53 protein-coding genes, 2 tRNA genes and 1 pseudogene (1 of these 56 only partly in view) are annotated in these 55,728 nt (G+C 68.3%); 32 read left to right on the forward strand and 24 right to left on the reverse strand.

Annotation, left to right across the window (positions count from 1 at the left end; all coding sequences use genetic code 11):
- Window positions 1-182 precede the first annotated feature (182 nt).
- The 12 genes from N8I71_RS15170 to N8I71_RS15225 are packed head-to-tail and all read left to right on the forward strand — an operon-like array spanning window position 183 to window position 10,186.
- A complete protein-coding gene (locus N8I71_RS15170; protein WP_262878857.1) occupies window positions 183-503 on the forward strand; it encodes a HypC/HybG/HupF family hydrogenase formation chaperone in 321 nt (106 codons plus the stop codon).
- Window positions 504-519: 16 nt separating this feature from the next.
- Window positions 520-912: a thioredoxin domain-containing protein gene (locus N8I71_RS15175; RefSeq protein ID WP_262878858.1), complete on the forward strand. Its 393-nt coding sequence runs from the start codon at window positions 520-522 to the stop codon at window positions 910-912.
- A 16-nt stretch (window positions 913-928) separates the two neighbouring features.
- Entirely contained in the window at window positions 929-1,780 is an 852-nt protein-coding gene (locus N8I71_RS15180) for a hydrogenase expression/formation protein (RefSeq protein ID WP_262878859.1), read from the forward strand.
- A complete protein-coding gene (gene hybE, locus N8I71_RS15185; RefSeq protein WP_262878860.1) occupies window positions 1,777-2,556 on the forward strand; it encodes a [NiFe]-hydrogenase assembly chaperone HybE in 780 nt (259 codons plus the stop codon). Before N8I71_RS15180 ends, hybE begins: the two co-directional genes overlap by 4 nt.
- Window positions 2,556-3,434: a hydrogenase expression/formation protein HupK gene (locus N8I71_RS15190; RefSeq protein ID WP_262878861.1), complete on the forward strand. Its 879-nt coding sequence runs from the start codon at window positions 2,556-2,558 to the stop codon at window positions 3,432-3,434. The genes hybE and N8I71_RS15190 overlap by 1 nt, the downstream gene beginning before the upstream one ends.
- On the forward strand, window positions 3,427-3,768 hold the full coding sequence (hypA, locus tag N8I71_RS15195; RefSeq protein WP_262878862.1) for a hydrogenase maturation nickel metallochaperone HypA: 342 nt from the start codon (window positions 3,427-3,429) through the stop codon (window positions 3,766-3,768). Before N8I71_RS15190 ends, hypA begins: the two co-directional genes overlap by 8 nt.
- Complete coding sequence (hypB, locus tag N8I71_RS15200) at window positions 3,768-4,649, forward strand: hydrogenase nickel incorporation protein HypB (protein WP_262878863.1); 882 nt, start codon at window positions 3,768-3,770, stop codon at window positions 4,647-4,649. The genes hypA and hypB overlap by 1 nt, the downstream gene beginning before the upstream one ends.
- Before the next feature lie 13 nt (window positions 4,650-4,662).
- Complete coding sequence (locus tag N8I71_RS15205) at window positions 4,663-6,111, forward strand: sigma-54-dependent transcriptional regulator (protein WP_262878864.1); 1,449 nt, start codon at window positions 4,663-4,665, stop codon at window positions 6,109-6,111.
- Window positions 6,112-6,115: 4 nt separating this feature from the next.
- Complete coding sequence (locus N8I71_RS15210; RefSeq protein WP_262878865.1) at window positions 6,116-6,337, forward strand: HypC/HybG/HupF family hydrogenase formation chaperone; 222 nt, start codon at window positions 6,116-6,118, stop codon at window positions 6,335-6,337.
- Window positions 6,334-7,476 (forward strand): hydrogenase formation protein HypD, encoded by a 1,143-nt coding sequence (hypD, locus tag N8I71_RS15215; RefSeq protein WP_262878866.1) that lies wholly within the window; start codon window positions 6,334-6,336, stop codon window positions 7,474-7,476. The genes N8I71_RS15210 and hypD overlap by 4 nt, the downstream gene beginning before the upstream one ends.
- Complete coding sequence (gene hypE, locus N8I71_RS15220; RefSeq protein WP_262878867.1) at window positions 7,473-8,498, forward strand: hydrogenase expression/formation protein HypE; 1,026 nt, start codon at window positions 7,473-7,475, stop codon at window positions 8,496-8,498. Before hypD ends, hypE begins: the two co-directional genes overlap by 4 nt.
- Window positions 8,498-10,186: a hydrogenase maturation protein gene (locus tag N8I71_RS15225; protein WP_262878868.1), complete on the forward strand. Its 1,689-nt coding sequence runs from the start codon at window positions 8,498-8,500 to the stop codon at window positions 10,184-10,186. Before hypE ends, N8I71_RS15225 begins: the two co-directional genes overlap by 1 nt.
- A gap of 164 nt (window positions 10,187-10,350) precedes the next feature.
- Here the strand turns inward: N8I71_RS15225 and N8I71_RS15230 are convergent, their stop codons facing one another.
- The 5 genes from N8I71_RS15230 to pdxH form a co-directional block, all read right to left on the reverse strand.
- On the reverse strand, window positions 10,351-14,019 hold the full coding sequence (locus N8I71_RS15230; RefSeq protein WP_262878869.1) for a vitamin B12-dependent ribonucleotide reductase: 3,669 nt from the start codon (window positions 14,017-14,019) through the stop codon (window positions 10,351-10,353).
- A 579-nt stretch (window positions 14,020-14,598) separates the two neighbouring features.
- Window positions 14,599-14,675, reverse strand: a tRNA-Pro gene (locus N8I71_RS15235).
- Between the two features lie 50 nt (window positions 14,676-14,725).
- The gene (locus N8I71_RS15240) at window positions 14,726-15,235 is read right to left on the reverse strand and encodes a DUF192 domain-containing protein (RefSeq protein ID WP_262878870.1); all 510 of its coding nucleotides are present in this window, start codon (window positions 15,233-15,235) and stop codon (window positions 14,726-14,728) included.
- Window positions 15,232-15,744 (reverse strand): cold-shock protein, encoded by a 513-nt coding sequence (locus N8I71_RS15245; RefSeq protein WP_262878871.1) that lies wholly within the window; start codon window positions 15,742-15,744, stop codon window positions 15,232-15,234. Before N8I71_RS15245 ends, N8I71_RS15240 begins: the two co-directional genes overlap by 4 nt.
- A 164-nt stretch (window positions 15,745-15,908) precedes the next feature.
- Complete coding sequence (gene pdxH / locus N8I71_RS15250) at window positions 15,909-16,529, reverse strand: pyridoxamine 5'-phosphate oxidase (RefSeq protein ID WP_262878872.1); 621 nt, start codon at window positions 16,527-16,529, stop codon at window positions 15,909-15,911.
- Between the two features lie 153 nt (window positions 16,530-16,682).
- Between pdxH and fabI the strand changes: the two genes are divergently transcribed.
- The 3 genes from fabI (at window position 16,683) to gpt (ending at window position 18,389) form a co-directional block, all read left to right on the forward strand.
- Entirely contained in the window at window positions 16,683-17,495 is an 813-nt protein-coding gene (gene fabI, locus N8I71_RS15255; RefSeq protein WP_262878873.1) for an enoyl-ACP reductase FabI, read from the forward strand.
- A gap of 67 nt (window positions 17,496-17,562) precedes the next feature.
- A complete protein-coding gene (locus tag N8I71_RS15260; protein ID WP_262878874.1) occupies window positions 17,563-17,886 on the forward strand; it encodes a hypothetical protein in 324 nt (107 codons plus the stop codon).
- A complete protein-coding gene (gpt, locus tag N8I71_RS15265) occupies window positions 17,883-18,389 on the forward strand; it encodes a xanthine phosphoribosyltransferase (RefSeq protein ID WP_262878875.1) in 507 nt (168 codons plus the stop codon). Before N8I71_RS15260 ends, gpt begins: the two co-directional genes overlap by 4 nt.
- Window positions 18,390-18,468: 79 nt before the next feature.
- Here the strand turns inward: gpt and N8I71_RS15270 are convergent, their stop codons facing one another.
- Window positions 18,469-18,867, reverse strand: coding sequence for a c-type cytochrome (locus tag N8I71_RS15270; protein ID WP_262878876.1), 399 nt, complete (start codon window positions 18,865-18,867; stop codon window positions 18,469-18,471).
- A gap of 263 nt (window positions 18,868-19,130) precedes the next feature.
- On the opposite strand from N8I71_RS15270, the gene N8I71_RS15275 reads away from it, so the two are divergent.
- On the forward strand, window positions 19,131-19,820 hold the full coding sequence (locus N8I71_RS15275) for a hypothetical protein (protein WP_262878877.1): 690 nt from the start codon (window positions 19,131-19,133) through the stop codon (window positions 19,818-19,820).
- A gap of 71 nt (window positions 19,821-19,891) precedes the next feature.
- Here N8I71_RS15275 and aroB read toward each other — a convergent pair whose 3' ends face one another.
- Together aroB and N8I71_RS15285 are read right to left on the reverse strand one after the other, a co-directional pair.
- Entirely contained in the window at window positions 19,892-21,016 is a 1,125-nt protein-coding gene (gene aroB / locus N8I71_RS15280) for a 3-dehydroquinate synthase (protein WP_262878961.1), read from the reverse strand.
- Window positions 21,017-21,036: 20 nt separating this feature from the next.
- Complete coding sequence (locus N8I71_RS15285) at window positions 21,037-21,606, reverse strand: shikimate kinase (protein WP_262878878.1); 570 nt, start codon at window positions 21,604-21,606, stop codon at window positions 21,037-21,039.
- A 195-nt stretch (window positions 21,607-21,801) separates the two neighbouring features.
- On the opposite strand from N8I71_RS15285, the gene N8I71_RS15290 reads away from it, so the two are divergent.
- From N8I71_RS15290 to N8I71_RS15305, 4 genes are read left to right on the forward strand one after another with little or no spacing between them, the layout of a single operon-like run.
- Complete coding sequence (locus tag N8I71_RS15290) at window positions 21,802-21,936, forward strand: hypothetical protein (protein ID WP_262878879.1); 135 nt, start codon at window positions 21,802-21,804, stop codon at window positions 21,934-21,936.
- The gene (locus N8I71_RS15295; RefSeq protein ID WP_262878880.1) at window positions 21,929-23,476 is read left to right on the forward strand and encodes a hypothetical protein; all 1,548 of its coding nucleotides are present in this window, start codon (window positions 21,929-21,931) and stop codon (window positions 23,474-23,476) included. Before N8I71_RS15290 ends, N8I71_RS15295 begins: the two co-directional genes overlap by 8 nt.
- Before the next feature lie 4 nt (window positions 23,477-23,480).
- Window positions 23,481-24,434 carry a tyrosine recombinase gene (locus N8I71_RS15300; RefSeq protein ID WP_262878881.1) on the forward strand — a complete coding sequence of 318 codons (954 nt, stop codon included), beginning with the start codon at window positions 23,481-23,483 and terminating at the stop codon, window positions 24,432-24,434.
- 54 nt (window positions 24,435-24,488) lie between these two features.
- On the forward strand, window positions 24,489-25,829 hold the full coding sequence (locus N8I71_RS15305) for an HlyC/CorC family transporter (RefSeq protein ID WP_262878882.1): 1,341 nt from the start codon (window positions 24,489-24,491) through the stop codon (window positions 25,827-25,829).
- Window positions 25,830-25,853: 24 nt separating this feature from the next.
- Here N8I71_RS15305 and N8I71_RS15310 read toward each other — a convergent pair whose 3' ends face one another.
- Window positions 25,854-27,104 carry a DUF2254 domain-containing protein gene (locus tag N8I71_RS15310; protein ID WP_262878883.1) on the reverse strand — a complete coding sequence of 417 codons (1,251 nt, stop codon included), beginning with the start codon at window positions 27,102-27,104 and terminating at the stop codon, window positions 25,854-25,856.
- 101 nt (window positions 27,105-27,205) lie between these two features.
- Between N8I71_RS15310 and N8I71_RS15315 the strand changes: the two genes are divergently transcribed.
- Entirely contained in the window at window positions 27,206-29,620 is a 2,415-nt protein-coding gene (locus N8I71_RS15315) for a GcvT family protein (protein WP_262878884.1), read from the forward strand.
- Window positions 29,617-30,204 carry a nucleotidyltransferase family protein gene (locus tag N8I71_RS15320; protein WP_262878885.1) on the forward strand — a complete coding sequence of 196 codons (588 nt, stop codon included), beginning with the start codon at window positions 29,617-29,619 and terminating at the stop codon, window positions 30,202-30,204. Before N8I71_RS15315 ends, N8I71_RS15320 begins: the two co-directional genes overlap by 4 nt.
- Window positions 30,205-30,224: 20 nt before the next feature.
- Here N8I71_RS15320 and N8I71_RS15325 read toward each other — a convergent pair.
- From N8I71_RS15325 to N8I71_RS15345, 5 genes are all read right to left on the reverse strand, one after another.
- A tRNA-Leu gene (locus tag N8I71_RS15325) sits at window positions 30,225-30,308 on the reverse strand.
- 49 nt (window positions 30,309-30,357) lie between these two features.
- A complete protein-coding gene (locus N8I71_RS15330) occupies window positions 30,358-31,728 on the reverse strand; it encodes a TRAP transporter large permease (protein ID WP_262878886.1) in 1,371 nt (456 codons plus the stop codon).
- Complete coding sequence (locus N8I71_RS15335) at window positions 31,725-32,315, reverse strand: TRAP transporter small permease (protein WP_262878887.1); 591 nt, start codon at window positions 32,313-32,315, stop codon at window positions 31,725-31,727. The genes N8I71_RS15330 and N8I71_RS15335 overlap by 4 nt, the downstream gene beginning before the upstream one ends.
- Before the next feature lie 138 nt (window positions 32,316-32,453).
- Entirely contained in the window at window positions 32,454-33,542 is a 1,089-nt protein-coding gene (locus N8I71_RS15340) for a hypothetical protein (protein ID WP_262878888.1), read from the reverse strand.
- A 57-nt stretch (window positions 33,543-33,599) separates the two neighbouring features.
- Window positions 33,600-34,652, reverse strand: a complete 1,053-nt coding sequence (locus N8I71_RS15345) for a TRAP transporter substrate-binding protein (protein WP_262878889.1) — start codon at window positions 34,650-34,652, stop codon at window positions 33,600-33,602.
- Window positions 34,653-35,013: 361 nt separating this feature from the next.
- Between N8I71_RS15345 and N8I71_RS15350 the strand changes: the two genes are divergently transcribed.
- A complete protein-coding gene (locus N8I71_RS15350) occupies window positions 35,014-35,625 on the forward strand; it encodes an exopolysaccharide biosynthesis protein (RefSeq protein ID WP_262878890.1) in 612 nt (203 codons plus the stop codon).
- A gap of 80 nt (window positions 35,626-35,705) precedes the next feature.
- Window positions 35,706-36,182, forward strand: coding sequence for a disulfide bond formation protein B (locus N8I71_RS15355; RefSeq protein ID WP_262878891.1), 477 nt, complete (start codon window positions 35,706-35,708; stop codon window positions 36,180-36,182).
- A gap of 61 nt (window positions 36,183-36,243) precedes the next feature.
- Here the strand turns inward: N8I71_RS15355 and N8I71_RS15360 are convergent, their stop codons facing one another.
- A complete protein-coding gene (locus N8I71_RS15360) occupies window positions 36,244-36,513 on the reverse strand; it encodes an usg protein (RefSeq protein WP_262878892.1) in 270 nt (89 codons plus the stop codon).
- Between the two features lie 225 nt (window positions 36,514-36,738).
- Here N8I71_RS15360 and gyrA point away from each other — a divergent pair, with 225 nt between their 5' ends.
- The 5 genes from gyrA (at window position 36,739) to gluQRS (ending at window position 43,208) form a co-directional block, all read left to right on the forward strand.
- Complete coding sequence (gene gyrA / locus N8I71_RS15365) at window positions 36,739-39,471, forward strand: DNA gyrase subunit A (RefSeq protein WP_406676108.1); 2,733 nt, start codon at window positions 36,739-36,741, stop codon at window positions 39,469-39,471.
- Between the two features lie 213 nt (window positions 39,472-39,684).
- Entirely contained in the window at window positions 39,685-40,206 is a 522-nt protein-coding gene (locus N8I71_RS15370) for a hypothetical protein (RefSeq protein ID WP_262878894.1), read from the forward strand.
- Window positions 40,207-40,293: 87 nt separating this feature from the next.
- Complete coding sequence (gene trmFO, locus N8I71_RS15375; RefSeq protein ID WP_262878895.1) at window positions 40,294-41,649, forward strand: methylenetetrahydrofolate--tRNA-(uracil(54)-C(5))-methyltransferase (FADH(2)-oxidizing) TrmFO; 1,356 nt, start codon at window positions 40,294-40,296, stop codon at window positions 41,647-41,649.
- A gap of 38 nt (window positions 41,650-41,687) precedes the next feature.
- Window positions 41,688-42,302 (forward strand): class I SAM-dependent DNA methyltransferase, encoded by a 615-nt coding sequence (locus N8I71_RS15380; RefSeq protein WP_262878896.1) that lies wholly within the window; start codon window positions 41,688-41,690, stop codon window positions 42,300-42,302.
- A 6-nt stretch (window positions 42,303-42,308) separates the two neighbouring features.
- Entirely contained in the window at window positions 42,309-43,208 is a 900-nt protein-coding gene (gene gluQRS, locus N8I71_RS15385) for a tRNA glutamyl-Q(34) synthetase GluQRS (protein WP_262878897.1), read from the forward strand.
- A gap of 85 nt (window positions 43,209-43,293) precedes the next feature.
- Here the strand turns inward: gluQRS and hisI are convergent, their stop codons facing one another.
- Window positions 43,294-43,665, reverse strand: a complete 372-nt coding sequence (gene hisI, locus N8I71_RS15390) for a phosphoribosyl-AMP cyclohydrolase (protein ID WP_262878898.1) — start codon at window positions 43,663-43,665, stop codon at window positions 43,294-43,296.
- Window positions 43,666-43,748: 83 nt separating this feature from the next.
- On the opposite strand from hisI, the gene N8I71_RS15395 reads away from it, so the two are divergent.
- Window positions 43,749-44,201, forward strand: a complete 453-nt coding sequence (locus tag N8I71_RS15395; protein WP_262878899.1) for an iron-sulfur cluster assembly scaffold protein — start codon at window positions 43,749-43,751, stop codon at window positions 44,199-44,201.
- A gap of 63 nt (window positions 44,202-44,264) precedes the next feature.
- Window positions 44,265-45,695, forward strand: a complete 1,431-nt coding sequence (locus tag N8I71_RS15400; RefSeq protein WP_262878900.1) for a methyl-accepting chemotaxis protein — start codon at window positions 44,265-44,267, stop codon at window positions 45,693-45,695.
- 193 nt (window positions 45,696-45,888) lie between these two features.
- Here N8I71_RS15400 and N8I71_RS15405 read toward each other — a convergent pair whose 3' ends face one another.
- The 5 genes from N8I71_RS15405 to sciP all read right to left on the reverse strand — a co-directional run bounded on the left by N8I71_RS15405 (window position 45,889) and on the right by sciP (window position 51,619).
- Complete coding sequence (locus N8I71_RS15405; protein ID WP_262878901.1) at window positions 45,889-46,011, reverse strand: hypothetical protein; 123 nt, start codon at window positions 46,009-46,011, stop codon at window positions 45,889-45,891.
- A 101-nt stretch (window positions 46,012-46,112) separates the two neighbouring features.
- Entirely contained in the window at window positions 46,113-48,206 is a 2,094-nt protein-coding gene (gene recG / locus N8I71_RS15410; RefSeq protein WP_262878902.1) for an ATP-dependent DNA helicase RecG, read from the reverse strand.
- The gene (gene ligA, locus N8I71_RS15415; protein ID WP_406676109.1) at window positions 48,199-50,397 is read right to left on the reverse strand and encodes an NAD-dependent DNA ligase LigA; all 2,199 of its coding nucleotides are present in this window, start codon (window positions 50,395-50,397) and stop codon (window positions 48,199-48,201) included. The genes recG and ligA overlap by 8 nt, the downstream gene beginning before the upstream one ends.
- An 85-nt stretch (window positions 50,398-50,482) precedes the next feature.
- Complete coding sequence (ctrA, locus tag N8I71_RS15420) at window positions 50,483-51,190, reverse strand: response regulator transcription factor CtrA (RefSeq protein WP_262878903.1); 708 nt, start codon at window positions 51,188-51,190, stop codon at window positions 50,483-50,485.
- A gap of 141 nt (window positions 51,191-51,331) precedes the next feature.
- Window positions 51,332-51,619 (reverse strand): CtrA inhibitor SciP, encoded by a 288-nt coding sequence (sciP, locus tag N8I71_RS15425; RefSeq protein WP_262878904.1) that lies wholly within the window; start codon window positions 51,617-51,619, stop codon window positions 51,332-51,334.
- Between the two features lie 167 nt (window positions 51,620-51,786).
- Here sciP and mnmA point away from each other — a divergent pair, with 167 nt between their 5' ends.
- Window positions 51,787-52,929: a tRNA 2-thiouridine(34) synthase MnmA gene (gene mnmA / locus N8I71_RS15430; protein ID WP_262878905.1), complete on the forward strand. Its 1,143-nt coding sequence runs from the start codon at window positions 51,787-51,789 to the stop codon at window positions 52,927-52,929.
- 14 nt (window positions 52,930-52,943) lie between these two features.
- On the opposite strand, the gene N8I71_RS15435 is transcribed toward mnmA, so the two are convergent.
- The 3 genes and pseudogenes from N8I71_RS15435 to N8I71_RS15445 all read right to left on the reverse strand — a co-directional run.
- Entirely contained in the window at window positions 52,944-54,050 is a 1,107-nt protein-coding gene (locus tag N8I71_RS15435; RefSeq protein ID WP_262878906.1) for an ABC transporter ATP-binding protein, read from the reverse strand.
- The gene (locus N8I71_RS15440) at window positions 54,047-54,853 is read right to left on the reverse strand and encodes an ABC transporter permease (RefSeq protein ID WP_262878907.1); all 807 of its coding nucleotides are present in this window, start codon (window positions 54,851-54,853) and stop codon (window positions 54,047-54,049) included. The genes N8I71_RS15435 and N8I71_RS15440 overlap by 4 nt, the downstream gene beginning before the upstream one ends.
- A 197-nt stretch (window positions 54,854-55,050) precedes the next feature.
- Window positions 55,051-55,728: pseudogene (locus N8I71_RS15445) on the reverse strand (ABC transporter permease) (its annotated part continues 180 nt past the right edge of the window); the annotation flags it as partial.

Consider the following 55,728-nt stretch of genomic DNA (forward strand, 5'->3'; position numbering starts at 1 on the left):
CGCGCGGTCGAGAAGCTGGCCGAATGGGGCATCGATGCCCGGCCCGGTCGTACGGACGCGACCCCCGACCTCGCCGATCCCGCGATCCGCCGCGACGCCTACGAGACCGGGCGCCCCAGCGCCGAGGTCGCCTACCGGCATGGCGACGAACGTTTCCTGCCGCGCACGGAAGGCTGAGCGCCATGTGCATCGGCATCCCCGTGGAGATCGTCGAGGTGAAGGGCCTGAGCGGATTGGCCCGCGACGGCGAGGACGTGGTGGGCGTCGACCTGTCGCTGACGGGTCCGGTCGCCCCGGGAACCTGGGTCCTCAACTTCCTCGGCACCGCGCGCGAGGTGCTGGACCCCGACGAAGCCCGCAAGATCCGCGCCGCGGTTGGCGCGCTGCAATCGGTCATGGCGGGCGGCGAGATCGGGGACGCCTTCGACGACATAGAGGCGCGCGGCCCTCGGCTGCCGCCGCACCTGCAGGCCGCAAAGGCCGCCGGCAAGACGACAGCATGACGACAGGGAGACGTTCATGGCCAGCCATCCCCTCATCGACCGCCTGACGACCGAGTTCGGCTTTCCGCGCCTCATGACGGAGGAGGCGCGCGACGCCTATATCGGCGCGCCCGGGGTGCATGTCCTTTTCATCCCCGGCGACCCGGTCCGAAACCTCGAGACCACCGACGTCGCCGTGATCCTGCCCGAGCTGATGCAGGCCTTCCAGAACGCCTTCGACTGCGCCGTGGTCGATGACGCGATCGAGGCCGCCACGCGCGAAATGGCGGCCGTCTACAAGACCCCGTCTCTCATCTTCTACCGTGCGGGCATCCAGATCGGCGCCCTGCCCAGGGTCCGCGACTGGGCCGACTACATGGCGCGGATCGCCCAGATCCTCGCCGCCCGCACCGAACCCCTCGACGCCTGACCCGGAGGACCGACCGATGCCAAGCGATTTCCGCCTGCCGCCCACGGGGTTCGGCCCCGGCTCCCAGCTGTCGGGCAGCGAAGGAACCGAACTGAGTTACATGGCCATGCCCAAGGACATGGCCGTCTTCACCCCGCACACGCCCGAGATCGAAGATGCAGCCAGCGTCGGGCCGGCGCTGGCGCTGCTGGACGAGGTCGCCGAGGCCTGCCGCATCGTGGCCGTCGAGGGCGGTTCGCGCCGCTTCGGCCTCGGCGCGCTCGACGCCGAGAACCGCGCGCTCGTGGCCGACACGCTCGGCGAAGGCGAGGTCTCCGCCCGCGTGCGGGGCATTCCCGCGGTGGCGGCGCAGGAGACGCGCTTTGCCGGTGTCTGGGTGCTGACCGGCGCGCGCGGCGGGAGCGGCGAGGACATGGTAGAGGTCGCCGCGATCCCCGACGCGGTCCGGGCCCGCGCCTTCACCGCTCTCAGGCCGGCGCGCGGCGCCGAGGCCCCGCGCACACCCGCCGTCATCAACGCCCCGCCGATCTTCGCGGAGCTGGCCGACAGGTCCGCGACCCATCGCGCGGGCGACCCGCCGCATGTCGTGAACTTCACCCTCCTGCCCCATACCGAGGACGACCTCAGATGGCTGGACGCCGCACTCGGCGAAGGCGCGGCCACGATCCTCAGCCGCGGCTACGGCAACTGCCGCGTGACGGCGACGGCGGTCCCGCATGTCTGGCGGGTGCAGTTCTTCAACTCCATGGACACGCTCATCCTCGACACGCTCGAGGTCACGGAGATGCCCGAGGTCGTGCTGGCGGCGCCCGAGGATCTGTCCGACAGCGGCAAGCGCCTCGTGAAGGTTCTGGAGGCGGTTCGATGAGCGTCTTCGAGGGCGGCTATCACCACTCCGACACGGGCCTCAGCCCGCAGGCGGTGCTGGAATGCAAGATCTGCTGGACGGTCTACGACCCCGCGAAGGGCTGCGACTTCCGGCAGATCGACCCCGGGACACCCTTCACCGCGCTGCCGGAGGACTGGACCTGCCCGACCTGCGGCGCCGAGAGGACGCAGTTCCTGGTGCAGTCCGATCCCGGCGCGCCCGCGTTGCTGGAGGAAGCCGCGATCAGGGCGAAGACCCGCGCGCTCGAGGCCGAGTTCATCGAGATCTGGCATGCCAAGATGCGGGATGTCCCGATGGTCAACCGCGCGCTCGAGGTTCGTGCCGTCGGCTTCCGGCGGCACGGCGAACACCTTCTGGGCGTGCTGGTCAGCCCGTGGTTCATGAACCTCGTGCTGCTGCCCGCCGAGACCGAGGACTGGTCCGGCCTGAAGCCCGGCGCGAAGGAGGTGATCGACTTCCCCTCGGGCGCCTACGAATTCACCCACAACACGAGGGAGATGATCGGCGGCTACAAGGCCTGCTCGCTCTTCTCCATGATGGGCGAGTTCCGCACGCAGGAGGCCGCCGTCGACGTGGCCCGCGCCGTCATGGCCGCCCTCTTCGACGAGGGAAACCGCGCCGAAACCGACCGCCGCGCGGATATCCGCGCGAGCCGCGAGGCGGAAGCCGCCGCGGCGACGCTCCCCGAGCCCGACCCCGAACCCTCGCGCCGCGCGGTGCTGACCGGTGGCCTTGCAGGAGGCGCAGCCGGCTGATGCTCGACAGCGGCGGCATATGGCGCGTCGCGGCGCCCGAGGCGCCACCCGCCGACCGGCTGGTGGCGGGGCGCAGGCCCGAGGAGGCGCGCGACCTCCTGGGCCTCGTCTTCAACCTCTGCCGCGCCGCGCAGATCGCGGCCTTCGACATCGCCACGGGGCGCAAACCCGATACCGAGGCCCTCGCCGCGGAAATCCGGCGCGACCACCTGATGCAGATCTTCCTCGCCTGGCCCCGCGCCCTCGGCCTTCCGCCCATGTTCGACCGCGGCTGGCTCGCCGACGAGGCGGCGGCGCTCCGCGCGCTTTTCGGTCCGGCCGGGCGCCCGCCGCGGACCGATTTCGAGACCGCGGGTTTCCTCGGCTCCGACGACGGCATCGCGCCGCTCCTGCAACTCGTCGCGACGCTCTTTCGCCCCGGGGAGGCGGTGACCCCCGGCCTGCCCCTTGTCGATGCCGAAAGCGCCTTCGCCCCCGGAGCGGTCGAAAATTCCCCCGCCGGACGCCGGGCCGCGCATCCGGCGATGGACTACGTCGAGGCGATACATGGCCGGGGTCCGCTCTGGCGCGCCATGGGACGGGTGATCGACCTTGCCGCGCTACTGTCGGGCGAGCGCCCGCGCCCCCTGCCCGCGCCCACGGGCTCGGCCATCGTGCCGGCGACGCGCGGGGTCTACGCGCTGAGGGTCGAGATGGAGAACGGCCGCGTCGCCCGGCTTCACCGCACCACGCCCACCGATCACATCCTGGCGCGCGGCGGCGTCATGGCGGGCGTGCTGACGAGCCTCCCGGCCGAACGCGGGCATCTGCTTCCCTTTCTCGTGGCGCTGATCGACCCCTGCCGCCCGCTCGACGTGGGGGCCGCACAGGATGCATGAGATGTCCCTCTGCGAAGGTATCCGCGACATCCTCGAGGCGCAGGCGCGCGCGCATTCGGTCTCGCGGATCACGCGCGTTCGGATCGAGATCGGGCGCTTCGCGGGCGTCGAGAAACCGGCGCTGGCCTTCGCCTGGGAGGTCGTGATGCGCGGCAGCGCGGCCGAGGGCTCCGACCTCGTGATGATCGACCTGCCCGGGCGCGCGATGTGCTTCGACTGCGGACGCGAGGTGGAGATCGCCGGGCGCCTCGACCCCTGCCCGGAATGCGGCGGAGGGCGGCTGGTGCCCAACGGCGGAGATGAAATGCGGATCAAGGATTTGGAGGCGGTCTGATGTGTACGGTGTGCGGCTGCGGCGACGGCAAGGTGGAGGGGCACGGACACTCCCACGACCATGGGCATTCCCACGACCACGAACATTCCCACGGGCATTCCCACGGGCATGGACACGACCACGACCATGGGCACCACCATCACCACGATCACAACGACCTGCATTTCGGAACCGGGGCCGCCGGCGTCCATGTCGCGGGGATGAGCCAGGCCCGGCTGATCGAGATCGAGACCGACATCCTGTCGAAGAACGACCGCTACGCCGCTGAGAACAGGGCATTCTTCCGAGGCCGGCAGGTTCTGGCGCTGAACCTCGTCTCCTCGCCCGGATCGGGGAAGACGACGCTTCTGGTCAGGACCATCGAGGCGCTGGGGGACATGGCCGTCGCGGTCATCGAGGGCGACCAGCAGACCGCCAACGATGCCGACCGCATCCGCGCGACCGGCGCGCCCGCGGTTCAGGTCAACACCGGCAAGGGCTGTCACCTCGACGGGCACATGGTGGGCCACGCGGTCGAGCACCTGAGCCTCGCCTCGCAAAGCCTTCTTTTCATTGAGAACGTCGGCAATCTCGTCTGCCCCGCCGCCTTCGACCTCGGTGAGGATGCGAAGGTCGCGATCCTGTCGGTGACGGAGGGCGAGGACAAGCCGCTCAAGTATCCCGACATGTTCACCGCCGCGCGGCTCGCGATCCTGAACAAGGTCGATCTCGCGCCCCATTGCGACGTGGACCTCGACCTCTACGAGGAGAACCTGCGCCGCGTGAACCCGACGATCGACATCCTGCGCGTTTCGGCACGGACCGGCGAGGGGATGGAGGGATGGCTGGACTGGCTTCGGACCCATCTCGCGGCCAAGACCGGAAAGGCGGCGGCCGAATGAAGGACCCACGCGCATGAAAGACGCGGGCCACGACCAGCGCGCGACCGTCCTCCTCGTCGATCCCGACGGGACGCGGCGCGAGCGGCTGCGCGGCCAACTTTCGCGCGAGGCCGAGTGCCTGAGTGTCGGCACGGGGGCCGAGGCGCTGAAGGAGTGCCAGGAGAACTTCATCGAAGTGGCCATGGTCGCCTGCGGCAATGACACGCCCGAGGGCGTGCCGCTCCTCGACCAGATGGCCGCGCACTGGCCCGAGACGGTTCGCATCGCGCTGGCCGAGGAAGATGCGCGCGACCTGCCCGACGATCTCTACCAGATCTGCCGGGGCGATCTGCCGCCCGAGGGCATGCGCCGGATGCTCAGGAACGCGGTGCAGCTGTTCCGCGTGCGCCGCGAGAACGACCGCATGTCCTTCGAGATGCGCTTCATGTCGCGCAAGGCCGGCCCCGCCGCACCGCCCGAGGCGCCGCATCACGACGAGGGGCTGGGCTTCGAGGCGATCCTGAGGGCCGCGACCTCGCCCATGGCCGCGACGGTCGCGCAGGCGAGGCACCTCGCCAGCTTCGACGTGCCGCTCCTGCTGACCGGCGCACCGGGCACCGGCAAGACCGCGCTGGCCCGCGCGATCCATGGCGCCTCGCTCCGGGCGGACCGGCCGTTTCTTGCGCTCGACGTTACCGGCCTGCCGGAGGAGGCCGTCCGCATCGAGCTGTGCGGGCTGCGCAACAACGGCTCCTCCCGCATCGGGCTGATCCCGAGGGCGTCGCGCGGGACGCTCTACCTCGGCGGGATCGAACATCTGTCGCCGTCCCTGCAACTGTGGCTGTCGCGGATGCTCGCCACATCCAGCTGCACGCCCGTCGGCGCCACCGAACCAGGCCGCATGGACATCCGGCTGATCTGCGGGACCGGGCGCGATCTGCGCCGCGCGGTGGCCGAGGGGCGGTTCCGCGCCGAGCTGTACCACCAGGTCGCTGTCGGCACGCTGGACGTGCCCTCCCTCGACGCCCGCCGCGAGGACGTGGCCCTGCTCGCCCAGCACATGCTGTTCGAGGTCGCCGCCCGGCATGGCAAGAGCGTCCGGGGCCTGAACGCCGAGGCGATGGAGTTTCTCGCAGCCTACGACTGGCCGGGAAACCTGCCCGAGTTGAGGAACGAGGTCACGCGCATGCTGATCTACGCCCAGGACCCCGTCCTCGGCCCCGATCTCGTGTCGCGCCACATCCTGCAGGCGCGGCCCGGCGCCGCAGATCCCGGCGAAGACGCGGTTCTGGAGGGGACTGGGCCGCTCAAGGACCGGGTGGAAGCCATCGAGAAACGCATCCTGCGCGAGGTTCTGACCCGGCTGAAGTGGAACAAGAGCCGCGCGGCGCAGGAACTGGGGCTGAGCCGCGTGGGGCTGCGCGCGAAAGTCGACCGCTACGGGCTGTGCCCCGGGGTCATAGAAACCGTGGAAGAGGGTTGAGACGATGTGCCATGCCATCCCCGCCGAAGTGGTCGAGGTCCTGCCCGACGCGATGGCCCGTGTCGACCTGTCGGGCGCCCGCAAGACGGTGTCGACCGCACTCGTCGGCGAGGTCGCCGTGGGCGACTTCCTTCTCGTTCATGTGGGCTACGCGCTCGGCCGTGTCGATCCGGCAGAGGCTGCGGAGACCCTGAGGCTGCTTGAGGAAATCGGAGCAACGTCATGAAATACTTGGACGATTTCCGCGACGCCAGGATCGCCCGAGCGCTGGCCGCCGAGATCGCGGCGGAGGTGCGGCCGGATCGGAACTACCGGCTCATGGAGTTCTGCGGCGGGCATACCCACGCGATCTTCCGCTACGGCGTGACCGACCTGCTGCCGCCGCAGGTGCGCATGATCCACGGGCCGGGCTGCCCCGTCTGCGTCCTGCCCGTCAGCCGCCTCGACATGGCGATCCGGCTGGCGAAAGAGGAAGGCGTCACGCTCTGCACCTATGGCGACATGCTGCGGGTGCCGGGCTCGAAGAAACAGTCGCTTCTGAAGGCGCGCGCGGAAGGCGCCGATATCCGCATGGTCGCCTCGACAATGGACGCACTTCAGCTTGCGCGCACAAATCCCGGGAAAGAAGTGGTTTTCTTCGCCATCGGCTTCGAGACGACAACCCCGCCCACCGCCGTCGCCCTGAAGATCGCCGAGGCCGAGAGGCTGGAGAATTTCTCCGTCTTCTGCAACCACGTACTGACCCCCGCGGCGATCACGAACATCCTCGAGGCACCGGAACTGCGCGCGATGGAAACCGTCGAGATCGACGGCTTCCTCGGGCCCGCCCATGTCTCGGTCGTGATCGGCGCGCAGCCTTACGAGTTCTTCGCCGAGGAATTCGAGAAACCCGTGGTCATCGCGGGTTTCGAGCCGCTCGACGTCATGCAGTCGATCCTGATGCTGGTGCGCCAGATCAACGAGGGCCGCGCCGAGGTCGAGAACCAGTATATCCGCGCCGTCACCCGCCACGGCAACGAGACGGCGAAGGCGATGGTGGCCGAGGTCTTCGAGATCGGGCGCAGCTTCGAATGGCGGGGGCTGGGCGACGTGCCCTACTCCGCCTTCCGCATCCGTGACCGCTTCGCCGCCTGGGATGCCGAGAGGCGCTTCGCCATGCGGCAGGGCCAGGCGCTGGAGAACAAGGCCTGCGACTGTCCGAAGATCCTGCGCGGCGCCGCGGTGCCGACCGACTGCAAGCTCTTCGGCAAGCAGTGCACGCCGCAGACGCCGCTGGGGTCCTGCATGGTCAGCGATGAGGGCGCCTGCGCCGCCTATTACAAGTACGGCCGCCGCCGCGTGGCCCGGATGGAGGCCGCCGAATGAAGCAGCATCGCACATGGACGGGCGTGGTCGAGATGGGCCACGGCGCGGGCGGGCGCGACATGGCGGACCTGATCGAGGGGATGTTCGTGACCGAGTTCGCGAACGACGCGCTGACGGGCGAGGAGGATCAGGCGATCCTCGCGGTCCCCGCCGGCCGGCTTGCGGTGTCCACGGACGGCTTCGTGGTCTCGCCGCTCTTCTTTCCCGGCGGCGATATCGGGGCGCTCGCGGTCAACGGGACCGTGAACGACGTGGCGATGGGCGGGGCCGCGCCCTTCGCGCTCTCGGCCTCCTTCATCCTCGAGGAGGGGCTGGCGCTTGCCGATCTCCACCGCATCACCTGTTCCATGGCCGAGGCGGCGCGGGCGGCGGGTGTACGGATCGTCACCGGCGACACCAAGGTCGTGGAGCGCGGCAAGGGCGACGGCGTCTTCATCTCCACCACGGGCTTCGGAATGGTGCGCGAGGGCGTGTCCCTCTCCGCCCGGAACGTCCGGCCCGGCGACGCGGTGCTGGTCTCGGGCACGATGGGCGACCATGGCGTGGCGATCATGGCGAGCCGGGCCGGTTTCGACTTCGAGACCGACATCCTGTCGGATTGCGCGGCGCTGAACGGGCTGACGGGTGCGATCCTCGACGCCGCCCCGAACACGCGCGCCATGCGCGATCCGACGCGCGGGGGCCTCGCCGCCGTCCTGAACGAGATCGCGCGGGTGAGCCGCGTCGGCATCACGATCCGCGAGGACGACCTGCCCGTAAGGCCCGGGGTCGCCGGGGCCTGCGAGATCCTCGGGCTCGACCCGCTCTATGTCGCCAACGAGGGCAAGCTCGTGGCCTTCGTGCCGCAGGAGGAGGCCGACGCCGCACTCGCCGCGATGCGCGCCCATCCGCTGGGGCTCGAGGCCACGATGCTCGGCACCGTCACCGAAGACCCCGACTGCTTCGTCGAGATGGAGACGGCCTTCGGCGGACGCCGCATGGTCGACTGGATCGCGGGTGAACAGCTTCCGAGGATCTGCTGATGCGTATTCTCCTGCTGTCCCACGCCTTCAACTCGCTGACGCAGCGGCTCTGGCTGGAACTGGAGGCCGACGGCCACGACCTCAGCCTCGAATACGACATCAACGACGCGACGACCCGCAAGGCCGTGGCGATGTTCGCCCCCGACCTGATCCTCGCCCCGTTCCTGAAGCGCGCGGTGCCGGCGGATGTCTGGCAGGCGACGCGCACGCTGATCGTCCATCCGGGCCCCTCGGGCGACAAGGGTCCCTCCGCCCTCGACCACGCGGTGCAGGAGGGGCGCGGCATCTGGGGCGTCACGGTTCTGGAGGCGCGGGACGAGATGGACGCAGGGCCGGTCTGGGCGCAACACCCTTTCGCGATGCGGGCCGCCACGAAGTCGAGCCTCTACCGCCGCGAGGTGACCGAGGCCGCCGTGACCGCGGTGCGCATGGCGCTCGCCCGGATCGAGGAAGGGCTCTGGCCGCTTCAGCCCGCGAACACCGGGCGCGAGGACGCGAAACCCCCGATGACGCAAGCGATGCGCCGCATCGACTGGGCCAGGATGACCGGGGCCGAGATCCTTGCCCGCATCCGCGCCGCCGACGGGCAGCCGGGTGTGCGGGACGAGATCTGCGGGCACGAGGTCTGGCTTCACGATGCGCATGAGGCGGGGGCGACGCCGCTGGCGCGCCTGACCCCCGGCGACATCGCGGGACAGGCGAACGAGGCGATCCTGCGGCGCACCGTGGACGGCGCGATCTGGATCGGTCACCTGACGATCCGCCTCGACGGTCGGCGGCTGAAGCTGCCGGCAACCCGCGCGCTGGAAGTCCTTGGCCTCGACGCGCCACCGGAAATCGCCGGACCCGACGCGCCCAACGGGGTGAGGACCGAGCGCCTCGGCCCGGTCGCGGTGATCCGCTTCCCCTTCCTCAACGGCGCGATGAGCGTGACCCGCTCCCGAAAGCTGGCGGAGGCGATCCGGGAGGCGGGCGACGCGCGGGTGATCCTGTTGACCGGGGGGCCTGAGTTCTGGTGCAATGGGATCGACCTCGCCACGATCGAGGCGGCCCACAGCCCCGGCGAGGAAAGCCTCGCGGCGATCGAGGCGATCGACGACGTCTGCCTCGCGCTGCTGGAGACCAGCGGCTGGACCATGGCCGCGATGGCGGGCAATGCGGGCGCGGGAGGTGTCTTCATGGCGCTGGCCGCCGACGAGGTCGCGGCGCGGCGGGGCGTCGTCCTGAACCCGCACTACAAGAACATGGGCAACCTCTACGGCTCGGAATACTGGACCTACACCCTGCCCCGGCGTCTCGGCCCCGAGGGCGCGGCCGCACTGATGGACACCCGGATGCCCCTTCTCGCGCGGCAGGCGGCGAAGACCGGCCTCGTCGACCGGGTCATCGGCGGCAGTCCGGGCGATTTCGAGGCGGCGATGATCGAGCGCGCGGCGGCGCTCGCGGCGGGCCCGGAGCTGGATGCGATGATCGGCGCCAAGCACGCGCGGCGGGCGGCGGACCAGGCGGCGCGGCCGCTGTCGGACTACCGGGCCGAGGAATTGCGGCGCATGCGGCTCAACTTCTTCGGCTTTGACACGAGCTACCACGTGGCGCGGCTGAACTTCATCACCGCCGTGCCGAAGTCGCGCACGCCCCTGCACCTCGCGCGGCACCGGCAGGTGCGGCGGGTCGCGGCGGCGGAGTGAGTCAAAGAAGAAGGGGGCGCCATTGGCGCCCCCAGTTTCGCTGATCAGGCTCTGATATTGACTGCCCGAAGTGTTCTGCCTGCGGCCTGATCCGCGTCAGGGGCGAGCGCACCCGCCCCGGATGTCAGACGCGCGGGGGGTAAGCACCGCGCGCCCGATTTCGTTCAGCTGCACCCGCTCGTCGCACCGCAGGTGTTGCACTTCATGCAGGTGCCGTTGCGCACCAGCGTGTAGTTCCCGCACTCGCCGCAGGCCTCGCCCTCGTAGCCCTGCATCCGCGCCTTGGTGGCCGCGTCGATCGACACCGATCCGGTGGCCACCGCCGTGGTCGAGGCGACCGCCGCGATGGTGCCCTTCACCTCGGGCACGAGCGTTTCCAGCGTCGCCACCGTGTCCGACGCGCCGCCCTGGAGGACGACGAAGTCCTGCGGCAGACGCTTTCGGAGGTAGCCGGTCGAGCTGATCTGCTTCAGCACTTCCAGCGACTTGGTGGCCGCCGTCTCTGTGACGGGCTGGACGTTCGACACGCCCTCCTCCACGCCGCGCCCGACATCGTCGAAGCTGGCGCCCGCCGGGGCCACGTGGGCCAGGTCCGTGCGGTCGAGGTAGGACACCGCCAGTTCGCGGAAGATGTAGTCGAGGATCGACGTCGCGTTCTTGATCGAGTCGTTGCCCTGCACCATGCCGCTCGGTTCGAACTTGGTGAAGGTGAAGGCGTCGACGAACTCCTCCAGCGGCACGCCGTACTGAAGGCCGACCGAGACCGCGATGGCGAAGTTGTTCATCATCGCCCGGAAGCCGGCGCCTTCCTTGTGCATGTCGATGAAGATCTCGCCGAGCGAACCGTCCTGGTACTCGCCGGTGCGCAGGTAGACCTTGTGGCCGCCCACGATGGCCTTCTGCGTGTAGCCCTTGCGGCGCTCGGGCAACTTCTGGCGATGGGCGCGCACGATCTCCTTGATGATGACCTTCTCGACGATCTTCTCGGCGAGAACGGCGGCCTTCTCCTGCGGCGTGCCGGTTTCCAGCGTTTCGGCGGCCTCCTCGTCGTCCTCGACGAGTGCGGCGGCGAGCGGCTGGCTGAGCTTGGAGCCGTCACGGTAGAGCGCGTTGGCCTTCACCCCCAGCGACCACGACAGCTCGTAAGCCTTCTGGCAATCCTCGATCGTGGCCGAGTTCGGCATGTTGATCGTCTTGGAGATCGCCCCGGAGATGAAGCTCTGGGCCGCGGCCATCATGTAGATGTGGCTGTCCACCGAGAGGAAGCGCTTGCCCTTCTTGCCGCAGGGGTTGGCGCAGTCGAAGACGTGGTAGTGCTCTTCCTTGAGGAAGGGCGCGCCCTCGAGCGTCATCGTCCCGCAGACATGGTCGTTGGCCGCCTCGATCTCGGCCTTGGAGAAGCCGAGGTGACGAAGCATGTCGAAGGTCGGGTCGTTCAGCTTTTCCGCCGGGATGCCCAGCGTCTTGGTGCAGAACTCCTCGCCCAGCGTCCACTGGTTGAAGACGAAGCGGATGTCGAAGGCGGACGGCAGCGCCGCCTCGACCTTCTTGATCTCCGCCGGACCGAAGCCATGGCCGATCAGCGCGGTGTGGTTGATCCCCGGCGCCTGTCCCAGCGTGCCGTGACCCACGGCGTAGGCGATGATCTCCTCGATCTGGCTGGAGGAATAGCCCAGCGTCTCGAGCGCGCCCGGAACCGACTGGTTGATGATCTTGAAGTAGCCGCCGCCGGCCAGCTTCTTGAACTTCACCAGCGCGAAGTCGGGCTCGATCCCGGTGGTGTCGCAGTCCATGACGAGACCGATCGTGCCGGTGGGCGCGATCACGGTGGCCTGCGCGTTGCGATAGCCATGCTCCTCGCCCAGCGTCAGCGCCTCGTCCCAGGCCTGCTTGGCCAGCTCGACCAGCCGCTGATCGGGGCAGTTGGCGTGGTCGAGAGCCACGGGGTTCACGTTCACCGCCTCGTAGCCGTCGGTCTTGCCGTAAGCGGCGGCGCGGTGGTTGCGCATGACGCGCAGCATGTGCTCGCGGTTGCGCTGGAAGCCCGAGAAGGGACCCAGTTCCGAGGCGATCTCGGCCGAGGTGGCGTAGGCCACGCCTGTCATGATCGCGGTCAGGGCACCGCAGAGGGCCCGGCCCTCGGCGCTGTCGTAGCCCAGCCCCATGTTCATGAGGAGACCACCGATGTTGGCATAGCCGAGGCCGAGCGTCCGGAAGTCGTAGGAAAGCTGCGCGATCTCCTTGGAGGGGAACTGCGCCATCATCACCGAGATTTCCAGCGTCAGCGTCCACAGCCGCGTGGCGTGCATGTAGCTTTCCGCGTCGAACTTGCCGGCCGAGTAGAAGGTCAGCAGGTTCATCGAGGCGAGGTTGCAGGCCGTGTCGTCGAGGAACATGTACTCCGAGCACGGGTTCGAGCCGCGGATCGCGCCGTCCTCGGGGCAGGTGTGCCACGCGTTCACGGTGTCGTGGAACTGGATGCCCGGATCGGCGCAGGCCCATGCGGCGTGGCCGACCTTCTCCCAGAGATCACGAGCCTTCACGGTCTTCGCGACCTTGCCGCCGACGCGGTTGATGAGGTCCCAGTCCTCGTCGTTCTCGACCGCCTTCAGGAAGGCGTCGGTCACGCGGATCGAGTTGTTCGAGTTCTGGCCCGAGACGCTGGAATAGGCCTCGCTGTCCCAGTCGGTGTCGTAGGTCGGAAACTCGATGGCGGTGTAGCCCTGCCGCGCGTAGTCCAGAACGCGCTTGATGTAGGTCTCGGGGACGCTTGCGGATTTCGCGGCGCGGATCGCCTTCTTCAGGCCATCGTTCTTCGCCGGGTCCACCGCGTCGTCCAGCGCGCCGTCCCAGGTCTGGATCGCCTCGAAGATACCGTTCAGCGTGCGCTCATGCGCCTTGGAGCCGGCGACGAGGCTGGCCACCTTCTGCTCTTCCACGACCTTCCAGTTGATGAAGTCCTCGATATCCGGGTGGTCGGCATCGACGATCACCATCTTGGCCGCGCGCCGCGTGGTGCCGCCCGACTTGATCGAACCCGCCGCGCGGTCGCCGATCTTGAGGAAGCCCATGAGGCCCGAAGACTTGCCGCCGCCCGAAAGCTTCTCGCCCTCGCCGCGCAGGAAGGAGAAGTTGGTGCCGGTGCCCGACCCGTACTTGAACAGCCGCGCCTCGCGGACCCAGAGGTCCATGATGCCGCCCTCGTTCACCAGGTCGTCGGCGACGGACTGGATGAAGCAGGCATGAGGCTGCGGGTGCTCGTAGGCGCTGGACGATTTCGTCAGCTTGCCGGTCTTGTAGTCGACGTAGTGGTGGCCCTGGCTCGGCCCGTCGATCCCGTAGGCCCAGTGCAGGCCGGTGTTGAACCACTGCGGGCTGTTCGGCGCCGCCATCTGGCGCGCCAGCATCAGCTGCATTTCGTCGAGATAGGCGCTCGCGTCTTCCTCGTCGGTGAAGTAGCCGCCCTTCCAGCCCCAGTAGGCCCAGGCACCCGCAAGGCGCCGGAAGACCTGCCTGGCGCTTGTTTCGCCGCCGTATCGCTGGTCCTCCGGCAACTCCTCCAGCGCCTTTTCGTCGGCCACGTGACGCCAGAGGAATTCCGGCACGCCCTTCTCCTTGACGGGCTTGAGGCGCGCCGGGACACCCGCCTTGCGGAAGTATTTCTGTGCGATGACATCGGAGGCCACCTGGCTCCAGCCCGCCGGCACCTCGACCTCGTCGAGCCGGAAGACGACCGTGCCGTTGGGATTGCGGATCTCGGAACTGGTCGTCGTGAATTCGACCTCCGCGTAAGCGTCCGCCCCGGCCCGTGTGAATCTGCGTTCGATCTTCATTCTGGCACCCTTCTTGTCGTCGCCTGCAGGCCTTGTGGCTGGCCTCTTGCCTCGTCGGGGCGGCTCGGGATACTCGCGCCCGGCGCGGCGCACCGGGTCGGAGACGGACGAGCAAGACTGGCGCACGCCCCAGGCGCACGGGTCAGCAAGTCCATTGTCTTTCGCGAGGTTGATCCTCTGCCCCTGCCAGGCTGCGCTATATGTTGTGGCGCTTGACCCGACGCACACAAACTGACGTAGGCGGACGCAGACCGTCAACGCATTTTTGAGAGCTTCGAGAGAATTTTTTCACTTGCCAAGATCGGCCTCTGGCGTTCCGCCCCGCACGGCCCCCGATTCATCCCCATGGCCGGTCGAGGACGATTTGCAGAGAATGCTCAGCCATAGCGCGGTTTATCGCCTTGCGAGCCAAGTTCTCCCCAGCCCGACGGCTCCACCGGGGACGGATGACGCAAGGGCACCCTCGATGCCATGCGGCTGCCTTCGATGTTGCCGGCAGGTCACGACTCGGACCCCTCGACACACCGGATAGCCCGCGTGTTGGAGGTCGAACCACAAGATATGGTGCTGAGAGGGGGATGGTCGGGGCGAGAGGATTCGAACCTCCGACCCCCTGTACCCAAAACAGGTGCGCTACCAGGCTGCGCCACACCCCGACCGTGGCTCGCTCATAGCGTCCCGCGCATGGCGGACGCAAGCCCGTGAATCACTCCGGGTCGCAGGACCAGGCCGCGGCGTCTTGCGCGATCGCGGGATGGCGGATCTCGGTCCCCGGACCCATGCCGAAGCGCTCGACCAGGCCCCCGTTGATCTCCAGAACGTATTGCGCCGGGCCGTCGCTGGGCAGCGTCGTCTCGTCGAGCGGCACGGCGTTCTCGGCCGCGCTCACCCAGGTGCCGGTTGCGTCGAAATAGATGATGTCGAGGGAGATGAGCGTATTTCGCATCCAGAAGGTGCGGACACGCTCGTCGGGGAAGACAAAGAGCATACCGGCGTTGCGGGCCATGTCCTCGACGAACATGAGCCCGCGCGCGCGGGTCTCGGGCGTATCCGCGATCTCGACCCGGAAACGTGCCGTCCCCCAGTCGCCGCGAAGCTCGACCCGGTCCATCTCGCAAGCGGCCTGCGCCGCGGGCGCGGCGAAGGCGATCGCGGCGCCGGCTAGCGCGGCCGGACCGGACCGGAAGGAGAAAAGCCGGGCAATTGCCCCTGTCACACGTAATCCCAACTGCGCACCTCGGCCGCGAGTTTGCCTCTCGGACCGTCCACGACCTTCATGGCCACCGCCTCGCCAGACTGCAAATCCGCAAGTCCGAACCGGCGCAACACCTCGACATGGACGAACACGTCCTCGGGATGCCCGAAAACGTTGGCGAAGCCAAACCCTTTCGCCTTGTCGAACCATTTGACGCGCGCGGCGACGAAGACCGCGTCCTCGGGCACGTCGGGGATGTTCACCTGGGCTTCCGGCCCGGCCTCACCGGGTTCCGGAGGCGTGATCTCGAGCACTTCGAGCGCCTGCAGACCGCGCGGTGTCTCGTGCGTCAGCACGCTGATCCCGGAATTCTCGGCCACGGATCCCTGGCCGAAATTGCGCAATACGTTGGCGTGAAGCAGGATGTCGGGTCCCCCCGAATCCGCCACGATGAAGCCGAAGCCCTTGCCGCCATCAAACCACTTCACGCGGCCGCGAACGACCCCGCCGAGTGTCTCATTATCGGCCATAATGCCTTGTCCCGAAAATTGGCCAAACGGCCACGTAGTTGTCCCGGCCCAAAATATCGCAGGCGCAGGCCATGCGGGGCAACCCGAAAATTCTCAATGTTTTCAGACGTTGAAAAATTCACGCATCGTGAATCTACCGGCCCGGACGCGGCAGGGCGGACCGATCAGGGGTTCAGACGAACCACCTGCCAGGGCGCTCCGGGCGCCGTCCGCGTCCAGCGGAACCGGTCATGCAGCCGGAACGCGCCGTCGGCCCAGAACTCGATCTCGACCGGCGTGATGCGGAAGCCGCCCCAGAAGGGCGGGCGGTCGGGATTGGTCCCCTTCTGCGCGGTCACGCGCGCGACCTCGGCCATGAGCGTGCCGCGGCTGTCCAGCGGGCGCGACTGCCTCGAGGCCCAGGCGCCGAGACGGCTCTTGAGCGAGCGGCTGCGGAAGTAGGCGTCGGCGGCGGGGCCGTCCTGACGCTCGACCGTGCCGCGGACGCGGATCTGGCGACGCAGGCTCTTCCAGTGCATGACGAAGGCGGCCTTGCCGCTGGCCGACAACTCCTGCCCCTTCACGCTTTCGTAGTTGGTGTAGAAGACGAAGGCCCCCTCGCCCGCGCCCGGCGCCTCGATCTCCTTGAGGAGTACCATGCGAACGTTCGGCAGGCCCGACTCGTCGACCGAGGCCAGCGCGATCGCCTCGGGATCGTTGAGCTCGCTCTCCCGCGCCTCGTCGAGCCAGGATCTCGCGATCATGAAAGGGTCGTCGCCCGCGAATTTGCCCGTCCGGTCAGCCATGTCGGTCCCTGCCCTGTTGTCCGCGAAGAACCTTATCCCGCCCACGCGCCGCGACAAGGTCCGGGGATGCCGCGGACGCGGCAATCTTGCGGCCCCCCCGGTGATGCCCTACAGGAAGCCAACGGTGAAGGCGAATGACGAGGGACTGTGGCCATGGGCTTGATGACAGGCAAACGCGGGCTCATCATGGGGCTGGCCAACGACAAGTCCATCGCCTGGGGCATTGCCCGCGCGGTCGCGGCCGAAGGCGCGGAGCTGGCCTTTTCCTACCAGGGCGAGCAATTGCTGAAGCGGGTGCAGCCCCTGGCTGAAAGCCTCGGCTCCTCGATCGTCCTTCCCTGCGATGTCGGCGATCCCGACAGCCTGGACGCGCTCTTCGCGGCGCTCGAGGCGGAATGGGGCAGCCTCGATTTCGTGGTTCATGCCATCGGCTTCTCCGACAAGAACGAGCTGCGCGGCCGCTACGTCGACACGAGCCCCGCGAACTTCGCGATGACGATGGACATCTCGGTCTATTCCTTCACCGCCGTCTGCCAGCGCGCGGAGAAGATGATGCCGAACGGCGGGTCGCTCCTGACGCTGACCTATTTCGGCGCCGAGAAGGTCATGCCGCACTACAACGTCATGGGCGTGGCCAAGGCCGCGCTCGAGGCGAGCGTCATGTACCTCGCCGAGGACCTCGGGCGCGACGGCATCCGCGTGAACGCGATCAGTGCGGGCACGATCAAGACGCTCGCCGCCTCGGGCATCGGCGATTTCCGCTACATCCTGAAATGGAACGAGAACAACGCGCCTCTGCGCCGGACGGTCACGCAGGAGGAGGTGGGCAAGTCCGCGCTCTACCTGCTGTCGGACCTTTCAAGCGCGGTGACGGGCGAGGTTCACCATGTCGACTCGGGCTACAACATCATCGGGATGAAGAACCCCGAGGCGCCCGACATGACGCTGGAGAAGCGTGAGGGCTGAACTCGGAATGACCCTGCCGCGGTGGCCCCTGATACACTTTGCCCTTGTCTCGGTGGCAGGCGTCGCCATGACACTCCTGCTGGTCTGGGCGGTGGAATTCGCCACCGAGGCTTCCATGCTTTGGGTCGAAGCGGCGGTGATCGGCATTGCAGCCCTGATCGCGCGGATCAGGACATGGCTGGGGGCCCTGGGCGCTCTCCTGATCGCGGTGACGGCCCATATGGCGATCATGGTCATCCCGTTGTTCTTGCTGTTGGACGGCACGTTCAATCGCGTCGCCAACCGACAACTGACCGAACTCGCGATAGAGGTGGGGGGCATCTTCGCGCTGCCCATCCTGGCCGGCACGCTTGTTTCCGCATACCGGCAAAGACTGGGAGAAAACCTATGATCAATCCGCTGCCGCATGAAAAAGGGTTCCACGTCTCGTGGGACCAGATCCACCGCGACGCCCGCGCGCTGGCGTGGCGCCTCGACAAGCGCGGCCCCGGATCGGACGGGTCCTGGCGCGCGGTCGTCGCCATCACCCGCGGCGGCATGGCGCCCGCGATGATCGTGGCGCGCGAGCTCGACATCCGCATGGTCGATACGATCAGCGTGAAGAGCTACGACCACCAGACCCAGGCGGCCCCCGTGGTGCTGAACCGGCCCGACGACGCCATGATGGGCGATGGCGAGGGCGTGCTGGTGGTGGACGACCTCGTCGATACGGGCAAGACCCTGGAAGTGGTCCGCTCGCTCTACCCCAAGGCGCATTTCGCCACCGTCTACGCCAAGCCCAAGGGCGAGCCGATGGTCGATACCTTCATCACCGGGGTGAGCCAGGACACCTGGATCTTCTTCCCCTGGGACATGGCGCTGCAGTACGTGGAACCCTACCGCGGCAAGGAGTGAAGCGGCGTCGCCACTTCGAACTCCGGCGCGGGCCGAGCTTGCAGACGGATGGGCAGGCGTCGGCTGGGTCCGTCAGGAACTACTGCTGGATCGATTCCAGGTAGTAGACGAGCGACAGGATTCGCCCACGTGCCACCATCTCCGCGGTCTCTCCGCGTTCACTGCTCGCCGAGGCCTGGAAACGATCACCCCAGACCGGCATCGCACTCCCATGCGCCCGGACGCCGTCGCGACCATCGACCGTGGCGAGGACAGCTCCCACGGGAAAAGTCCCTCCATTGGCCATCGAGAGACCTCTCAGATTGGGCGTTTCGATGTTCAGAAGCCCGGCGAGAGGCCCATCGCCCAAGCCGCTCTCTCCGTGACACCCGGCGCAGGCGACCATGTACTCCTGCTCGCCGACGCTGTCGGCGAAGGACGGGCTGCTGACCAAGGCAAATGCCGCAAGGAGCTTCGCTGCGGTGTTCCAATTCCTCATGATGTGCCCTCCCAAGCGCACGGACCATAACCAAGGTTAACTATATCGAAAAAAACAATCATCAGGAGTCTTTTTTAGTTTTGTCAGCAGTCACGCTGGGCAATCATCTGTGGAAATAGGTGGAAATGCCACGCGGAAGCTGCGTCGCGGACACACATGGTTTTCCAAGGGCCAACCGCGAGGCTGCGATGTAGGGCATGCTTCTGGCAGCTTGGCCGGAACCGGAGTGTTGCAATTCTCGTCCGTTTTGAGGGGTTTGGCACTTGAAGCAAAGGTCCACCGTCGCGCGCGCCGCTGCAATCTGCCTTGGGCTTTGCCTGCCGCAAGCCTTGGTGGCCGAGGCGGTCATCTGCCCAGGGGGCGGGTTCAGTGTCTATGGTGCCGGCCACCGCGCGGATGCTGTCTGCCAAGCGGCCCTGGAGGCGACTGAGCAACTGGCGAGCTGTAACCTGTACGTTCCGACCCCTGTCGCCATCGAGGTCACGCGGTCCATGCCCGGCAACTGCTACGGGCTCTACCATTGCGACGAAGATCTTATACAGCTTTTGCCGTTGGAGGTTTATGAGACCCACCTGTCCGGTGCGCCCGACAGTCCATTCGGCCACCTGGAACCTGAAGTGTTCTTCAACAGCATTCTCCGCCACGAGCTTGCCCATGCCGCGCTCGGCACCTTGCCTTGCCCCTACGAGGGGTGCCCGGCCACACAGGAATTCGTAGCCTATACGATGCAGATCCGGTTCCTGTCGGACGCGGATCGGGCGCCCCTGGATCAGCGGGCCGCCGAAGTCGAACGCCCCATCACGAGAGATGGCATCAGTGCGGTGGTACTCATGTTGTCGCCGGAGGCCTTCATCGCAAACGCACATGCTTACCTGTCTCAGCAGGAGGATCCTTGTGACCTGATCGGCGCGATCGCACGGGGTGACGTCATTTTCGACCTCCCCTTCCGATAGGAGGCCGGATCAGCGGGGCAGGCATTGACCACGTGGCTGGAGGACAAACGCGTCCTTCGGGCTCAAACCCGTCACCCGCGCCTTCCGGTTCCGCGCATCGCGTCCCGCAGCACGTCGCGGACGGCCTCCACCGGCACATCCGCGGTCACGAAGGCCTCCCCGATCCCGCGCGCGAGGATGAACCGCAACTGTCCGTCCACCACCTTCTTGTCCTGCCCCATCAGCGCCAGAAGCGCCTCGGCATCCGGCAAATCCCCGGGAATGTCAGACAGGTCGCGCTTCATCTTCATGTCGGTGAGGTGCGCGCGCACGCGGCTCGGCTCCTCCTGGCTGCACAGGCCCAGGCGCGCCGACAGTTCGAAGGCCAGCGCGCAGCCGATCGCCACCCCCTCGCCGTGCAGAAGCCGGTCGGAATAGCCTGTCGCGGCCTCGAGCGCGTGGCCGAAGGTGTGCCCGAGATTGAGGAGCGCGCGGTCCCCCTGCTCGGTCTCGTCGCGCACGACGATGTCGGCCTTCATCTGGACCGAGTGGCGGATCGCCTCAGCGCGCAGCGCGGTGTCGCCAGCGGCAAGCGCGGGTCCGTTCGCCTCCAGCCATTCGAAGAAATCCGCATCGCCCAGCAGCCCGTATTTCGCCACCTCGCCGTAACCCGCGAGGAAGTCGCGGGGGGCGAGCGTGCCGAGCACGTCGATATCGGCCAGAACGAGGCTTGGCTGGTGGAAGGCGCCCACGAGGTTCTTGCCGTGGGAGGTGTTGATCCCGGTCTTGCCGCCGACCGAACTGTCGACCTGCGCCAGAAGCGTCGTCGGCACCTGCACGAAGCGCACGCCGCGCCGGAGGATCGCGGCGGCGAAACCGACGAGATCGCCGATCACCCCGCCGCCGAAGGCGATCACGAGGCCCGACCGCTCCACCTTCTGCGACAGGAGCCACTCGACGGTCCGCATCAGCTGCGGCCAGCCCTTGGTCCCCTCGCCCGGCGGCAGGATCAGCGCCTCGCTTTCGATGCCAGCGGCGCGCAGGCCGGCCTGAAGCGCCGGCAGGTGCAGCGCAGCGACCGTTTCCTCGGTCACGACGGAGACGCGCGGACGTTTCAGGAGAGGCGCGATCTCTGCGCCTGCCTGCGCCAGCAGGCCGGGCGCGATGCGCACCGTGTAGGCCCGGTCGCCAAGCGGTACGCGGACGTCGTGGCGCATCGCAGCGGTCGCGGTCCCGGTCATGCCGCAACCTCCTCGGCGGCGCCCGCTTCCACCAGGCGACGGAGCACGCGTTCGGCCGTCTCGGCAATGGACCAGCCGGCCTCGACGTGGATCTTCAGCGGCGCGAGCCGGTAGACCGGCGTGCGGGCTTCGAGCATCTCGGAAAGCGTGCGATGCGGGTTCTGCGTCCGCAGAAGCGGCCGCGTCGACTTGTGACGCACACGGTTCCACAGGAGATCGAGGTCCGCCTCGAGCCAGAGGACCGCCGCCTTCTCGGTCAGAAGCGCGCGGTTGCGTTCCGACATCCAGGCGCCGCCGCCCGTGGACAGGATGCAAGGCTCCCCCTCCAGCAGGCGTTCGATCACCTGTGTCTCCTTCTCGCGGAAGAACGGCTCGCCATAGCGTTCGAAGATCTCGTTGATGGACAGGCGCGCGCGCTCCACGATCTCGGCGTCGGAGTCGCGCATCGGAACGCCGAGCCGCGTGGCGAGCGCCCGGCCCACAGCGGTTTTTCCCGCCCCCATCATGCCGATCAGGACAACGGTCTTGCGCAGTCGGACCTGCAGCTCTGGCACGCTTTCGCCCATGGCCGAAAAAAAACTTTCGCTGACTGGCATTATTCCACCAGCCATGGCTTATATTGAAAAAAGCCGCGCGGCAAACCTCGTGGCGCGGTGGCGGTGTGTCCGCGACCGGACGCGGCAGAACCCTGCCGCGTGGAACGGACCGCGAAGTCGAAGGCCTGGGACAAAGGCCAGGGCAGGAAGGGAAAAACGGATCCCATGGGGCGCGTCATCGGCCTTCTTCTCATCCTCGTCTTGCTGGCCGCGGTCGGCCTTGTCACCTTCTCCTATTCGGGCTTCCTCGAGCCCGACCGGCAAAGCGTAACGCAGCCCGTGGACCTGGGCCGTGACTAGGCAAACCCTGTTCGCCGCGGCGTTGGCGGGGCTCTTGGCGCAGGCCGTCGCCGCGCAGGATCCCGTCGAGGAGATCATGCCCCCGACCCTGCCCGACCTGCCCGACGCCTTCTCGCCGGACTGGCTGTCGGACACGGTCACGCGGCCCCATGCCAATGTCGCCACCTCGGCGTCGCGGCCCGATTTCACGGTCCTGCCGCTCGACGCGGTGGAACTGGACGCGGTGGGCCTTCTTCCGCGCTCGATCACCGGGCTGCCGGACGATCTCTGGGGTCAGTCCGAGCCCGAAACACTGGTCCGGCTGTTCCGGGCGCAGCGGACGGGCGGCCTGCCCGCGGTCCTGTCGTTCACGCAAACGCTGGCTCTGGCGGAACTGTCGTCGCCGGTCGGCGCGGACCCCTCGGACGGCGCCCTCTTTCTCGCAAGGCTCGACATGCTGCTGGCGCGCGGCGCGCTCGAACCGGCGCTTGCCCTGATGGAGCGGGCGGGCCCGTCCGAGCCGCAGATCTTCCGCCGCTTCTTCGACGTCAGCCTCCTGACGGGGCACGGTGACCGGGCCTGCGCCGCGATGGACGCGAATCCCGACATCGCGCCGACCTTTCCCGCGCGCATCTTCTGCCTGGCGCGCATGGGCGACTGGCCCGCGGCGGCGCTGTCGCTGGGCACCGGCGAGGCGCTGGGGCGGATCACGACCGAGGAAGGCGACCTGATCGCGCGGTTCCTCGACCCAGAACTGTTCCAGGAAGAGCCACCTCTGCCGCCGGATCCCAACCTGACGCCGCTCGCGTTCCAGATGCGCATGGCGATCGCCGAGCGGCCCGACCTTACCGGGGCGCCGCTGGCCTTCGTGCATGCCGATCTTTCGCAACTCGCCGGCTGGCGCGCGCAGCTCGACGCCGCCGAGCGGCTGACGCGCTCTGGCGCGATCGAGCCGCAGCAATGGTTCGCCATCTACACGATGCGGGTACCTTCGGCCTCCGGCGGCGTTTGGGACCGGGTCGCGGCCGTGCAGGCGCTCGACGCGGCACTTCTGGCGGGGGACGCGGCCGAGGTGGCGCGGCGCCTGCCCCCCGCCTTCGCGCACATGCAGGAGGCGGGCCTCGCCGTCGCCTTCGCCACGATCTTCTCCGAACGGCTGCAGCGCGTGCCGCTCACCGGCGAGGCGGGACTGCTGGCGCGGCGCACCGGCCTGTTGTCACCCATCTACGAACGGGTCGCCCAGACCGCCGTGGCACAGGACGAGGCGGAGCGTTTCGCCTTCGAGATCGCGCGCGGCCGCGCGGTGGAGGCGCCGCAAGGCGCGGACGCCGTGACGCTCGCCATCGCCGCCGCCTTCTCCGAGCCGCTGCCGCCCCACCGCTACGCCTGGTTCCTGCGGAACGACCGCATGGGCGAGGCCTTCCTGCGCGCCGCGCTGGTTCTGGGCGATCGCGAGGCCGATCCCGGCGACATCGCCGATACGCTGGTCCTGTTCCGCTCCGTCGGGCTCGAGGACCTTGCACGCCGCGCGAGCCTGCAGCTGATGCTGGCCGAAGGCTGAGCCGATGGCCGCGCGCACCGATCTCGACTGGATCGCGGCCTTCCTCGATGCCCATGCCGCCGAACAGGGGGCGGCGCGCAACACGCTTCTGGCCTATGGGCGCGATCTGAAGGACGTTGCGGGATGGCTGACGCGAAAGGGCACCGGTTTCGTCGATGCCAACCGCGCCGAGATCGAGGACTACCTCGCCGGACAGGAGGCCGCGGGCCTTTCGGCGGCGACCCGCGCGCGGCGCCTCTCGGCACTCAGGCAGCTTTACCGCTTCGCCCATGACGAAGGCTGGCGCGAGGACAACCCCTGCCTGCAGATCCGCGGACCCGGCCGGACCCGCGCCCTGCCCTCGGTCCTCAGCGTCGAGGACGTCGACCGCATGCTCACCGCCGCGCGCGAGAGCGGCCGGACCACGGGCGACAGGCTGCGCAACACCTGCCTGCTGGAAGTGCTCTATGCCACGGGCCTTCGGGTCAGCGAGCTTGTCTCCCTGCCCGTCGCGGCGGTCCGGGGCGACCCGCGCATGTTGCTGGTGCGCGGCAAGGGCGGAAAGGAGCGGATGGTCCCGCTGTCGCCCCCCGCGCGCGAGGCGACGCGCGCCTGGCTGTCCCACCGCGACGCCGAGGCCGACCGCTTGCGCCACGAGACCGGGACACCGCCCTCGCCCTTCCTGTTTCCGTCGCGCGGGCGCGAAGGTCACTTGACGCGGGTGCGCTTCTTCACGCTGGTCAAGGAACTGGCGGCCGCCGCCGGGATCGACCCGGCCTCTGTCACGCCGCACACTCTGCGCCACGCCTTCGCGACCCATCTTCTGCAGAACGGCGCGGACCTTCGCGCGATCCAGACGCTTCTGGGCCACGCCGATATCGCCACGACCGAGATCTATACCCACATCCTCGACGAACGACTGCGCGCGCTGGTGCTGGAAAATCACCCGTTGGCGCGCGATGACGCCGGGCGCGGCTAGGTCCCCTGCCCTCGGCCCTTGCCCGGACCGTTCCGCATCCCCATAACGCAAGCCATGGACAACACCCTCTCCGAAGCGGCGACACTCGGCGCCAGCCTTTCCGACCCGTCAACCTGGATCACGGCCGGCGTGATCCTGTTCCTGCTGCTGTGTTCGGGCTTCTTCTCGGGCTCGGAAACGGCGCTGACGGCCGCCTCGCGCGGCAAGCTGCGCGCCATCGCCGACCGGGGCGAGGTCGGGGCCAAGGGCGCGGAGCGGGCGCTTGCGCTCAAGGAGGACAACGAACGCCTGATCGGCGGCGTCCTTCTCGGCAACAACCTGGTGAACATCCTCGCCACGTCGCTCGCGACCTCGCTTCTGACCGTGATCCTCGGCGAAAGCGGCGTGGCCGTGGCGACGCTGGTGATGACCGCGCTCGTGCTGATCTTCGCCGAGGTCCTGCCCAAGACCTACGCCATCAACGACCCCGAGACGACGGCGGCGCGCATCGCCCGCCCCGTCGGCGCCGTGGTCTCGGTTCTCGCCCCCATCGTCACGCTCGTGCGTGTCATCGTGCGGGGGGTGCTCCGGCTTTTCGGGGTGCGGATCGAGGCCGGCGCCAACATGCTGTCGGTGCAGGATGAGATCATGGGCGCGTTGTCCATCGGCCATTCCGAGGGCGTGGTCGAGAAGGAACACCGCGACCGCCTGCTGGGTGCCCTCGACCTGCACGAGCGCACCGTCGAGGAGATCATGCTCCACCGTTCGGGCATCGAGATGATCGACGCCGACCTGCCCGCCGGCGAGATCCTGCGGCTCTGCCTCAACAGCAACCACACCCGCCTGCCGCTCTATCGCAACCACCAGGAAAACATCGTGGGCGTCCTCCATGCCAAGGACCTTCTGCGCGCGATGCACAACCTGCTGGACGACGGCAAGGTGGAACAGGCCGAGTTCGACGGGTTCGACATCCTCAGCGTCGCGATGAAGCCCTACTTCATCCCCGAGACCACGACGCTCGACGACCAGATGCGCAACTTCCTGCGGCGCCACACGCATTTCGCGCTGGTGGTGGACGAATACGGCGCGCTGCGCGGGCTCATCACTCTCGAGGACATCCTCGAGGAGATCGTGGGCGAGATCACCGACGAATTCGACGTGCCCGACGCGCCCGTGCTGACGCCGGATGCGCAGGGCAACTACGTCGTCGACGGCTCCATGACGATCCGCGACTTCAACCGCGCGACCGACTGGACCCTGCCCGACGAGGAGGCGAACACGATCGCGGGCCTCGTGATCCACGAGGCGCAGACGATCCCGGTCGAGGGACAGTGCTTCTCGTTCCACGGTGTCCGCTTCGAAGTGGCCGAGCGCGAGAAGAACCGGCTGACGCGGCTGAAGATCCGCAGGCTCTGACGCGGGGCCGGCGCGACGGCGCCTTCAACCACGCCTGCGCGCCGCCATGAACCGCCCGAGATCGGGCCCGTGGACGAGTTGTGAGGGAACCCGCGCGCGGTGCGCTTCCGCCGCCCGTTCGGCCGCCTCCCGCAGCGGCCCGTCGCCCACCCGCGCAATATCGGCAAGCGCCCGCGACAAGGCGAGATGCACCTCCAGCGCATCGCCGGCCGACCGCGCGATCGGGTCGAAGCTCGCCTCGAAGAGCGCGTCGGCCGACACCGGCTCGATCCACACCCTGTCGTGTTCGGGGGCGTCCAGCCTTGGGGCGACGCGCGCCTCCCCGATGACATGGGACAGGCGGTGCACCACGTCGATCGCGGTGCCCGGATCGTTGACCCCGGGCGACAGCGCCCGCGTGGCGACCTCGGCAAGGACGGTGACGCAGAAGACCGGGTCCATCGCGAAGCTGCGCACGTCGTCGACCGGGATCGCGGTGCGTATGCGGCCGGCCACCTCCTTGCCCGGCGCCGTCTCGCCGGCCACGCGCGCCAGCACGTCGCCGCGCATCACGTAGCGGCCGACGGGAACCAGGACGTAGATCTCCGCGCCCAGCGCGCGGGCCTCGTGCTGCAACGCCTCCTCGAAGATCTGCTGAACATATCCGGCCCGCTTTGCACGGATGTCGGTCCCCTTCTGCGGCAGGCTCACGTCGGCGGTGAAGGGCCGTGCGCCCTGCGCGGGGTAGAGCGCCGCCTCCCGCACCGCCTCGGCCGCGCGCGCCTCCAGCTGACGAGCGGTCAGCGTCAGGCTGCCGAAGCCCTCCAGGTGCAGGATCCAGCGGATGATCGACACGATGATCGCCGCCACCACGAGAAGCGTGGTGAAGAACAGGACGACCAGCTCGCTTTCGCCGAAGACATCCGCCGCGCGCAGGATGATCGCGATCAGCGCATAGAGATACGCCCCGAGGAAGGTCGCCAGCACCGAATGGGTCAGCGTGTCCTCGCGCAGGAGGATGTGACTGCGGGGCGTCCACTGGCCCTCGGCGCGCGAAAACCCCGTCACCATGATCGTCAGCGAGAAGGTCACGACCGCCAGCATCGAGGTTGCGATGATCTGCAGGATCGTGTCGACCGCCCCCGCCCCGATCATGTCGCCCACCCCCTCCGGGATCAGCGGCCCGACCAGCGCCGCGACCGCGAGCGCGGCCATGTTGAGCACGGCGAACAGGATCACCCGCACGTGGATGCGCCGCGACTGCTGCCGCATCCATCTCAGGATCGAGCGGATCATCCATTACCTCCGTTCCGCGACAGGATATGTCGCCTTTGGGCTTGTGAAGGCGGGCCCGTCCCCGCAAGCCTGCGCCTCAACAAGGCTATCGGAGGCATCCCATGAAAACCACCACCCGGGTCTGCATCATCGGCGGCGGCGTCGTCGGATGCTCCGTCGCCTACCATCTGACCAAGCTCGGCTGGTCGGACGTGATGCTGCTGGAGCGCTCGGAACTGACGTCCGGGTCCACCTGGCACGCGGCGGGCGGGTTCCACACGCTGAACGGCGACACCAACATGGCCGCGCTGCAGGGCTACACGATCCGCCTCTACCGGGAACTGGAGGAGATCACGGGCATGTCCTGCGGCCTCCACCACGTGGGCGGCGTGACGCTGGCCGACACGCCCGAGCGGCTCGACATGATGAAGGCCGAGCGCGCGAAGCACCGCTTCATGGGGCTGGAGACCGAGATCATCGGCCCCGAGGAGATCGCGAAGATCGCGCCGGTGACGAATGTCGAAGGCATTCTCGGCGGCCTTTACGACCCGCTCGACGGCCATCTCGACCCGTCCGGCACGACCCACGCCTATGCCAAGGCCGCGCGGATGGGCGGGGCCGAGATCGTGCTCCACACCAAGGTGCTGGAGACCAATCCGCGCCCCGACGGCACCTGGGACGTGGTCACCGACAAGGGCACGATCCATGCCGAGCACGTCGTGAACGCCGGCGGCCTCTGGGCGCGCGAGGTCGGGCACATGGCGGGGATCGAACTGCCACTCCACCCGATGGAGCATCAGTATATCGTCACCGACGACATCCCCGAAATCTACGAGCGCGGGGCCGAGCATCCGCATGTCATGGACCCCGCCGGCGAGAGTTATCTCCGGCAGGAGGGGCGCGGCCTCTGCATCGGCTTCTACGAGCAGACCTGCCGCCCCTGGGCCGTCGATGGCACGCCCTGGGACTTCGGGCATGAGCTCCTGCCCGACGACTTCGACAAGATCGAGGACAGCATCGCCTTCGCCTACCGCCGCTTCCCGGTGCTGGAGCGTGCGGGCGTCAAGTCCGTGATCCACGGCCCCTTCACCTTCGCCCCCGACGGCAACCCGCTGGTCGGGCCGGTGCCGGGGCTGCGCAACTACTGGTCCGCCTGCGGTGTCATGGCGGGTTTCTCACAAGGCGGCGGCGTGGGCCTCAGCCTCGCGCAGTGGATGGTCGAGGGCGAACCCGAGCGCGACGTCTTCGCGATGGACGTGGCCCGCTTCGGCCGCTTCCTGACGCCCGGCTACACGCTGCCCAAGGTGATCGAGAACTACCAGACGCGGTTCTCCGTTTCCTACCCCAACGAGGAGCTTCCCGCCGCCCGCCCCTTCCGCGTGACGCCGATGTACGACACCTTCGATGCGATGGGCGCGGTCTGGGGCCAGCAATACGGGCTGGAGGTCGCGAACTACTTCGCGGCGCCAGGCGAGCCGCGCTACGAGACCCCGTCCTTCCGCCGCTCCAACGCCTGGGAGGCGACGGCGCGGGAGGTGCGGGCCGTGCGCGAGGGCGTCGGCATCAACGAGGTGCAGAACTTCGGGAAATACGTCGTGAAGGGCCCCCGCGCGCGCGACTGGCTCGACCGGATCATGGCGGGCCGCGTGCCGCAGCCGGGGCGCCTGTCGCTGTCGCCGATGCTGGCGCCGTCGGGCCGGATCATGGGGGATTTCACGATCACCTGCCTCGGCGATACCGAATTCCGCCTGACCGCCAGCTACGGTGCACAGGACTTCCACATGCGCTGGTTCGACGGCCACATGGAGGACGGCGTGAGCGTCGAGAACGTCTCGGACCGCATCACCGGCTTCCAGATCGCGGGACCGAAGGCGCGCGATCTTCTGCAAGATGTGACGCGCAGCGACGTGGGGCCCGACGCCTTCCGCTTCCTCGACGCCCGCCGCATGGTCATCGGCCTGTCCGAGGCGCTGGTGCAGCGCGTCAGCTACACCGGCGATCTGGGCTACGAGATCTACGTCGACGCGATGGAGCAGCGGCCGCTCTGGTCGGTGCTGTGGGAGGCGGGACAGGCCCACGGGCTGAAGCCCTTCGGGATGCGCGCGATGATGAGCCTGCGCCTCGACCGCTTCTTCGGATCGTGGATGCGGGAATTCTCGCCCGACTACACCGTGGGCGAGACCGGCCTCGACCGCTTCGTGTCGTGGAAGAAGAACGCCGATTTCGTCGGCCGCGCGGCGGCGGAGGCGGAGCGCGCGAATGGCACCGCCCGGCGGCTCTGCTCCTTCATTGTCGATGCCGGCGACGCCGACGTGGTCGCCTATGAGCCCATCTGGCATGACGGAGAGGTCGTGGGGTTCTGCACCTCGGGCGGCTATTCGCACCACGCGGGCGTATCGGTCGCGCTCGGGTTCCTTCCGGTGCACCTGATCGGGGAAGGCCGCGAGGTCGAGATCGAGATCCTGGGCGAGATGCGCCCCGCGCGGCTCGTGACCACGCCGCTCTTCGATCCCGATGGTGCCCGGATGCGGGGATGAGCGATCCCACGATCCTTCTTCTGGCCGCCGGGCGCGCGACGCGCATGCGTGGCGCGGACAAGATGCAGGAGCCGGTGCCGGCCCCCTTCGGCGACCAGCCCCTTTTGCAGGTCATGGCGCGGCGCTGCCTGCGGGCGGGGCCGACACGGGTGGTCCTCGGGCCCGGACAGGAGGCGCGGCGCGCGCTGCTCGACGGGCTGGACGTGGAGATCGTGGAGGCCCCGGAGAACGCGGGCATGGCCGCCTCCATCGTCGCGGGGGTCGCGGGGCTGAGGACGCCGGTGCTGATCGTGCTGGCCGACATGCCGGACGTCACGGCCTCGGACCTGCACCTCCTTTGCGCGCTCTCCGTGCAGGCCCCCGACGCCATCCTGCGGGCGGCCGCCGGGGACGGAACGCCGGGCCACCCGGTTCTCTTTCCCGCCGACCTTCTGCCGGAGCTCGCCACGCTGACCGGCGACACCGGCGCGCGCGAGGTGCTGTCGCGTCACGCGCCGCGTGTTCACCTCGTGCCGCTGGACGGCAATCGCGCGCTGACCGACCTCGACACGCCCGAGGACTGGGAGGCATGGCGGGCGCGCTGAGCGCGTGATGTCAGGGAAGGTGGTACCCGAGGTCGGACTCGAACCGACAAGCCTTGCGGCGGGGGATTTTGAATCCCCTGCGTCTACCATTCCGCCACTCGGGCAACGCGCCCCTGCCTAGCCCCGGCGCCCGCCTCCGTCAATCACCCGGTGCTATCCGAAAAGCATTCCCACCAGCCAGAGCGTGATGCCCGGGAACAGCACGAGGATCACGACCCGGATCAGGTCCGACGCGACGAAAGGCGCGACGCCCGCATAGGTCCGCACCATCGGGATATCGCGCGCCATGGAGTTGATGATGAAGAGGTTCATGCCCACAGGTGGCGTGATCAATCCCACCTCCACCACGATCAGCGCGAGGATGCCGAACCAGATCGCCGCCTCCTCGGGGCTGAGCGGACGGCCCAGCACCACGAAGTCGAGCGACATGATGATCGGGAAGAAGATCGGGATCGTCAGCAGGATCATCGACAGCGAATCCATGACGCAGCCGAAGATCAGGTAGGCCACCAGCATGATCGCCAGCACCATGAGCGGCGCGTAGCCCGACGCCTCGATCCACGTCACGAGGAGGTCGGGCGCTCGGGTGAGCGCGAGGAAGGAATTGAACAGCTTCGCCCCCCAGACGATGAAGAAGATCATCGCCGTCGCCTGTGCCGTCGCGAGCACGCTGTCGAGGAACCCCTGCCACGTCAGCCCGCGCGTGAAGATGCCGTAGAGCCCCGTGGCCACCGCGCCCACCGCCGCGCCTTCTGTCGGCGTGAAGAGCGCCTGAACCCCGCTTTGCGTCCAGTCCCAGTCGGCGGCGATCCCGCCCATGACGAGGCCGAAGATCACGACGACGGGCCAGATCCGCGCCAACGTGCGGAACCGCTGCGCGTAGGGCACCCGGTCGGCGGTGGTGGCGGCGTTCGGGCGAACCCGGACGTAGATGGCGACGGCGAGGATGTAGCCCAGCGCGGCGAGGATGCCGGGCACGATGGCGGCCACGAACATCTTCACGATGTTCTGCTCGGCGAGGATCGCGTAGATCACGAGGATGATCGAGGGCGGGATCAGGATGCCGAGCGTGCCGCCGGCCGCCAGCACCCCCGTCGACAGCGCGTCGGAATAGCCGCGCTTGCGCATTTCGGGCAAGGCCACCTGCCCCATCGTCGAGGCCGTGGCCAGCGACGACCCGCAGATCGCGCCGAAGCCCGCGCAGGCCCCGACCGAGGCCATCGCCACGCCCCCCTTGCGGTGGCCCAGCCAGTCCGATGCCGCCTGGAACAGCGCGCCCGACATGCCGGACTTCGTGGCGAACTGCCCCATCAGAAGGAACAGCGGCACGATCGACAGGTTGTAGTCCTTGAACGTGTCGTAGGTCAGCGACTTCAGCTGCGCGAGCGCGGGGCTGGGACGGCCGAGCACGATCCAGCTTCCGACGAAGCCCGTCACCGCCATCGCCACGCCGATGGGCACCCGCAGGAAGATCGCCCCAAGCATCAGCCCGAAGGCCGCAAGCGCAAGTTCGAGGCCCGTCACGGGTTCTGCTCCATGCCTTCGATCGTCCAGTTGAGCGACCGCCATACGGTATAGAGCGAGATCAGAAAGAACAGGGCCATGCCGAGAAAGGCGAGGCCGTAGGGAATCCAGACCGGCAGCTCCAGCTCGTAGGTCGTCTCTGGGAAGAACGGGCGCGAGCCCATGCCGAGCGCGGCGCGCAAACCGTCCGAGCCATATGGAAACTTCTCGCCGAACCCGGCCCAGAGCCGCCAGGCCATCACGAAGGAGACCAGCGTGATCAGGACATCGCCCAGCAGCCCGGAAAAGGCCTTGGCCCGGTAGGGCAAGGCCTGCACGACCACATCGACGGCGACGTGCCCGCGCTTGAGCTGGCACCACGGCAGGAAGGCGCAGACCGCGATCACGCAGCCAAGCTCGACCAGCTCGTAGTCGCCGCGCACGGGACGGAAGAAGGCGAAGCCGTCGAACTGCCGCCCGATGATCGAGACGCAGACCATCACCGCGACCAGCACGAGGACCACGCCGCCGGCATAGGCCAGCCAGCGTGCAAGACGCTCGACGGCGCGGCCTGTCGCGGCCTCGGCTCTGGGGGCGATCGGGCTCATGTCAGACGCGGTCCGGTGCTGCCATCGCTCACGGCGCGGCCGTCCGGCCGGGATTTGCGTCCGGGCGGCCTCCCCTCCGCCCGGACCGGAGGTGGGGCGTCGGGTGGTCCCGTGCGCCACTCGCTCCCTCCGAAACCATCAACACGGCACCTCTCCCTCTTCCAGGTAGCTCAGCGCCATCAGGAGATAGGCGGTGCCCCAGATCAACTCGGACCGGTCGGCGAAGCGCCTGGGGCGATTGAAACACCCATCCACCAGCCGCCCCGTCGGTCGCACATGTTCTGCCAGACCCTCGATCATCGGCGCAAGATGCCGTGTGAAGGCCCGGGCCTCGGTATTGGGGTCGCTGACGGCCATGCGCGCAAGTTGTTCTACAACAATTGCGGCGGCCGAGGTATCGCGCGGGCCTTCCGGATCGTCGAAATCCCAGGGCGGCACGGCGTTGCCCACGCGCCCCTCCCAGTAGCCCCAGAGCCTGCGCGCGGCGTCGCGGTAGCGCGTCTCGCCGTATTCCTGCCAGCCGCGGAGGAACCCCGCGATGGCCCAGGCCTGCCCCCTGCTCCAGCAGCTGTCGTCGTGGACGCCCAGAAGCGTGAAGTGGCGCAGGATGCGATCCTCGGTCTCGTGGTATTCGAGGAACTCGACGGTGGAGCCATCGGCGCGGATGAAGTCGCGGATCGTGAGGTCGAGCATCCGCTTCGCGCCCTCCTCGAACACCGGATCGCCCGTCTCGGGGCCCGCCCAGAAGTCGAGGCGCAGGTTCGGGTGCACGTTGTCGACGGCCACGATCCGGCGCGAGGCGAGCGTGGTGGACTTCACCTGCACCTCGTGGCCGATCGGCATGGCGCCGTTCTGCGGGATCGCCATCGAGCGCACCGCATAGGCGGCCGCGAGCGCGAGCGTGCGCAGCCGCGCATCGCCGGTCTCGGCATGAAGCCGCGCGGCGGAGTAGTAGAAGCGGTGGCCGCGGAACTGGTCGTCCTTCTCCAGCTTCGGGCGCAGCCGCTCGGTCCGGTCGCGCGCCTCCTCGATAAGCTCGGGGCGCCCCTCCAGACGTCCGGCGATGCGCAGGCATTCGACCCAGTGGCCGCCGCACCAGTCGCCGTCATCGACCGTTTCCCATTGCCCGGTCTCGGGATCTGCGTGATAGGGCCATGCCTCGCCGATCTGGGCCCGCGTCTCGTCGACGCGCGCCAGAAGCGCGGAGAGAAGTCCGTGGCTGTCCAAATCGCGCCCCCGGTCAGGGCGGCCCCGGTCCCCGTGAGAGGACCGGGGCCCGCCGGATCAGTTGTCGGAGTATTGCGCCACGAGCGCACGAGCATCATCGACGAGCTGTTGCCCGTCGAGACCGAGGCCGTTCATCTCCTCGATCCAGCGCTGCGTGACCTCCTCGCCCACGGCGCGCAGTTCGGCCACCACGTCGTCGCTCAGCGTCACGATGGTGTTGCCCCGTTCCCGGATCGCGGTCTCGGCGAGGTCGTCGCCCTCGTCCATCGCGCGGCCGGCCCATGCCGAGGTCTCGACACCGGAGTTCGCGTCGATCACGGCGCGCAGGTCCTCGGGCAGGCTGTTGTAGGTGTCGGGGTTCATGCCCCAGATGAAGAACGTGTTGTAGAGCGCACGGTCCCCGCCGATCTGGGTGTGGTTCTGGGCCAGTTCCTCGACCCGCAGGGCCGGCACCACCTCCCACGGGATCACGCCACCATCGACCGTGCCGCGGCTCAGCGCCTCGGGGAAGGCCGGGACGGGCATGCCGACCGGCGTCGCGCCCAGTTCCTCCAGCAGCGCATTGGCCATGCGGCTGGGCCCGCGCAACTGCAGGCCGTCGAAGTCGGCGATCGACTCGATCGGCGCGTTGGTGGTGTGGATCACGCCCGGCCCGTGGACGTGCACGGCGATGAGATGGATGTCGTTGAAACGCTCCTGCAGGTGCTCCTGCGTGTAGTCCCAGGCCGCGCGGCTCGACGCTTCGGCCGACATCGAGGTCATGAACGGAAGTTCGAACGCCTCGGCCTCGGGGAAACGTCCGGGCGTGTAGGCGGGAATGGTCCAGCCGCAGTCGATCACGCCGTCGCGGATCTGGTCGTAGAGCGCCGGCGGCGCGCCGCCGAGCTGCATCGCCGGATAGATCTCGACGTCGATGCGGCCACCCGAGTCGGCCTCGATCTTCTCGGCCCAGGGCACGATGAAGAAGCGCGGGACCGAGCCCATCGGCGACAGGAAGTGCTGGCAACGGAGCGTGACCTCGGCCTGGGCGCTTGCGGCCCCGGTTCCGACGGCCAGCGTCGCGGCCGCGACCGCGGCGGCGAGCGCCACCGGCTTGAACGTGTTCGTCATGTCTTTCCTCCCTGTGGGCCTCCAAGCGTCATGTCTGCGCCGGTTGGCCCGCACGATTTGTACTGTTTTTCGAACGGGTGCCGCAGTCCGGCGGCGTGCGTTCCGCGCATCATCCTTAACCAAGGCCCTGCGACTGTCACCCGTTTTTTGTGCGCTGTGGGAACCGTGCCCGGATGTCGGCGCCCGAACCCGGACGCGCGACCAGGCCACGAGAAACAAGGCCGACCGCAACATGCAATTCGGCCATTCGGCGGGATTGCGGCCCCCGGTGTCGAAGGGCCGCTGGCATGGGCGGGTTTCATTTGCTAGGCGGGGCACGGAACCAAGCATGCGCCCTGTGCGCTCAGGAGACACCCGCACGATGGCGCAGTCCAACGAGGCCGTGACGATTTCCCGGCGGCTCAGCAAGCTGGCGGAAGACGCCGAGAGCGAAACAGTCACCCTCGATTGGGTCCTGGAGCAGCTCCACGAACGCGCTTTCGGCCTGTTTCTTCTGGTGCTTGCCCTGCCCTGCTGCATCCCGTTCCTCTACGGCATCCCCCAGATCGTCGCCCTGCCGCTCATGTTCATCTCGGTGCAGATGCTGCTGGGGCGAGACGTGCCGTGGCTGCCCCGGAAACTGGGGGCGCGAACCGTGACGCAGGACGCCCTTCGCAACCTGGCCCGGCGCGCGGAGCCGTGGCTGCGGCGCATCGAGGCCGTCAGCCGCCCGCGGCTTGCGGCGATGACCCGAACGCCGCTCGACCGTGTCGTGGGCCTGGCGCTGGTGGTGTTCAGCGCGTCGATCCTCGTCCCGCTTCCCGGCACCAACACCGTGCCGGGCATCGCCGTCGTGATCGTCTCCATGGGCCTGCTGCAGCGTGATGGCATCCTGGTCATTCTGGGCGCCCTGCTCGGCACGGCATGGATCGCGTCGCTGGTGTTCGCCGGGGCGAGCCTCGTACGCCTGATCGCGGGGTGGATCGGGGTTTGAGCGGGCCTCTCCGTCAGGCCTTGCAACCTACGCGCGTTTCTTGGACACCATCCCTGTGATGACCCCCTGAGGGAAACCCGATGCTGACCCGTCGCAACCTGATGATCCTTGCCGGACTGGGCTCGGCCTCCATGCTGCTCGCGGCCTTCGCGTTCCAGTATATCGGTGGGCTGGCGCCCTGCGCGATGTGTCTGTGGCAGCGCTGGCCGCACGCGGCGGCGGTGGTGATCGGCGCGGTGGGCGCGGTCGTTCCGGCGGCGGCGCTGGCGTGGTTCGGTGGTCTGACGATGCTCGGGAACGCCGGCATCGCGCTCTATCACACCGGGGTGGAACGCGACTGGTGGGAGGGACCGACGAGTTGCACGGGCGGCGGCGGGGATCTGGGGTCGATGGACATGTCCGACCTCCTCAACCCCGACGTGGGCGGCGGGATCGTCATGTGCGACCAGGTCGCCTGGGAAATGTTCGGCCTGTCCATGGCGTCGTGGAACGGGATCGCCTGCCTCGTGCTGGCGGGCATCTGGATCATCGCGGCGACCCGGCCCCGCACTGCGTGAGCGCGCGCGGGACAGGCCGGAATTTCCGGCCCGGTTTCGCCGGTGATACCGCCCTGCCGCGTCAGTGGTAGCTGAAGGTCCCCGTCACGTTCCGCCATTCTCCCGGGCTGATCATCTTGCGATGCACGAAGCGCACCGAGTGCAGCGGCCCCTCGATCTTCTCCTGCCAGAACTCGATGAATCCGAAGAGCTTCGGGTAATCCGGCGCCAGGTCGTAGTCCTGCCAGACGAAGGTATTGAGAACGTTGCGGTAGTCCGGCATCCGGTAGACCATCTCGGCGGTGGTCAGCCCGTAGCCCTTCAGCATCAGCTCGGTCTCGCTCTTGCCCATGCGGCACCTCTTGCGTTGCCCCTTCCTGCTACAAGAGTGCCACCGATTCTCTAAAAATCAACGAAAACAGTATATTGGCACTCTGTCCGCGCGGCTGCCAAGTCATGTGGCCCGCAGCCATTGCACACCATATCCCGCGTCCGTATACTGTGGCCCAACAAGATATAGACACTCTGACGACCCGGGGCCGAGCCATTGACCGACACGCCAGAACCTCCTGAAAACATGGACGAAACGCCGCCCGGCCCGCCGTCCTACTCGGGGCCGACGATCGATATCGCGGCGGAGATGAAGGCTTCCTTCATCGACTACGCGATGAGCGTGATCATCTCCCGCGCGATTCCGGACCTGCGCGACGGACTGAAACCCGTGCACCGACGCATCCTGTTCGCCATGCACGAGACCGGGAACACGCACGAGAAGGCCTACCGCAAGTCGGCACGCCCCGTGGGCGACGTCATGGGCCAGTACCACCCGCACGGGGACAGCGCGATCTACGACGCGCTGGTTCGGATGGCGCAGAGCTTCTCGATGTCGCTGCCCCTGCTCGACGGCCAGGGCAACTTCGGATCCATGGACGGGGACAACCCCGCGGCCATGCGCTACACCGAGGTGCGGATGGCGCCGCCCGCCGCCTACATGCTGGCCGACATCGACAAGGACACGGTCGATTTCCAGGACAACTACGACGGCAAGCAGCAGGAGCCGACGGTCCTCCCCGCGCGCTTTCCCAACATGCTGGTCAACGGCGCGGGCGGCATCGCCGTCGGCATGGCCACGAACATCCCGCCGCACAACCTCGGCGAGGTCATCGACGCCTGCCAGGCGCTGATCAAGGACCCGGACCTGTCGTCCGAACAGCTGATCGAGTATGTCCCCGCCCCCGATTTCCCCACCGGCGCGCTGATCCTCGGCCGGTCCGGCGCCCGCAAGGCCTATCTCGAGGGGCGCGGCAGCGTGGTCATCCGCGCCAGGACCCACGTGGAGGAGGTGCGCAAGGACCGCTACGCCATCGTCGTCGACGAGATCCCCTACCAGGTGAACAAGGCCTCGATGATCGAGCGGATCGCCGACCTCGTGCGCGAGAAGAAGCTCGAGGGCATTTCGGGCGTGGCGGACGAAAGCGACCGCGTCGGCGTCCGCGTGGTGATCGAGCTCAAGCGAGACGCGACGCCGGAGGTGGTGCTGAACCAGCTGTTCCGCTTCACCCAGATGCAGACGAGTTTCGGCTGCAACATGCTGGCCCTGAACGGCGGCAAGCCCGAGCAACTCACGTTGCGCGGCTTTCTCACCGCGTTCCTCGACTTCCGCGAGGAGGTGGTGGCACGCCGCACCGCCTTCGAGCTGAACAAGGCCCGTGACCGGGCGCACGTGCTCTGCGGCTTGGCCGTCGCGGTCTCGAACGTGGACGAGGTGGTGCGGACCATCCGGGCCTCGGCCGACGCTGGGGAAGCGCGCGAAAAGCTGATGACGCGGCGCTGGCCCGCCGAGGAGATCCTGCCGTTCATCAAGCTGATCGACGATCCGTCCCACAAGGCCAACGACGACGGGACCTACAATCTCTCCGAGACGCAGGCCCGCGCGATCCTCGATCTGCGGCTGCAGCGCCTGACGCAGCTGGGCGTGAAGGAAGTCACGGACGAGCTGGAAGAGCTGGCCGAGAAGATCAAGGACTACCTCGCCATCCTCGCCAGCCGCGAGCGTATCTTGCAGATCATCTCCGACGAACTGGCCGAGGTGCGCGAGAAATTCGCCGTTCCGCGCCGCACCGAGATCACCGAGTGGTCCGGCGACATGGAAGACGAGGACCTGATCGAGCGCGAGGACATGGTCGTCACGATCACTCAGGGCGGTTACATCAAGCGCACGCCGCTTGCCGATTTCCGGGCGCAGCGCCGGGGCGGAAAGGGGCTTTCGGGCGGCGCGCTGAAGGAGGACGACGTGGTCACGTCGCTCTTCGTGGCCAACACGCATACGCCGCTTCTGGTCTTCACGACGTCGGGCATGGTCTACAAGCTGAAGACTTGGCGCCTGCCGCTGGGCTCGCGGGCGTCGCGCGGCAAGGCCATCGTCAACATCCTGCCCATCGACACCGGCACCGGCATCGCCGCCGTCATGCCCGTCGATCGGGACGAGGATCACTGGGACGAACTGCAGATCGTCTTCGCCACCTCCGAGGGCGAGGTGCGGCGCAACGCGCTTTCCGATTTCACCAACGTCATGCGCAACGGCAAGATCGCCATGCGCCTGCCCGAGGACGGATCGGTCAGCCTGGTGAACGCGCGCATCTGCTCGGAGGCCGATGACGTGATGCTGGTGACCGCGGGCGGCCGCGCCATCCGCTTCCCCACGACCGACGTGCGCGTCTTCAAGGGCCGCGATTCGACCGGTGTGCGGGGCATCCGCCTTGCCGGCAATGACCGCGTCGTCTCGATGGCCGTGATCCGCCATTTCGAGGCCGATCCCCAGGAACGCGCCGCCTACCTCAAGCAGCGTCGCCTCATGGCGGGCGCCCCCGAGGAGGAAATCGACACCGACGAGGAGGAAGCCGTGGCCGAGGGTCAGCTCTCGCCCGAGCGGTATGCCGAGATGTCGGCGGCCGAGGACCTCATCCTCACCATCACCGCGAACGGGTCGGGCAAGCTTTCGTCCAGCCACGACTACCCGGTGCGCGGTCGCGGCGGCCAGGGCGTCGTGGCGATGGACAAGGCCATGCGTGGCGGCCCGCTGGTGGCCTGTTTCCCGGTCGAGAGCGGCGACCAGATCATGCTGGCGACCTCCACGGGCCAGTCGATCCGCGTGCCGGTCGACGGGATCTCGTTCCGGTCACGCTCGGCCGGCGGGGTCAAGGTGTTCGACACCGGCCGCGGCGAAGAGGTCGTCTCGGTCGCCTGGATCGCCGACCAGGGCGAAACCGACGAGGCAGAACCTTCCCCGGAGGCGCCCGGCGAGGGCTGAGACCTATCGAAGCCGCCCGCGGCCCTTGTGACGGCCGCGGCGGTTTCGTTAACGATTACGGCGGATTAAGGCGTCGGTGACACCGATAAATCCGCATTTTGGCGCAAACCGTCCCAATTGGAGTCGGTTTGCGCGGGCAGGTTCCGGACCATGCCCGCCGCGACCCGTTCGCTGCAGGCGAGCCCTGCAACGAACGAATCGGATCCACGCCCCATGCAGACTGCCAACTCGCAGAAGGTGACGTTGAGCTTTGCCGCGCAGACCACGATGCGCATGCTGATCGCTTCCCATTTCATCGCCGCCGCCGCGGGTTCGATTCCCGGTGCCGATATCTCCGCGCTGTTTTCCTCCTTCCTGCCCGGGCGGTTGGCGGAAATCGTCGGCGGAAGCCTGGTGTTCCTGCTGGGCGTTATGGTCATGCTCGGAACCCATACCCGGATCGCCGCGCTGCTTCTGGGCCTCATCACCTTCTACGCGAGTTACGTCGAACTCATCAGCGTCGGCGGCACCGAGGTGCTGGGCGCCTTCTGGCGGGACATGGCACTCGTTGCGGCGCTCATGCTGACCTACAGCTGCGATGGTTGCAGCGCGCGCCGGATCGCGCCCGGCCCGCTGGACCTGCGCCGCATTCCGCGCACCAGGCCGCGGGACGGGCAGACCGGCGGCGCGCTGGCGCCGATCACGGCACGCAGCCACGCGCCGCGGCCGGGCACGCCGGATATCGACCCCGTCTGACACCGCCCGGCCCCGGCCCCTCGAGCGCCCGCCCTCTTCGGCACCCGACCCTTGAGCACCCGGCCCGCGCGCCGTATCACGGCGACCATGACGCGCGAACTTCACATCGTGGGCGGCGGCATGGCCGGCTCGGAGGCCGCCTGGCAGGCGGCGAACCTCGGCGTGCAGGTCGTCCTGCACGAGATGCGGCCCACGGTCGGCACCTTCGCCCACCGGACCGGCAGCCTTGCGGAAATGGTCTGCTCCAACTCGTTCCGGTCGGACGACGACGAGCAGAATGCCGTGGGCCTCCTGCACTGGGAAATGCGCCAGGCCGGCGGGATCATCATGGAGATGGCCGACCGCCACCGCCTGCCCGCCGGCGGTGCGCTGGCCGTCGACCGTGATCCCTTCGCCGAGGCCGTCACCGCCCGGCTGCGCGCCCATCCCAACGTGCGCGTCGAGCCCGGCGAGATCACCGAACTTCCCGTGGACGGCGACTGGATCATCGCCACCGGGCCGCTCACCTCCGGTCGGCTGGCCGAGGCGATCGCCGCCGAGACGGGACAGGACAGCCTCGCCTTCTTCGACGCCATAGCCCCCATCGTCTATGCCGAGACGATCGACATGTCGGTCGCCTGGGAACAGTCGCGCTACGACAAGGGCGAGACCGAGGCGGAACAGAAGGCCTACATCAACTGCCCCATGACGAAGGCCGAATACGAAGCCTTCATCGACGCGCTCCTGGCCGCCGAGAAGACCGAGTTCAAGGACGGCGAGACGGCGGGCTATTTCGACGGCTGCCTTCCCATCGAGGTCATGGCCGAACGCGGCCGCGAAACGCTGCGCCACGGTCCGATGAAGCCCGTTGGCCTGACGAACCCGCACCAGCCGGACGTGAAGCCATGGGCCGTCGTCCAGCTTCGCCGCGACAACGCGCTCGGCACGCTCTACAACATCGTGGGCTTCCAGACCAAGATGAAGTACGGCGCGCAAACCGATGTTTTCAGGATGATTCCGGGCCTCCACGATGCATCCTTCGCGCGTCTCGGCGGCATCCACCGCAACACCTTCATCAATTCGCCGACCCTGCTCGACGACCAGATGCGCCTGCGCTCCAGGCCGCATATCCGCTTCGCCGGTCAGATCACCGGCGTCGAGGGCTACGTGGAATCCGCCGCCATGGGCCTTCTGGCGGGCCGCATGGCCGCCGCCGAAATCCTCGGCCACACCCTGCCCCCCGTGCCCCCGACGACGGCCATGGGCGCGCTCGTCCACCACATAACCGGCGGCGCGGACGCGAAGACCTTCCAGCCGATGAACGTGAATTTCGGCCTCTTCCCGCCCGTCGAGGGACTGAAGGCGGGCCGACGCGGGCGCCGCGACCGCTACAAGGCCTATACCGACCGGGCCAAGGCCGCCTGGGACGAGTGGCTCGGACGTCCCGCCGCGGCGGCCGAATGATCTGGACGCACGGCCGGCCCGCGCGTTAGCCTCCCTTCATGACCGACAAACCGACCGATGCGCTCGACGCCCGGCTCTGGAAGCCCCGCAGCGTGGAGGAAACCCGCGCGATCTACGCGGAGTGGGCCGACAAATACGATGCCGACGTCACCGGTGCCGGCTACGAGACGCCGGCCCGCCTTGCCGCCGCGCTCGCTGCCGCCAGCCCCGACAGGACCGCGCCGATCCTCGATTTCGGCTGCGGCACCGGGCTGTCCGGACAGGCGCTCGCGGCGCAAGGCTTCACCACGATCGACGGCGTCGACATCACCGCCGAGATGGTCGAGGTCGCCCGCGCGCGCGGCCTCTACCGCGACCTCCGCGTGACCGAGCCCGGCGCGCGCCCCGCGCCCGGCTATGCCGCCATCACAGCGACGGGCGTCGTCAGTCTCGGCGCCGCGCCGCCCGAAACGCTCGGGCAGCTGCTGTCGGCGCTCGGCCCCGGCGGGCTCTTCGCGCTCAGCTACAACGACGCCACGCTGGCCGATCCCCGCTATACCGACGCGCTGGCCGAGGCCGTCGCCACCACGGTCGAGATCGTCTCCGAAAGCTACGGCCCCCATCTCAGCGCCAAGGACATGGGCTCGACCGTCTATGTCCTGCGCAAACGTTAGGGGCGCATGATCCGCACCCGCTTCGCGCCCTCGCCCACGGGCCCCCTGCATCTCGGCCACGCCTTTTCCGCGATCCTCGCCCATGACATGGCGCGGGGAGAGGTCGGCGCGTTCCTCCTTCGGATCGAGGATATCGACCGGGAGCGTTCGAAACCCGCGTGGGAGGCCCTGATCTTCGAGGACCTCGCCTGGCTCGGCCTCACCTGGGAGACACCGGTGATGCGCCAGTCCGACCGGATGGCGGCCTATGGCTCGGCCCTCGATACGCTCTGGGCGCGCGGGCTCCTCTACCCCTGCGGCTGCAACCGCCGCGACATCCTCGCCGCCGCGTCCGCCCCGCAGGACGGCGCGCCGCTGACGGGTCCCGACGGGATCGTCTACCCCGGCACCTGCCGCGACCGGTCCGACCGGTCGGGACCGCGTCCCGGGGACACCGCGCTCAGGCTGGACATGGGCCTGGCCTGCCGATCCCTCGCCGATGCCGGACATGGGGACGCCGCTTGGTCCGACGCACCCCTCGCCGGTTTCGTCGAGGAAGGTGACGGCCCGGGCCACCCGCGCGGCGCCATCGCCGTCACGGCGGCGGCGCTGGAGCAGACCATCGGCGACGTGGTGCTGGCGCGGCGCGACATGGGCACGTCTTACCACCTTGCGGTCGTGATCGACGACGCGGCCCAGGGCATCACCCACGTCACCCGCGGCGAGGATCTCTTCGACGCCACCGCGATCCACGTGATCCTGCAACGCCTCCTCGGCCTGCCGACCCCCATATACCACCACCACCGCCTGATCCGCGACGAGGCGGGCAAGCGCCTGGCCAAGCGCGACGACGCCCGCGCCATCTCGACCTTTCGCGCGGAAGGCGTCACGCCGCAGGACATTCGCCGCGGGCTCGGACTTCCCTGACCCGCTCCTTCATCTTTCCGAAAATACGCAGGCGCGGAACGCGCCGGCGCCATGCGGGGCTCGATGCCCCGCGCGGCGCCGTTCGTCAGGGCACGGGCGCCATCAGCTCAACTTCCGCCCCGTCCCGGATCGCCGTGTAGAAACACACCCGACGGTTCGTGTGACAGGCGGGCCCCGTCTGCCGCACCAGCGCCAGCAGGCAGTCGCGGTCGCAATCGACGCGCAGGTCGACAAGCTCCTGCACATGCCCCGAGGTCTCGCCCTTGACCCAGAACGCCGCGCGGGACCGCGACCAGTAGGTCACCCGCCCCGTCTCAAGCGTCCGCGCCACGGCCTCGGCGTTCATCCAGGCCAACATCAGGACCTCGCCCGTCTCCGCCTCCTGCGCGATGCAGGGGATAAGGCCCGCCGCGTCGTAACGCAGGCTTTCAACGTCGAAGCTGGGGGCGTCGTCCATGCCGCACCTCGTTGCAATCGGGACACGAGCCGCTAACTATAAGCGCTGTGACCGAAAGGCAAACCGGCAGGACGGCACGGGCCATGACGACCGACAACGACCTCGTGAAACTGTACTCGCAGCGCATCCTCGCGCTCGCGGCGGATATCCCGCATCGCGGGCGGCTGGAGGGGCCGCAGGCCAGCATCCGCAAGCGCGCGCCGCTCTGCGGCTCGACCGTCAGCGTCGATCTCGACGTCGAGGACGGCCGCATCAGCCGTTTTGCCCAGGACGTGAAGGCCTGCGCCCTCGGCCAGGCCTCCGCCGCACTTCTGGGGCGCCACGCGATCGGCCGGAGCCGGGCCGAGATCGAGGCCGCGCGCGACCAGCTGCGCGCCATGCTGAAGGAGGGCGCGCCGCCGCCCGGCCCTCCCTTCGAGGGCTACGAGGTGCTGGAACCGGCGCGCGACTACCGCAACCGGCACGCCTCGATCCTGCTGGCGCTCGAGGCCACGGCCGAGGCGATGGCCGAAGCGGAACGCGCCGCCTGCGCCTGAGCATTTAACCCTTTCGGAACCGTCTTTCCCGTATTCTGCAGCCTGTCCCGAAACGGAGGTGGCATGCAGCACGCGTTGGAACAGGTCCATGACGCCCCTCGTGCGGTGCCGGATCCCGGTCTCGACGCGGCGCGCGGAACGCTCGGGCGCGGGCTGAATACTCTCGGCTTCGAGATCGTGGACGTCGCGGCCCTCCTCAAGGCGCTGGACCAGCAATCCGACAATGTGCGCGCGGGCCTCGGGGACCTGCGTGCGGGCGCCTCCGGCATCGACGCCGCCCTCGCCACCGCGTCGGAGGCGGTGGCCGGCGTCGCCGGGGCGACGGAGGATTCCGTGCGCCACGCGGGCGAGAGCATGCAGGCCGTGCGCGACGCGGCCGGCCACAGCCGCCGGGTGGCCGAATGGGTCGAAGGGCTCGGCGCGCGCATCGCCGCCCTCGAGGCGCGGCTCGGCGCGGTGGAGGCCAGCACCGCGCGCATCGACGACATCGCGCGCGAGGTCGGCATCCTCGCCATCAACGCCCGGATCGAGGCCGCGCGCGCGGGCGACAACGGCCGTGGCTTCGCCGTCGTCGCCGAGGCGATCAGCGAACTTGCCGGCCAGACCGCGCAGGTGACGAAGGGCATCTCGACGGAGGTCTCGGACTTCGCCGCGGCCGTCTCTGCGATCGGCGGGGAATCGGCCGGGATCGTCGCCGACGCGGGCCGCGTGCTGGATTCGGGGCGCAGCACCGACACCGCCCTGACGGCCATCGGCGGCCATCTCGGGAGCACGCAGGAAGGCGTGCAGCGCCTCGCCCGCGACCTCGCCGCCCTGACCGCCGCCAACGATGCCTTCCGTCCTGTTCTCGACCAACTCGCACAAGGCATCACGGAAACCGGCGAACAGCTGCATGACGGGCAGACCCGGGTCGAGGGACTGATCGACCTTGCCGAGGAACTGGTACAGGCCAATGCCGCGCTTGGCGGAACCTCCGATGACGGGCCGATGATCGCCATCGTGCAGGATCGCGCCCACCGCATCGCCGAGGTCTTCGCAAAGGCGCTCTCCTCGGGCGCGATCACCGAGGAGGATCTATTCGATACCTCCTATCGCCCCGTTCAAGGCAGCGAGCCGCAACAGGTCATGACGCGGTTCTCGGCCTTCACCGACCGTGTGCTTCCGCCGATCCAGGAGCCCGTGTTGTCGCTCGACGCACGGATCGTCTTCTGCGCCGCTGTCGACCGGAACGGGTATCTGCCGACGCACAACGCGAAGTTTTCGCAGCAGCCCTCCGGCGATCCGGTCTGGAACGCCGCCCATTGCCGGAACCGGCGCATCTTCGACGACCGCGTCGGGCTGAAGGCCGGGCGCAGCACGGCGCCCTTTCTTCTGCAGGTCTATCGCCGCGACATGGGCGGCGGGCAGAGCGTGCTGATGAAGGATCTCTCGGCGCCGATCATGGTGGGCGGGCGTCACTGGGGCGGATTGCGCCTGGCCTACCGGCCCGATTGAAGGCGCACCCAAAAAAAACCGCCGCTCATCCGGGGCGGGATGGCGGCGGCAGTCAGCGTGTCCGTCGATCGGGTCCCCGCCGCTGGCGACGGCGGGGCGAGGCAGATCGGTCGCGCCCGGGACAGGGCCCCCGGGGCCGGGGGCAGGAAGGCGCGCCCGTGTATCCGATCGGACCGCAGGCAGAAACGGGTGGTCAGACGAGGGCTGGCAGATGCAGAAGCGCCAGCGTCATTGCCGCGATCGCCGCGACGCCGAACGCGTCGGCGGCCAGGGTTGCGCGCGAGGCAGTGAGAATGTCGGCGATGCGTGCGATCATTTTGGCGTCTCCTGTCGACTTGTTGCCCCTTTGTTCTCACAAACGGAGCGACCTGTCGAGAACTTTTTGGGAACATTCGTGAACAAACCGTGTCGCGCGCCCTAGCCTGCGCGGATCAAACCGATCGCCTTGTCCTGTTCCATCAGCCACAGAAGCGCCCGCGCGGCCTTGCCCTGCTGGCTTTCCAGCGTCGCATCGCGCGCCAGAAGCGCCCGTGCCCCGGATTGCGCCAACGCCATGAGCGGGGTCTGAAGCTCGAGGTCCGCGATCCGGAAGCGTGGCAGACCCGACTGCGCCGTTCCGATCAGGTCACCCGCGCCGCGAATCGCGAGATCCTCCTCGGCGATGCGGAACCCGTCCTCCGTCTCGCGCAGGACCATGAGCCGGCGCTTCGCCGTCTCGCCGAGCGGCGAGCGGTAGAGCAGAAGGCAGGTCGAGGCCGCCGCCCCCCGGCCCACGCGCCCGCGCAACTGGTGAAGCTGCGCGAGGCCGAAACGGTCGGCCTCCTCGATGACCATGATCGAGGCGTTCGGCACGTCGACCCCGACTTCGATCACCGTGGTCGCCACGAGAACGCGCGTCTCTCCCGCCTGGAAGCGCGCCATGACCGCGTCCTTCTCGGATGGCGGAAGGCGGCCATGGACCAGCGCGACCACCCCCTCCCCCAGTTCGGCGCGCAGGTGCGCGAAACGCTCCTCCGCCGCGGCGGCATCGGTCACCTCCGATTCCTCGACCAGCGGGCAGACCCAGTAGGCCTGCCGTCCCTCGCCGATGGCCTGCCTGAGATGGGCCACGACCTCGGCGATGCGTCCCGTGGACACCAGCGCCGTCGTCACCGGTTGCCGCCCGGGCGGCTTTTCGTCCAGCACGCTCACGTCCATGTCGCCGTATTGCGCAAGGCTGAGCGTGCGCGGGATCGGCGTCGCGGTCATCACGAGGACATCGGTCGCCATGCCCTTGGCCGAGAGCCGCACGCGTTCGGCCACGCCGAACCTGTGCTGCTCGTCGACGATGGCGAGCCTGAGGTCGGCGAAGGTCACGTCGTCCTGGAAAACGGCATGGGTGCCCACGAGAATCTGGATGTCGCCGGCCGCGAGCGCCCGCAGTTTCGCGGCGCGTTCGGCCCCCTTGTCGGCGCCCGTCAGCATCTCGATCACCACGCCCGCCTCCTCGGCCATGGGCCGGAGATTGGCGTAATGCTGCCCCGCGAGGATCGAGGTCGGCGCCATCATGACGCCCTGGCCGCCCGCCTCCACCGCGATCAGCAGCGTCATGAGCGCGACGAGCGTCTTGCCCGCGCCCACGTCGCCCTGCAAAAGCCGGCTCATTCGCGTCGGCGCGGCCATGTCGGCCTCGATCTCCGATATCGCGCGAAGCTGCGCGCCCGTGGGCGAAAAAGGCAGCGCGTCCAGCACCTTCTGCCGCAAACCTCCGTCGCCGCTCGTCGAGAATCCCTTCTGTCGCCGCCGCGTGGCGCGGGCCAGCGCCAGCGTCATCTGGTGGGCGAACAGCTCGTCGAAAGCCAGCCTTTCCCGCGCCTTGGCCGAGCGCGAGAGGTCTTCGGCCCCCTGCGGATTGTGCGCGGCGGCCAGCGCCTCGTGCCAGTCCGGCCAGCCCTTCTGCCGCTTGAGTTCCCCATCGATCCATTCGGGCAATTCCGGCACGCGGGTCAGCGCCGATTGGGCCGCCTTGTGCATGACCTTGTTCGTGATCCCGGCCGTCAGCGGGTAGACCGGCTCGAACGCGGGCAGCGTGCCGGCCTCCTCGGGCGGCAGGATGTGGTCGGGATGGACCATCTGCGCCACGCTGTCGAACAGTTCCAACTTGCCCGACACGATCCGCCGCGCGCCCGTGGGCAGGAGTTTCTGCAGATAATCGCCGCGGGCGTGGAAGAACACGAGCTCGAAGCGCGTCTCCGCGTCGTCCACCTCCACCCGGTAGGGGCCGCGGCCCGCCGACGGGCGATGACGGCCCACCGTGACCTCGACCGTCACCGTGCCGGGCACCTGCGCTTCGCGGATCGACGCCTTCCGCGTGCGGTCGATCCCGCCCGAGGGGAGTGTCAGAAGCAGGTCCTTGGGCGTGCTCACGTCGAGCCCCGCGAAGTTCCGCGCGATCTTGGGGCCGACGCCGTCGAGCGTTTCCAGCCCGGCAAACAGCGGGAACAGGATCGGGGGGCGGCCTTTTTCAGCCATCCCCGATCAGCGCGAGCCACGCATCCTCATCGATCGTCTCGATGCCGAGTTCCTCGGCCTTCTTCGCTTTCGACCCGGCGCCGGGCCCCGCCACCAGGAGATCCGTCTTCGCGCTGACGCTGCCGGAAACCTTCGCGCCAAGCCCTTCGGCCCTCGCCTTGGCCTCGGCCCGCGTCATCTTTTCCAGCGTGCCGGTGAAAACGACGGTCTTGCCTGCGACCGGACTGCCCTCGGTCGCGCGGGCGGGCGGCGGCTCGATCTCCAGGTGGTCGATCAGCCGGTCGATCGAGGCGCGCTCGGCCGGCTGTTCCAGGGTCGTGGTCAACGCGAGCGCGACGGCGTCGCCGATCCCGTCGATGGCGGTGATCTCGGACCAGGCCGGGCTTTCGGCCAGCGTGGCCTTGCGGGCCTTCGCGTCGGCGGCCTTGGCAGCGGGCTCGAGGGCGGCGCGGTCGACGGTGCTGATGAAGGCGTCCCAGCTGCCGAAATGGCGCGCGAGATCCGCTGCCGCGACCTCGCCCACATGGCGGATGCCGAGCGCGAAGATCACCCGGCCGAGCGGGATGCGCCGCCGCTCGTCGATCGCGTCGAAGAGGTTCTGTGCCGATTTCTCGCCCCAGCCCTCGCGATTCTTGAGCTGCTGCAACCCGGACCCGTATTTCTCTTTCAGTTCGAAGATATCGGCGGGTTCCTTCACCCAGCCGTCGGCGTGGAAGGCCTCCACCTGCCTCGCGCCCAGCCCGTCAATGTCGAACGCGGCCCGGGAGACGAAATGCTTCAGCTTTTCAACGGCCTGCGCCGGGCAGATGAGACCGCCCGTGCAGCGGCGGACGCTGTCTCCCTCCTCCCGCACGGCGTCCGAGCCGCATTCGGGACAGGACGTCGGGAAGACGTAGGGCTCCGCCCCCCCGGGCCGCTGCGTGAGGTCGACATCGGCCACCTTCGGAATTACGTCGCCCGCGCGATAGACCTGCACCCAGTCGCCCACGCGGATATCCTTGCCGCCCCGGATCGGGTTGCCGCGCGCGTCGCGGCCGGCGATGTAATCCTCGTTGTGGAGCGTGGCGTTCGAAACGACGACACCGCCCACCGTCACCGGCTGCAGCCGCGCCACGGGCGAAAGCGCGCCGGTGCGCCCGACCTGGATGTCGATCGACAGAAGCCTTGTCCAGGCGAGCTCGGCGGGGAACTTGTGCGCGATGGCCCAGCGCGGCGTGGTGGAGCGGAAGCCGAGCCGCGCCTGGAGCGCCAGGTCGTCCACCTTGTAGACCACGCCGTCGATATCGTAGCCGAGCGTCGCGCGCGCCTGTTCGATCTCGGCGTAGCGCGCCAGCATCTCGCCCACGCTTGCGCAGCGGCGGGTCTCGGGGTTGATGGCGAACCCGTAGGTTCCGAGGCGGTCCAGCGCCGCCATCTGGCCATCGGCCAGCGCCTCGGAAACCTCGCCCCAGCCGTAGGCGAAGAACCGCAGCGGCCGCGAACGGGTGATTTCGGCGTCGAGCTGGCGGAGCGAGCCCGCGGCGGCATTCCGTGGATTGGCGAAGGTCTTGCCTCCCGCCTCCGCCTGCCGTCGGTTCAGCGCCTCGAAGTCGGCATGGCTCATGTAGACCTCGCCGCGGACCTCCAGGACGTCCGGCGCGCCGGGGATCTCCTGCGGGATGTCGGCGATGGTGCGGGCATTGGCCGTCACGTTCTCGCCCACCGCCCCGTCGCCGCGCGTCGCCGCGGTGACGAGCCGACCGCCCTCGTAGCGCAGCGACAAGGACAGGCCGTCGATCTTCGGTTCGGCGGTGAAGGCAAGCGCGGCGTCGTCGCTTAGCCCGAGGTAGCGGCGGATGCCGGCGACGAAATCGGTCACGTCGGTTTCGTCGAAGGCATTGGCCAGCGACATCATCCGTTGCGAATGGCTGACCTTCGCGAAGCCTTCCGCCGGGGCGGCGCCGACCTGCTCGCTGGGACTGTCTTCGCGCTTGAGGTGGGGAAACCGTGCCTCGAGTGCGGCGTTCTCGCGTTTCAGCGCGTCGTAGTCGGCATCCGCCATCACCGGCGCATCGGCCTGGTGATAGGCGCGGTCGGCCTCTGCGATCAGGAGCGCAAGCTCGGCCAGCCGCGCCTCGGCCGCCGCCTCGTCGGTTTCCGCCGCCCCCTCAGTCATGTCGCCTGCCCCGCCATCGTCCGCACGCCCGACCATGATCCGGCCCTCTCGATCTCCCGTCAAAGGTGATAGGGGGCGGAGGTCGGCAGGTCCAGTCGCCAGAGGGTCCGGAGCGCGGGCCTCAGGCGCTCGCGGCCATGTCGGAGGTCGCGGCCACGGGGTCGCGCAGGACATAGCCGCGGCCCCAGACGGTCTCGATGTAATTGTCGCCGCCGGTAGCCTCCGACAATTTCTTCCTGAGCTTGCAGATGAAGACGTCGATGATCTTCAGTTCGGGTTCGTCCATGCCGCCGTAGAGGTGGTTGAGGAACATCTCCTTGGTAAGCGTCGTCCCCTTGCGCAGGCTCAGAAGCTCCAGCATCTGGTATTCCTTGCCCGTCAGGTGAACCGGCCGCCCCTCCGCCTCGACGGTCTTGGCGTCGAGGTTCACCGCGATCAGCCCCGTCTGGATCACCGACTGCGCATGGCCCTGGCTGCGGCGGATGATGGCGTGGATGCGGGCGACCAGTTCCTCCCGGTGGAAGGGCTTTGTCAGGTAGTCGTCGGCGCCGAAGCCGAATCCCTTCAGCTTGTTCTCGGGATCGTCGAGGCCCGAGAGAATCAGGATCGGCGTAGTGACGCGCGCGGTCCGCAGCTGGCGCAGGACCTCGTGGCCGGTCATGTCGGGCAGGTTCAGATCCAGCAGGATGATGTCGTAGTCATACAGCTTGGCGAGATCGACGCCCTCTTCCCCTAGATCGGTGGAGTAGACGTTCAGATTGGCGTGCTTCAGCATCATTTCGATGCTTCTGGACGTGGTGGGATCGTCTTCGACAAGAAGAACGCGCATCATACGTCTCCGATTCTCGCGATGGTGTCCCCCAACCTGCCGCGAAATGGTTAACCACTGGTTACCCAAAACGGGCGAAGATATGGAGACGATGCGAGGACCTGTCGGCGCCGGTCAAGAACCTTGGCGGAAACGCGGTGTTCAGCGCTTGTTCGAATCGCGGTATCGCTGCAGCGCGGTTGCCCTGAGCGCCGCGACCCCGTGGTGCGCGGTGGCCTTGCGCCACGCCTCCAGTTCTTCCTCCGACAGCGACCAGGTCTCGCAAGCCTCCGCCACCGTGACGAGGCCGTGGTCGACGGCCATCACCACGGCGGCCTTTCGGCTGGCGACCCAGCGGCGGGTGCAGGCCGGCGGCAGATCGGCGCGCGTCATGACCGTGCCATCCGGCAATGTCACGGAATGCGGCCCCTTGATCCGTCGGATGTACATCTTCCGCCTCGCGCCTTTCCCGCGCCCGAAGCGTCGGCCCGGGCGCCCCCGTCCTGCCCGACAGGGCTTAATTCAAGGTAAGCGGCGGCCTTGTGGATAGGGGCCTTTTTCCTATATTCGCCGGGAAACACTCTCCCTCTCCCGCACGAACCCGAGGAACCCGCGCCATGGCGCTCGACCGGCCCGACACGCTGAACTCGCTCGGCTTCGCCCGTCCGCCCGCGGAAACCCGCGTGGTCGTGGCCATGTCGGGCGGCGTGGATTCCTCGGTCGTTGCCGCGCAGCTGGCCGAGGAAGGCTATGACGTCGTGGGCGTGACGCTGCAGCTCTACGATCACGGCGCAGCGCTGGCCAAGAAAGGCGCGTGCTGTGCGGGCCGCGACATCCACGACGCGCGCCGCGTGGCAGAAGAGATGGGCTTTCCCCACTACGTGCTCGACTACGAGAATACCTTCCGCGAGGCGGTGATCGACGAGTTCGCCGACAGCTACCTCGCGGGCGCCACGCCCGTGCCCTGCATCCGCTGCAACGAGCGGGTGAAGTTCAGGGACCTTCTGGAAACCGCGAAGGACCTCGATGCCGACTGCATGGCGACCGGGCACTACATCCGGCGGATGACAGGGCCGAACGGGGCGGAGCTGCACCGCGCCGCGGATGCCGCGCGCGACCAGTCCTATTTCCTCTTCTCCACGACGCAGGAGCAACTCGATTTCCTGCGTTTCCCGCTGGGCGGCCTTGCGTCCAAGGCAGAAACCCGCGCGCTTGCCGCGAAATACGGGCTGCCCGTGGCCGACAAGCCCGACAGCCAGGACATCTGCTTCGTGCCGAACGGGGATTATGCCGCCGTGATCGAGAAGCTGCGCCCCGGCGCGGCGGATCCCGGCGAGATCGTGGACATGGATGGAAATATCCTCGGCGAGCACCGGGGCGTCATCCACTACACGATCGGCCAGCGTCGCGGCCTCGGGATCGGTGGTCTTGCCGACCCGCTCTATGTGGTGAAGCTCGACCCCGACACCCGCCGCGTCGTGGTCGGCCCGAAAGAGGCGCTCTCGACGCGCCGCGTGCCCGTGCGCGAGATCAACTGGCTGGGCGACGCGCCCTTCGACAGCCGCGAAACCTGGGACGTCTCGGTGCGCATCCGCTCCACCCGCCCCCCGCGCGAGGCGGTGATCCGCCCGATTTCGCCGACCGAGGCGGAGGTGGAGCTGTTCGTGGCGGAAGATGGCGTCAGCCCTGGGCAGGCCTGCGTCTTCTACGCGACCGAGGGGACGCGCGTCCTCGGCGGCGGCTGGATCCACCGGGGCTGAGCGCCCCGGCTATTTCAGCAAAACAGCGTCATCGCGCGCGGGTCCCAGGCGAGCCGTGCGCGCGTCTCGATGTCGAGCACGCGGCGCCCCGGCATGTTGCGCATCGACACCCGCACCGGCGCCGGCGCCCCGTCGAGCAACACGTCGTAATAGGTCATGTCGCCGTAGTAGACGACTTCCTTCACCGTGCCCTCGGCCTCCCGCCCGCCTTCGGCATGCTGACCCTCGTAGAGGACGGTCAGGCTTTCGGGGCGGACGCCGACCTCTCCCTTGCCGCTCTGCGCGCCCGAGGGGCATTGCGCGAGGTCGAGCTCGGCCCGCCCGAGTCCCGCGACATCGACGCTGACATGGCCGCCAGCCTCGCCCGTGACCTCCGCAGGCAGGAAGTTCATCATCCCGATGAACTCGGCCACGCGGCGGGATTTCGGGCGGCGGTAGAGTGTCTCGGGATCGTCGAGCTGCGCGATGGAGCCCTCGAACATCACCGCGATCCGGTCCGACATGACGAGCGCTTCTTCCTGGTCGTGGGTGACGAGGATGAAGGTGATGCCGACCTCGCGCTGGAGCTTGATCAGCTCCACCTGCATGACCTCGCGCATCTTCTTGTCGAGCGCCGAGAGCGGCTCGTCGAGCAGGAGCACGCGCGGCTTGAGGATCAGCGCGCGGGCGAGCGCCACGCGCTGCCGCTGCCCGCCCGAGAGCGCATGGGCGGCGCGCGCGCCGAACTGCCCAAGGCCCACCATCTCCAGCGCCTCGCCGACCGCGCGACGCTTCTCCTCGGGGGATTTGCCGGACTTTCTCAGGCCGAAGCCCACGTTCTGCGCCACCGTCAGGTGCGGGAAGATCGCGTAGGACTGAAACACGAGGTTCGTCGGCCGCTTGTTCGGCGCGACCCCCTCCATGTCGCGCCCATCGAGGCGGATCGTCCCCGAGGAGATGTCCTCGAACCCCGCGATGGCGCGCAGCAGCGTGGTCTTGCCACAGCCCGAGGGACCTAGCAGCGAGAAGAACTCTCCCTGCCGGATCTCGGCGGTGATGCCGCGCAGCGCGTGGTACTCGCCATAGTACTTCTCGACATGGTCGAGCGTGATGATCGCGGGCGGCGGCGAGGTGTCTTTCACAGGAAGCCTCCAGCATCCTTCACGCCCGCGCGGCGCAGGCCCCGGCGGCGGAAGGTTTCGGCGATGACGAGAAGGACGACGGACAGGACCACGAGGATCGTGCCGAGCGCCATGATCATGGGCAGGCGTGCCGGGAAGCGCAGTTGCCCCCAGAGATAGACCGGTAGGGTCGGCGCGTTGCCCGACAGGAAGAAGGCGATGATGAACTCGTCGAGCGAGATCGTGAAGCAGATCAGAAGCGACGCGATGATGCCCGGACTGACGAGCGGGAGCGTCACGAGGCGGAAGGTCGACCACGGCGTCTCGCCGAGGTCGATCGCGGCCTCCTCGAGGCTCTGGTCCATGTTCGAGAAGCTGCCTTGCAGGATGGCGATGGAAAACGGCATGCACAGAAGTGTGTGGCCGAGCACGATCGACCAGAGCCCGCTGTCGAGGCCGAGCTGCATCAGCACCACAAGCAGCGAGATCGCGACGATGACCTCGGGCAGCACGAGCGGCAGCATGATGAAGCCGAGAATGCCGCCCTTTGCCGGAAAGCGATACCGCGTGGCCGCGCGGGCCGCGAAGAGGCCGAGGCAGGTCGCGAGCACCGCGACCGACACCGCGATGACGAGGGAGTTGCGCGTCGCCTCGTGAAGCGCAGGCGTCTCCAGCAGGAGGCCGAACCACTCGGTCGTGAAGCCCTGCAGCGGAAAGGCGATGACGGTGCCGTCATTGAACGCGAAGATCGGCAGAAGAAGGATCGGCGCGTAAAGGACGAAGAGATAGAGGATCGCGAAGATCGACAGCGGCCGCGCCTTCATATGCCCGCCCTCCCCTTCGGCACGCGCCAGAAGATCAGCACCGAGCCCAGCGTGGCGAGCGCCAGCAACGACAGGACCGTGGCCGGCGCGCCGAGGATCGCGGGCCCATTCAGGAAGAACAGGCGCAGCGCTACGATCTCGGCCAACGCCGCGCCGACCGCGACCCAGAGGCCCCGCGCCTCCGCAAGCCACAGCCAGAACCGCAGGCGCGCGATCCCCCAGATCAGCGTCAGGGCAACGATGGCCATGGCCAGCACGGCGAGCGTCGCACCCATCGGCCGGTCGTTGAGGTCGAAGATCTGCGCATAGATCATGTTCGCGATCATCGTGCCGCCTGACCCGCCGACAAGCCTCGGGGTGACGTAGTCGCCCACTGTCGGGATCGACACGATGAGTATTGCGGCCAGCACGCCGGGCATGGCCAGCGGCAGGGTCACGCGCAGGAAGGTCATCGTCTTGCTCTCGCCGAGGTCGCGCGCGGCCTCCAGAAGGCTCCGGTCGATCTTCTCGAGGCTCACGAAGATCGGCAGGATCGCGAAGGGCGCGAAGGCATGCGCAAGCGTGATGACGACGGCATTGGCGTTGTAGAGGATGAACGAAAGCGGCTCGTCGATCAGGCCGAGCCCGATCAGCGATCCGTTCACCGGCCCGTCATAGGCGAGGATCACGCGCCAGAGGAAGACGCGGATCAGGTAGCTCGTCCAGAACGGGATGGTGATGAGGAAGAGCCAGAGCGATTTCTTTTCCGGCGCGACGTGAAACGAGATGAAATAGGCAACCGGGAAGGCGAGAACCACGGTGACGAGCGTCACCAGCGCCGAGATGCGAAGGGACCGCAGCATCAGTTCGCGATAGAGCGGATCCGAAAGCGCCTC

The organism is Roseicyclus sediminis (assembly GCF_025515305.1).
Taxonomy (GTDB): domain Bacteria; phylum Pseudomonadota; class Alphaproteobacteria; order Rhodobacterales; family Rhodobacteraceae; genus Roseibacterium; species Roseibacterium sediminis.

Bases quoted from the DNA above. Each gene is read 5' to 3' on its own strand.
- N8I71_RS15305 (WP_262878882.1), top strand. From the start codon at position 24,489: ATGGACAACACCCTCTCCGAAGCGGCGACACTCGGCGCCAGCCTTTCC.
- N8I71_RS15355 (WP_262878891.1), top strand. From the start codon at position 35,706: ATGCTGACCCGTCGCAACCTGATGATCCTTGCCGGACTGGGCTCGGCC.
- N8I71_RS15370 (WP_262878894.1), top strand. From the start codon at position 39,685: ATGCAGACTGCCAACTCGCAGAAGGTGACGTTGAGCTTTGCCGCGCAG.
- fabI (WP_262878873.1), top strand. From the start codon at position 16,683: ATGGGCTTGATGACAGGCAAACGCGGGCTCATCATGGGGCTGGCCAAC.
- N8I71_RS15230 (WP_262878869.1), bottom strand. From the start codon at position 14,019: ATGAAGATCGAACGCAGATTCACACGGGCCGGGGCGGACGCTTACGCG.
- N8I71_RS15175 (WP_262878858.1), top strand. From the start codon at position 520: ATGGCCAGCCATCCCCTCATCGACCGCCTGACGACCGAGTTCGGCTTT.
- N8I71_RS15400 (WP_262878900.1), top strand. From the start codon at position 44,265: ATGCAGCACGCGTTGGAACAGGTCCATGACGCCCCTCGTGCGGTGCCG.
- mnmA (WP_262878905.1), top strand. From the start codon at position 51,787: ATGGCGCTCGACCGGCCCGACACGCTGAACTCGCTCGGCTTCGCCCGT.
- N8I71_RS15380 (WP_262878896.1), top strand. From the start codon at position 41,688: ATGACCGACAAACCGACCGATGCGCTCGACGCCCGGCTCTGGAAGCCC.
- N8I71_RS15310 (WP_262878883.1), bottom strand. From the start codon at position 27,104: ATGATCCGCTCGATCCTGAGATGGATGCGGCAGCAGTCGCGGCGCATC.
- gluQRS (WP_262878897.1), top strand. From the start codon at position 42,309: ATGATCCGCACCCGCTTCGCGCCCTCGCCCACGGGCCCCCTGCATCTC.
- N8I71_RS15290 (WP_262878879.1), top strand. From the start codon at position 21,802: ATGGGGCGCGTCATCGGCCTTCTTCTCATCCTCGTCTTGCTGGCCGCG.
- N8I71_RS15190 (WP_262878861.1), top strand. From the start codon at position 2,556: ATGCTCGACAGCGGCGGCATATGGCGCGTCGCGGCGCCCGAGGCGCCA.
- N8I71_RS15270 (WP_262878876.1), bottom strand. From the start codon at position 18,867: ATGAGGAATTGGAACACCGCAGCGAAGCTCCTTGCGGCATTTGCCTTG.
- N8I71_RS15350 (WP_262878890.1), top strand. From the start codon at position 35,014: ATGGCGCAGTCCAACGAGGCCGTGACGATTTCCCGGCGGCTCAGCAAG.
- N8I71_RS15320 (WP_262878885.1), top strand. From the start codon at position 29,617: ATGAGCGATCCCACGATCCTTCTTCTGGCCGCCGGGCGCGCGACGCGC.
- hisI (WP_262878898.1), bottom strand. From the start codon at position 43,665: ATGGACGACGCCCCCAGCTTCGACGTTGAAAGCCTGCGTTACGACGCG.
- hypD (WP_262878866.1), top strand. From the start codon at position 6,334: ATGAAATACTTGGACGATTTCCGCGACGCCAGGATCGCCCGAGCGCTG.
- N8I71_RS15285 (WP_262878878.1), bottom strand. From the start codon at position 21,606: ATGGGCGAAAGCGTGCCAGAGCTGCAGGTCCGACTGCGCAAGACCGTT.
- hypA (WP_262878862.1), top strand. From the start codon at position 3,427: ATGCATGAGATGTCCCTCTGCGAAGGTATCCGCGACATCCTCGAGGCG.
- hypB (WP_262878863.1), top strand. From the start codon at position 3,768: ATGTGTACGGTGTGCGGCTGCGGCGACGGCAAGGTGGAGGGGCACGGA.
- pdxH (WP_262878872.1), bottom strand. From the start codon at position 16,529: ATGGCTGACCGGACGGGCAAATTCGCGGGCGACGACCCTTTCATGATC.
- N8I71_RS15440 (WP_262878907.1), bottom strand. From the start codon at position 54,853: ATGAAGGCGCGGCCGCTGTCGATCTTCGCGATCCTCTATCTCTTCGTC.
- N8I71_RS15260 (WP_262878874.1), top strand. From the start codon at position 17,563: ATGACACTCCTGCTGGTCTGGGCGGTGGAATTCGCCACCGAGGCTTCC.
- N8I71_RS15315 (WP_262878884.1), top strand. From the start codon at position 27,206: ATGAAAACCACCACCCGGGTCTGCATCATCGGCGGCGGCGTCGTCGGA.
- aroB (WP_262878961.1), bottom strand. From the start codon at position 21,016: ATGCGCCACGACGTCCGCGTACCGCTTGGCGACCGGGCCTACACGGTG.
- ligA (WP_406676109.1), bottom strand. From the start codon at position 50,397: ATGGTCGGGCGTGCGGACGATGGCGGGGCAGGCGACATGACTGAGGGG.
- N8I71_RS15405 (WP_262878901.1), bottom strand. From the start codon at position 46,011: ATGATCGCACGCATCGCCGACATTCTCACTGCCTCGCGCGCAACCCTG.
- hypE (WP_262878867.1), top strand. From the start codon at position 7,473: ATGAAGCAGCATCGCACATGGACGGGCGTGGTCGAGATGGGCCACGGC.
- N8I71_RS15300 (WP_262878881.1), top strand. From the start codon at position 23,481: ATGGCCGCGCGCACCGATCTCGACTGGATCGCGGCCTTCCTCGATGCC.
- sciP (WP_262878904.1), bottom strand. From the start codon at position 51,619: ATGTACATCCGACGGATCAAGGGGCCGCATTCCGTGACATTGCCGGAT.
- N8I71_RS15225 (WP_262878868.1), top strand. From the start codon at position 8,498: ATGCGTATTCTCCTGCTGTCCCACGCCTTCAACTCGCTGACGCAGCGG.
- gpt (WP_262878875.1), top strand. From the start codon at position 17,883: ATGATCAATCCGCTGCCGCATGAAAAAGGGTTCCACGTCTCGTGGGAC.
- N8I71_RS15360 (WP_262878892.1), bottom strand. From the start codon at position 36,513: ATGGGCAAGAGCGAGACCGAGCTGATGCTGAAGGGCTACGGGCTGACC.
- N8I71_RS15210 (WP_262878865.1), top strand. From the start codon at position 6,116: ATGTGCCATGCCATCCCCGCCGAAGTGGTCGAGGTCCTGCCCGACGCG.
- N8I71_RS15335 (WP_262878887.1), bottom strand. From the start codon at position 32,315: ATGAGCCCGATCGCCCCCAGAGCCGAGGCCGCGACAGGCCGCGCCGTC.
- N8I71_RS15180 (WP_262878859.1), top strand. From the start codon at position 929: ATGCCAAGCGATTTCCGCCTGCCGCCCACGGGGTTCGGCCCCGGCTCC.
- N8I71_RS15345 (WP_262878889.1), bottom strand. From the start codon at position 34,652: ATGACGAACACGTTCAAGCCGGTGGCGCTCGCCGCCGCGGTCGCGGCC.
- N8I71_RS15205 (WP_262878864.1), top strand. From the start codon at position 4,663: ATGAAAGACGCGGGCCACGACCAGCGCGCGACCGTCCTCCTCGTCGAT.
- gyrA (WP_406676108.1), top strand. From the start codon at position 36,739: ATGGACGAAACGCCGCCCGGCCCGCCGTCCTACTCGGGGCCGACGATC.
- hybE (WP_262878860.1), top strand. From the start codon at position 1,777: ATGAGCGTCTTCGAGGGCGGCTATCACCACTCCGACACGGGCCTCAGC.
- N8I71_RS15170 (WP_262878857.1), top strand. From the start codon at position 183: ATGTGCATCGGCATCCCCGTGGAGATCGTCGAGGTGAAGGGCCTGAGC.
- N8I71_RS15245 (WP_262878871.1), bottom strand. From the start codon at position 15,744: ATGGCCGATAATGAGACACTCGGCGGGGTCGTTCGCGGCCGCGTGAAG.
- trmFO (WP_262878895.1), top strand. From the start codon at position 40,294: ATGACGCGCGAACTTCACATCGTGGGCGGCGGCATGGCCGGCTCGGAG.
- ctrA (WP_262878903.1), bottom strand. From the start codon at position 51,190: ATGCGCGTTCTTCTTGTCGAAGACGATCCCACCACGTCCAGAAGCATC.
- recG (WP_262878902.1), bottom strand. From the start codon at position 48,206: ATGGCTGAAAAAGGCCGCCCCCCGATCCTGTTCCCGCTGTTTGCCGGG.
- N8I71_RS15395 (WP_262878899.1), top strand. From the start codon at position 43,749: ATGACGACCGACAACGACCTCGTGAAACTGTACTCGCAGCGCATCCTC.